This window comes from Belliella aquatica, assembly GCF_014637795.1.
Classification (GTDB): domain Bacteria; phylum Bacteroidota; class Bacteroidia; order Cytophagales; family Cyclobacteriaceae; genus Belliella; species Belliella aquatica.
Window position 1 is genome coordinate 204,622 of record NZ_BMFD01000002.1, and the last position, 57,671, is coordinate 262,292.

Annotated in this window: 55 protein-coding genes and 4 tRNA genes (2 of these 59 only partly in view); 33 read left to right on the forward strand and 26 right to left on the reverse strand. The window is 36.7% G+C overall.

Annotated features, from left to right (window positions below):
• Nucleotides 1-202: the 3' end of a DegT/DnrJ/EryC1/StrS family aminotransferase gene (locus IEV57_RS03620; RefSeq protein ID WP_188439774.1), read on the forward strand. The gene continues 905 nt to the left of window position 1, outside the view; only the last 202 of its 1,107 coding nucleotides appear in the window; the start codon falls outside the window, past its left edge; its stop codon occupies nucleotides 200-202.
• Here IEV57_RS03620 and IEV57_RS03625 read toward each other — a convergent pair.
• Nucleotides 186-974, reverse strand: a complete 789-nt coding sequence (locus IEV57_RS03625; RefSeq protein ID WP_188439776.1) for a CRISPR-associated endoribonuclease Cas6 — start codon at nucleotides 972-974, stop codon at nucleotides 186-188. The genes IEV57_RS03620 and IEV57_RS03625 overlap by 17 nt on opposite strands.
• A gap of 309 nt (nucleotides 975-1,283) precedes the next feature.
• Between IEV57_RS03625 and IEV57_RS03630 the strand changes: the two genes are divergently transcribed.
• From IEV57_RS03630 to IEV57_RS03670, 9 genes are all read left to right on the forward strand, one after another.
• On the forward strand, nucleotides 1,284-1,859 hold the full coding sequence (locus IEV57_RS03630; RefSeq protein ID WP_373282207.1) for a peptidylprolyl isomerase: 576 nt from the start codon (nucleotides 1,284-1,286) through the stop codon (nucleotides 1,857-1,859).
• Nucleotides 1,860-1,959: 100 nt separating this feature from the next.
• Nucleotides 1,960-2,925: a vWA domain-containing protein gene (locus IEV57_RS03635; protein ID WP_188439778.1), complete on the forward strand. Its 966-nt coding sequence runs from the start codon at nucleotides 1,960-1,962 to the stop codon at nucleotides 2,923-2,925.
• A 77-nt stretch (nucleotides 2,926-3,002) separates the two neighbouring features.
• Nucleotides 3,003-3,800 carry a hypothetical protein gene (locus IEV57_RS03640; protein ID WP_229744215.1) on the forward strand — a complete coding sequence of 266 codons (798 nt, stop codon included), beginning with the start codon at nucleotides 3,003-3,005 and terminating at the stop codon, nucleotides 3,798-3,800.
• A 411-nt stretch (nucleotides 3,801-4,211) separates the two neighbouring features.
• The gene (locus IEV57_RS03645; RefSeq protein ID WP_188439782.1) at nucleotides 4,212-5,390 is read left to right on the forward strand and encodes an acetyl-CoA C-acyltransferase; all 1,179 of its coding nucleotides are present in this window, start codon (nucleotides 4,212-4,214) and stop codon (nucleotides 5,388-5,390) included.
• Nucleotides 5,391-5,602: 212 nt separating this feature from the next.
• On the forward strand, nucleotides 5,603-6,715 hold the full coding sequence (locus IEV57_RS03650) for a toxin-antitoxin system YwqK family antitoxin (protein WP_188439784.1): 1,113 nt from the start codon (nucleotides 5,603-5,605) through the stop codon (nucleotides 6,713-6,715).
• A 73-nt stretch (nucleotides 6,716-6,788) separates the two neighbouring features.
• Nucleotides 6,789-7,730 carry a phosphoribosylaminoimidazolesuccinocarboxamide synthase gene (locus IEV57_RS03655; RefSeq protein ID WP_188439786.1) on the forward strand — a complete coding sequence of 314 codons (942 nt, stop codon included), beginning with the start codon at nucleotides 6,789-6,791 and terminating at the stop codon, nucleotides 7,728-7,730.
• A 91-nt stretch (nucleotides 7,731-7,821) separates the two neighbouring features.
• Nucleotides 7,822-8,205, forward strand: coding sequence for an STAS domain-containing protein (locus tag IEV57_RS03660; protein WP_188439788.1), 384 nt, complete (start codon nucleotides 7,822-7,824; stop codon nucleotides 8,203-8,205).
• Nucleotides 8,206-8,207: 2 nt separating this feature from the next.
• Nucleotides 8,208-9,128: a ribonuclease Z gene (locus IEV57_RS03665; RefSeq protein WP_188439790.1), complete on the forward strand. Its 921-nt coding sequence runs from the start codon at nucleotides 8,208-8,210 to the stop codon at nucleotides 9,126-9,128.
• Between the two features lie 24 nt (nucleotides 9,129-9,152).
• Complete coding sequence (locus IEV57_RS03670; protein WP_188439792.1) at nucleotides 9,153-9,959, forward strand: queuosine precursor transporter; 807 nt, start codon at nucleotides 9,153-9,155, stop codon at nucleotides 9,957-9,959.
• A gap of 197 nt (nucleotides 9,960-10,156) precedes the next feature.
• On the opposite strand, the gene IEV57_RS03675 is transcribed toward IEV57_RS03670, so the two are convergent.
• The 3 genes from IEV57_RS03675 to IEV57_RS03685 all read right to left on the reverse strand — a co-directional run bounded on the left by IEV57_RS03675 (nucleotide 10,157) and on the right by IEV57_RS03685 (nucleotide 14,308).
• The gene (locus tag IEV57_RS03675) at nucleotides 10,157-10,876 is read right to left on the reverse strand and encodes an SDR family oxidoreductase (RefSeq protein ID WP_188439794.1); all 720 of its coding nucleotides are present in this window, start codon (nucleotides 10,874-10,876) and stop codon (nucleotides 10,157-10,159) included.
• A 97-nt stretch (nucleotides 10,877-10,973) separates the two neighbouring features.
• Nucleotides 10,974-12,386 (reverse strand): Gfo/Idh/MocA family protein, encoded by a 1,413-nt coding sequence (locus tag IEV57_RS03680; protein ID WP_188439796.1) that lies wholly within the window; start codon nucleotides 12,384-12,386, stop codon nucleotides 10,974-10,976.
• A 17-nt stretch (nucleotides 12,387-12,403) separates the two neighbouring features.
• Nucleotides 12,404-14,308 carry a beta-N-acetylhexosaminidase gene (locus IEV57_RS03685; RefSeq protein ID WP_229744216.1) on the reverse strand — a complete coding sequence of 635 codons (1,905 nt, stop codon included), beginning with the start codon at nucleotides 14,306-14,308 and terminating at the stop codon, nucleotides 12,404-12,406.
• 165 nt (nucleotides 14,309-14,473) lie between these two features.
• Here IEV57_RS03685 and IEV57_RS03690 point away from each other — a divergent pair, with 165 nt between their 5' ends.
• From IEV57_RS03690 to IEV57_RS03700, 3 genes are all read left to right on the forward strand, one after another.
• Complete coding sequence (locus IEV57_RS03690) at nucleotides 14,474-14,827, forward strand: septal ring lytic transglycosylase RlpA family protein (RefSeq protein ID WP_188439799.1); 354 nt, start codon at nucleotides 14,474-14,476, stop codon at nucleotides 14,825-14,827.
• A 27-nt stretch (nucleotides 14,828-14,854) separates the two neighbouring features.
• Nucleotides 14,855-16,177, forward strand: a complete 1,323-nt coding sequence (locus IEV57_RS03695) for a DEAD/DEAH box helicase (protein WP_188439801.1) — start codon at nucleotides 14,855-14,857, stop codon at nucleotides 16,175-16,177.
• A 79-nt stretch (nucleotides 16,178-16,256) separates the two neighbouring features.
• Nucleotides 16,257-16,646 (forward strand): DUF302 domain-containing protein, encoded by a 390-nt coding sequence (locus IEV57_RS03700; RefSeq protein WP_188439803.1) that lies wholly within the window; start codon nucleotides 16,257-16,259, stop codon nucleotides 16,644-16,646.
• Between the two features lie 55 nt (nucleotides 16,647-16,701).
• Here the strand turns inward: IEV57_RS03700 and fahA are convergent, their stop codons facing one another.
• From fahA to IEV57_RS03740, 8 genes are all read right to left on the reverse strand, one after another.
• Entirely contained in the window at nucleotides 16,702-17,973 is a 1,272-nt protein-coding gene (fahA, locus tag IEV57_RS03705) for a fumarylacetoacetase (RefSeq protein ID WP_188439805.1), read from the reverse strand.
• Nucleotides 17,974-18,109: 136 nt separating this feature from the next.
• Nucleotides 18,110-18,253, reverse strand: a complete 144-nt coding sequence (locus IEV57_RS03710) for a DUF2256 domain-containing protein (RefSeq protein WP_188439807.1) — start codon at nucleotides 18,251-18,253, stop codon at nucleotides 18,110-18,112.
• Between the two features lie 30 nt (nucleotides 18,254-18,283).
• Entirely contained in the window at nucleotides 18,284-18,631 is a 348-nt protein-coding gene (locus IEV57_RS03715; protein WP_188439809.1) for a nucleotide pyrophosphohydrolase, read from the reverse strand.
• Between the two features lie 18 nt (nucleotides 18,632-18,649).
• A complete protein-coding gene (gene dtd, locus IEV57_RS03720; protein ID WP_188439811.1) occupies nucleotides 18,650-19,102 on the reverse strand; it encodes a D-aminoacyl-tRNA deacylase in 453 nt (150 codons plus the stop codon).
• Nucleotides 19,103-19,105: 3 nt separating this feature from the next.
• Nucleotides 19,106-19,822, reverse strand: coding sequence for a Rossmann-fold NAD(P)-binding domain-containing protein (locus IEV57_RS03725; protein WP_188439813.1), 717 nt, complete (start codon nucleotides 19,820-19,822; stop codon nucleotides 19,106-19,108).
• Between the two features lie 18 nt (nucleotides 19,823-19,840).
• Complete coding sequence (locus IEV57_RS03730) at nucleotides 19,841-20,272, reverse strand: YkvA family protein (RefSeq protein ID WP_188439815.1); 432 nt, start codon at nucleotides 20,270-20,272, stop codon at nucleotides 19,841-19,843.
• Nucleotides 20,273-20,281: 9 nt separating this feature from the next.
• A complete protein-coding gene (locus tag IEV57_RS03735) occupies nucleotides 20,282-20,803 on the reverse strand; it encodes a DUF7935 family protein (RefSeq protein WP_188439817.1) in 522 nt (173 codons plus the stop codon).
• A 105-nt stretch (nucleotides 20,804-20,908) separates the two neighbouring features.
• Nucleotides 20,909-21,187 carry a hypothetical protein gene (locus IEV57_RS03740; protein ID WP_188439819.1) on the reverse strand — a complete coding sequence of 93 codons (279 nt, stop codon included), beginning with the start codon at nucleotides 21,185-21,187 and terminating at the stop codon, nucleotides 20,909-20,911.
• A 771-nt stretch (nucleotides 21,188-21,958) separates the two neighbouring features.
• Here IEV57_RS03740 and IEV57_RS03745 point away from each other — a divergent pair.
• Together IEV57_RS03745 and IEV57_RS03750 are read left to right on the forward strand one after the other, a co-directional pair.
• Nucleotides 21,959-22,047: transfer RNA gene (locus tag IEV57_RS03745), tRNA-Ser, on the forward strand.
• A 14-nt stretch (nucleotides 22,048-22,061) separates the two neighbouring features.
• Nucleotides 22,062-22,135: transfer RNA gene (locus IEV57_RS03750), tRNA-Pro, on the forward strand.
• Nucleotides 22,136-22,391: 256 nt separating this feature from the next.
• Here IEV57_RS03750 and IEV57_RS03755 read toward each other — a convergent pair.
• On the reverse strand, nucleotides 22,392-23,915 hold the full coding sequence (locus tag IEV57_RS03755; protein ID WP_188439821.1) for a DUF4394 domain-containing protein: 1,524 nt from the start codon (nucleotides 23,913-23,915) through the stop codon (nucleotides 22,392-22,394).
• A gap of 218 nt (nucleotides 23,916-24,133) precedes the next feature.
• Between IEV57_RS03755 and mnmA the strand changes: the two genes are divergently transcribed.
• The 3 genes from mnmA to IEV57_RS03770 all read left to right on the forward strand — a co-directional run bounded on the left by mnmA (nucleotide 24,134) and on the right by IEV57_RS03770 (nucleotide 27,709).
• The gene (gene mnmA, locus IEV57_RS03760; protein ID WP_188439823.1) at nucleotides 24,134-25,345 is read left to right on the forward strand and encodes a tRNA 2-thiouridine(34) synthase MnmA; all 1,212 of its coding nucleotides are present in this window, start codon (nucleotides 24,134-24,136) and stop codon (nucleotides 25,343-25,345) included.
• 4 nt (nucleotides 25,346-25,349) lie between these two features.
• On the forward strand, nucleotides 25,350-26,048 hold the full coding sequence (locus tag IEV57_RS03765) for a pseudouridine synthase (protein ID WP_188439825.1): 699 nt from the start codon (nucleotides 25,350-25,352) through the stop codon (nucleotides 26,046-26,048).
• Nucleotides 26,049-26,227: 179 nt separating this feature from the next.
• Complete coding sequence (locus IEV57_RS03770; RefSeq protein ID WP_188439827.1) at nucleotides 26,228-27,709, forward strand: M28 family peptidase; 1,482 nt, start codon at nucleotides 26,228-26,230, stop codon at nucleotides 27,707-27,709.
• A 173-nt stretch (nucleotides 27,710-27,882) separates the two neighbouring features.
• Here IEV57_RS03770 and IEV57_RS03775 read toward each other — a convergent pair whose 3' ends face one another.
• Nucleotides 27,883-28,752, reverse strand: a complete 870-nt coding sequence (locus IEV57_RS03775; RefSeq protein ID WP_188439830.1) for a bile acid:sodium symporter family protein — start codon at nucleotides 28,750-28,752, stop codon at nucleotides 27,883-27,885.
• A gap of 60 nt (nucleotides 28,753-28,812) precedes the next feature.
• Here IEV57_RS03775 and IEV57_RS03780 point away from each other — a divergent pair, with 60 nt between their 5' ends.
• Nucleotides 28,813-29,289 (forward strand): hypothetical protein, encoded by a 477-nt coding sequence (locus tag IEV57_RS03780; protein ID WP_188440215.1) that lies wholly within the window; start codon nucleotides 28,813-28,815, stop codon nucleotides 29,287-29,289.
• A gap of 29 nt (nucleotides 29,290-29,318) precedes the next feature.
• Here IEV57_RS03780 and IEV57_RS03785 read toward each other — a convergent pair whose 3' ends face one another.
• The 4 genes from IEV57_RS03785 to IEV57_RS03800 form a co-directional block, all read right to left on the reverse strand.
• On the reverse strand, nucleotides 29,319-29,879 hold the full coding sequence (locus tag IEV57_RS03785) for a 1-acyl-sn-glycerol-3-phosphate acyltransferase (protein ID WP_188439832.1): 561 nt from the start codon (nucleotides 29,877-29,879) through the stop codon (nucleotides 29,319-29,321).
• Nucleotides 29,880-29,884: 5 nt separating this feature from the next.
• Nucleotides 29,885-30,679, reverse strand: a complete 795-nt coding sequence (locus IEV57_RS03790) for a patatin-like phospholipase family protein (protein ID WP_188439834.1) — start codon at nucleotides 30,677-30,679, stop codon at nucleotides 29,885-29,887.
• Nucleotides 30,669-31,514: an MBL fold metallo-hydrolase gene (locus IEV57_RS03795; RefSeq protein ID WP_188439836.1), complete on the reverse strand. Its 846-nt coding sequence runs from the start codon at nucleotides 31,512-31,514 to the stop codon at nucleotides 30,669-30,671. The genes IEV57_RS03790 and IEV57_RS03795 overlap by 11 nt, the downstream gene beginning before the upstream one ends.
• Before the next feature lie 110 nt (nucleotides 31,515-31,624).
• Nucleotides 31,625-32,572 (reverse strand): acetyl-CoA carboxylase carboxyltransferase subunit alpha, encoded by a 948-nt coding sequence (locus IEV57_RS03800; RefSeq protein ID WP_188439838.1) that lies wholly within the window; start codon nucleotides 32,570-32,572, stop codon nucleotides 31,625-31,627.
• A 519-nt stretch (nucleotides 32,573-33,091) separates the two neighbouring features.
• Between IEV57_RS03800 and IEV57_RS03805 the strand changes: the two genes are divergently transcribed.
• Together IEV57_RS03805 and IEV57_RS03810 are read left to right on the forward strand one after the other, a co-directional pair.
• Nucleotides 33,092-33,165, forward strand: a tRNA-Asp gene (locus IEV57_RS03805).
• Nucleotides 33,166-33,308: 143 nt separating this feature from the next.
• Nucleotides 33,309-33,382, forward strand: a tRNA-Asp gene (locus IEV57_RS03810).
• A 362-nt stretch (nucleotides 33,383-33,744) separates the two neighbouring features.
• Here the strand turns inward: IEV57_RS03810 and galE are convergent.
• Nucleotides 33,745-34,761 (reverse strand): UDP-glucose 4-epimerase GalE, encoded by a 1,017-nt coding sequence (gene galE / locus IEV57_RS03815; RefSeq protein WP_188439840.1) that lies wholly within the window; start codon nucleotides 34,759-34,761, stop codon nucleotides 33,745-33,747.
• Between the two features lie 62 nt (nucleotides 34,762-34,823).
• The gene (locus IEV57_RS03820) at nucleotides 34,824-37,946 is read right to left on the reverse strand and encodes a PKD domain-containing protein (RefSeq protein ID WP_188439842.1); all 3,123 of its coding nucleotides are present in this window, start codon (nucleotides 37,944-37,946) and stop codon (nucleotides 34,824-34,826) included.
• Between the two features lie 174 nt (nucleotides 37,947-38,120).
• Here IEV57_RS03820 and IEV57_RS03825 point away from each other — a divergent pair, with 174 nt between their 5' ends.
• Both IEV57_RS03825 and dprA read left to right on the forward strand, forming a co-directional pair.
• Entirely contained in the window at nucleotides 38,121-38,471 is a 351-nt protein-coding gene (locus IEV57_RS03825) for a MerR family transcriptional regulator (RefSeq protein ID WP_188439844.1), read from the forward strand.
• Nucleotides 38,455-39,573, forward strand: coding sequence for a DNA-processing protein DprA (gene dprA / locus IEV57_RS03830; RefSeq protein ID WP_188439846.1), 1,119 nt, complete (start codon nucleotides 38,455-38,457; stop codon nucleotides 39,571-39,573). Before IEV57_RS03825 ends, dprA begins: the two co-directional genes overlap by 17 nt.
• Nucleotides 39,574-39,646: 73 nt before the next feature.
• On the opposite strand, the gene ffh is transcribed toward dprA, so the two are convergent.
• Nucleotides 39,647-40,984, reverse strand: a complete 1,338-nt coding sequence (ffh, locus tag IEV57_RS03835; protein WP_188439848.1) for a signal recognition particle protein — start codon at nucleotides 40,982-40,984, stop codon at nucleotides 39,647-39,649.
• Nucleotides 40,985-41,164: 180 nt separating this feature from the next.
• Between ffh and IEV57_RS03840 the strand changes: the two genes are divergently transcribed.
• The 4 genes from IEV57_RS03840 to IEV57_RS03855 all read left to right on the forward strand — a co-directional run bounded on the left by IEV57_RS03840 (nucleotide 41,165) and on the right by IEV57_RS03855 (nucleotide 46,993).
• Entirely contained in the window at nucleotides 41,165-43,588 is a 2,424-nt protein-coding gene (locus tag IEV57_RS03840) for a YfhO family protein (protein ID WP_188439850.1), read from the forward strand.
• Nucleotides 43,585-44,307 (forward strand): class I SAM-dependent methyltransferase, encoded by a 723-nt coding sequence (locus IEV57_RS03845; RefSeq protein ID WP_188439852.1) that lies wholly within the window; start codon nucleotides 43,585-43,587, stop codon nucleotides 44,305-44,307. Before IEV57_RS03840 ends, IEV57_RS03845 begins: the two co-directional genes overlap by 4 nt.
• A gap of 152 nt (nucleotides 44,308-44,459) precedes the next feature.
• On the forward strand, nucleotides 44,460-45,485 hold the full coding sequence (locus IEV57_RS03850) for a glycosyltransferase family 4 protein (protein WP_188439854.1): 1,026 nt from the start codon (nucleotides 44,460-44,462) through the stop codon (nucleotides 45,483-45,485).
• Nucleotides 45,486-45,514: 29 nt separating this feature from the next.
• On the forward strand, nucleotides 45,515-46,993 hold the full coding sequence (locus IEV57_RS03855) for an oligosaccharide flippase family protein (RefSeq protein ID WP_188439856.1): 1,479 nt from the start codon (nucleotides 45,515-45,517) through the stop codon (nucleotides 46,991-46,993).
• Between the two features lie 356 nt (nucleotides 46,994-47,349).
• On the opposite strand, the gene IEV57_RS03860 is transcribed toward IEV57_RS03855, so the two are convergent.
• The 3 genes from IEV57_RS03860 to IEV57_RS03870 all read right to left on the reverse strand — a co-directional run bounded on the left by IEV57_RS03860 (nucleotide 47,350) and on the right by IEV57_RS03870 (nucleotide 51,176).
• The gene (locus tag IEV57_RS03860; RefSeq protein WP_188439858.1) at nucleotides 47,350-49,863 is read right to left on the reverse strand and encodes a porin family protein; all 2,514 of its coding nucleotides are present in this window, start codon (nucleotides 49,861-49,863) and stop codon (nucleotides 47,350-47,352) included.
• Between the two features lie 222 nt (nucleotides 49,864-50,085).
• Nucleotides 50,086-50,895 (reverse strand): GLPGLI family protein, encoded by an 810-nt coding sequence (locus tag IEV57_RS03865; protein ID WP_188439861.1) that lies wholly within the window; start codon nucleotides 50,893-50,895, stop codon nucleotides 50,086-50,088.
• Between the two features lie 77 nt (nucleotides 50,896-50,972).
• Nucleotides 50,973-51,176 carry a hypothetical protein gene (locus IEV57_RS03870; protein ID WP_188439863.1) on the reverse strand — a complete coding sequence of 68 codons (204 nt, stop codon included), beginning with the start codon at nucleotides 51,174-51,176 and terminating at the stop codon, nucleotides 50,973-50,975.
• A 246-nt stretch (nucleotides 51,177-51,422) separates the two neighbouring features.
• On the opposite strand from IEV57_RS03870, the gene IEV57_RS03875 reads away from it, so the two are divergent.
• From IEV57_RS03875 to IEV57_RS03890, 4 genes are all read left to right on the forward strand, one after another.
• Nucleotides 51,423-52,346: a universal stress protein gene (locus IEV57_RS03875; protein WP_188439865.1), complete on the forward strand. Its 924-nt coding sequence runs from the start codon at nucleotides 51,423-51,425 to the stop codon at nucleotides 52,344-52,346.
• A gap of 287 nt (nucleotides 52,347-52,633) precedes the next feature.
• Nucleotides 52,634-53,182: an RNA polymerase sigma factor gene (locus IEV57_RS03880; RefSeq protein WP_188439867.1), complete on the forward strand. Its 549-nt coding sequence runs from the start codon at nucleotides 52,634-52,636 to the stop codon at nucleotides 53,180-53,182.
• 35 nt (nucleotides 53,183-53,217) lie between these two features.
• Nucleotides 53,218-53,589, forward strand: a complete 372-nt coding sequence (locus tag IEV57_RS03885) for a hypothetical protein (RefSeq protein ID WP_188439869.1) — start codon at nucleotides 53,218-53,220, stop codon at nucleotides 53,587-53,589.
• Nucleotides 53,590-53,600: 11 nt separating this feature from the next.
• Nucleotides 53,601-54,053, forward strand: a complete 453-nt coding sequence (locus IEV57_RS03890) for a Spy/CpxP family protein refolding chaperone (protein ID WP_188439871.1) — start codon at nucleotides 53,601-53,603, stop codon at nucleotides 54,051-54,053.
• A 49-nt stretch (nucleotides 54,054-54,102) separates the two neighbouring features.
• Here IEV57_RS03890 and mscL read toward each other — a convergent pair whose 3' ends face one another.
• Nucleotides 54,103-54,513: a large-conductance mechanosensitive channel protein MscL gene (gene mscL / locus IEV57_RS03895; RefSeq protein ID WP_229744217.1), complete on the reverse strand. Its 411-nt coding sequence runs from the start codon at nucleotides 54,511-54,513 to the stop codon at nucleotides 54,103-54,105.
• Between the two features lie 224 nt (nucleotides 54,514-54,737).
• Between mscL and IEV57_RS03900 the strand changes: the two genes are divergently transcribed.
• Both IEV57_RS03900 and pfkA read left to right on the forward strand, forming a co-directional pair.
• Nucleotides 54,738-55,115, forward strand: coding sequence for a methylglyoxal synthase (locus IEV57_RS03900; protein ID WP_188439873.1), 378 nt, complete (start codon nucleotides 54,738-54,740; stop codon nucleotides 55,113-55,115).
• Nucleotides 55,115-56,101: a 6-phosphofructokinase gene (gene pfkA / locus IEV57_RS03905; protein ID WP_188439875.1), complete on the forward strand. Its 987-nt coding sequence runs from the start codon at nucleotides 55,115-55,117 to the stop codon at nucleotides 56,099-56,101. The genes IEV57_RS03900 and pfkA overlap by 1 nt, the downstream gene beginning before the upstream one ends.
• Before the next feature lie 57 nt (nucleotides 56,102-56,158).
• Here the strand turns inward: pfkA and IEV57_RS03910 are convergent, their stop codons facing one another.
• Nucleotides 56,159-57,671 carry the 3' portion of an alpha-amylase family glycosyl hydrolase gene (locus tag IEV57_RS03910; RefSeq protein WP_188439878.1) on the reverse strand. It continues 38 nt past the right edge of the window, so the window shows 1,513 of its 1,551 coding nt (coding positions 39-1,551); its start codon lies beyond the right edge, outside the window; its stop codon occupies nucleotides 56,159-56,161.

A 57,671-nucleotide genomic window follows, 5' to 3' on the forward strand; every position in this document is an offset into this window, starting at 1 on the left:
AGCACAAGGTATCGGAACTGCAATTCATTATCCAAATATCATCCCTAGGATGAAGCCTTATCATGTTGACAAACATTTTCCAGAAAGTCATAGAATTTCTGAACAAGTGATGTCCCTGCCCTTAAATCCATTTTTAACTCAGGAAGAAGTTTACAGAATTTGTAGTGCCATAAAAGGCTTTAATTTTAATCAAGATTTTTGACGTTAACACATCCAAAACCCAAAGAATTTTGAGCTCCAAAACCAGCATAATAGCCGAATTCTTGGAGTAAGGGAGAAGCTTTCAATTTGAAATCATACCTAAAGCCTTTCAAATGAACCAATTCATATTGATACATATTGAATACGATTTCTTCTTCCTCTACTTGCGAAATAGGTTGAAATTCGATTTCAGGACAGTAGTGATCTAATTTAGTAATTGATTTGAGTTCTGGTATCGCTGAAGCAAATCTCTTCAATAAATCCGTTTTGAAAAGTTCGGGGTAACGTGAGTCTGTTGGTGAAATAAATTCAGATCCGCCTAACCCTGATTGATCAAATAAAAATACGGGAGTCACAGCACTATAAACCATTACACCTTTAAATACTGGAGGGGGAACTACTTCAATAGCGCAGATTCTGTATTTCACGGTATCTTCACCTGAATGCAAGCTAATTTGTTTACCATGAATTAAATGAAATAAATAATCAGTTGCATCCTCTTCAAGTAAGATTCTTATGTCGAGTGTAGCTTCATCACCTTGATGAATAAGAGAACCTTTTTCTTTTATGATTTTTATTTTATCCAGCTCCAAATTTGAAAAAGTAAAAGGAATATATCTCACAAATTCATTCTTTTCATTCAAAAACAACTGAAGCTTTGAAAAATCTGCTTGTTCAAAAATACCCTCCAAGGCAGCAGAAAGCTGATATTGATAGTTCAGTGCAAATTGGCTTGCCTCACTCTCTCTTTTTAGTTTGATTAAAAATTGCATCGTTTTGATATAAAATATAATGCAATTTAGCTATTAACTCCTTTACATAAAATACCCTGTTCTGGGTATTTTTTAAATAATTTTCAATATTGTCATGAATTGTCCGATAATTTTTTAATGGAATTTGGGGAAAAAATAAAAAAACAAGTCACTTACCGATTTAAAAGTGTTAATTCCACAGGTCTAATATCCCTTACTTTGTCCCAGATGATATTATTTTGGTGTAGTTTTTAACTATAACTTATTAAGATCAAATTTTTCCCCTACCCCAAATCACAGAATTTCAAACATGATTCATATATTAGCTTCATGAACAAAATAGCAGCTATCACCCTCCTCTGTTTGATGTTTAACTCTTTTTCCTATGGTCAAAGATCGAGTCCGATTGGGTTAATTGAGACCAATTATGGGGATATTTATATCAAACTGTTTGAAGAAACACCCAATCATCGGGAGAGTTTTATCGCCCTAGCAAAGAGTGGCTATTGGGATTCGCTGACCTTCAATCGCGTCATTCCCAACTTTGTCGCACAAGCAGGCTGTCCTGATACTGAGGAAGGCTTCAATGATCCTGAATATCTCTTAGAACCTGAATTTGTCAAAGGAATCACACATGTATATGGTGCAGTTGGTGCTGGAAGAGACGATAACCCTGGGAAATTATCAGCGAGATGTCAATTTTATATTGTGCAAAACAAAAATGGACTTCACAGGCTAGACAATGATTACACGGTTTTTGGACAGGTTATCAGTGGAATGGATATCGTTGATAAAATAGTTTTAGTAAAAAAAGATGATTCCGATGAACCCTTGACAGCCATTACGATGAAAGTAAGTATTGTTCAAATGACAAAAAGAGAAATTGAAAAACTCTATGATAATTAGCGCAAAAAGGTTGATCAAATGAATCGATAAAAACTTTCTTTTTTCAAACAAAATCAAATACTACTACCCGATTTTCGTTTATATTTCATAATTTCAAGGCATGATTTGGGCATATCCGGACGGAAGTTTATTAACATGGTTATCAGTGATTTTTGTATTACTCTACACCATCTATTTATACAGATTTTATCTTATCAACAGAAAATTGCAGGTAAAAAAGCATCGCATTTTCATTAAAATGATTTTGCGTAGTGCATATTTTATTCTTTTTCTAATCGCCCTTGCAGGCCCATCTATTGGGACTTCCATGAAGGAGATTAAAGAGGAAGGAAAAGATATATTTCTTGCGATCGACCTATCCCAATCAATGAATGCGACCGATATAGGACCTTCTAGATTGCAAAGGGTAAAGTTTGAATTAAAAAATTTGGCAAAGAGTTTTGCTGGAGACCGAATAGGTTTGATCATCTTCAGCTCTGAAGCATTCGTACAATGCCCACTCACTTTTGATCAAAATGTACTGCAGCTTCATATTGATGGACTCAATACAGGGCTTGTTCCCAGCCAAGGAACAGATATTAACGCTCCACTTCAGATGGCTTTAAGTAAATTTAGATCTGACGAAAGACCTGAGACAAATAGTAGATCGGTGATTTTGGTTTCAGATGGAGAAGATTTTGGTGAAAACTTCAGGCCGATTATCAGTGAATTAAATGATGCTGGAATTAAAATTTTTAGCCTAGGTGTCGGTACTTCTCAGGGATCCACCATACCAAGGGGAAATAACGTGATTATCGACCCTAAAACCAATCAACCAGCTATAAGTCGCTTAGAAACAACAAATTTGAAATACTTAGCAGCGCAGACTGAAGGTGCTTATTTTGAATTAAGTGATGAAACTCAAGAAATTTCAGACCTGATCGCTGCCATCGACAGAGAAGAAGGTGCCGTGACTGGAAGTAGATTGGTTGAAGCATCGGCAAACAAATATTTCTACTTTCTATTTATCGCACTGGGATTAGCTTTTCTCGATATGATATTCCCATTACGAACCATCAACTTGTAAAATATTGTTAACAGATCAATATGATTTTAATCAGTAGACTAATTTTATTCATCTTTCTTCTTATTCCCTCCTCATGGATGGAAATATCCAAGAAAAACGCTGCTATCAAATCAGCAGCCAAGAGTTATGGAGAAGCGAATTATGAAAAATCTATTGAAGATCACCTTTTTTTAACCTCAGAATTTGGAATCAACAGTCCAGAGACCACATACAATCTTGGCCTAAGTTACCAGTATGCTGAGAAAAATGAGGAGGCCCAACGTACTTTCATGTCTCTATTGAATAATCCTAATCCTATGATTGCCTCCTTTGCTTCCAACCACAATGGATTGATTTTGGCAAAAGATGAAAAATATAAAGAAGCATTAGAAGCTTTCAAATATGCACTAATAAAAGATTCTCAAAACGAAGCCGCAAGGTACAATTACGAGCTTTTGGCGAGATGGCTAGAGGAGAATCAGGACCAACAAGATCAGGAAGACGAAGGAGAGAATGATGAAAATCAGGACGAGCAAGATCAAGAAGAGCAGGAAAAACAAGAGGAACAAGATAAAAAAGACGAAAACAAAAAAAATGGTGAAGGCGAAGAGGAGGCAGAAAACGACGAGGATGCTGAATCAGAGAAAAAAGAAGATAAAGAGGGTGAGAAATCTCAAAATGAAAAAGATTCTCAAGAACCAAGCGAACTAGATTCGGACCTTAGCGAAAGAGAGAAAGCCATGGAGCAATTGAAGGAAAAGCTCAAGGAAATGAATCTTACTCCAGAGCAGGCCTCTCAAATTCTAGATGCAATGAACGCTGCCGAACTCCGCTATATTCAACAAAATCGAAAAAAAGCTACTAAAAGGCCAGACAAAGGTCTGCCTGATTGGTAAAATAGAGAATGGATGTGAGACCTACCTGACGGTAGGCAAGTTTGAGACGTGACATGTAAGACGTGAGATATTTGAGGTGAGAAAATAGAAGTAAGAGCCAAGAAACAAGAGAATAAAAGCTCTTGTCTAAAATCAGGAGACATCTCACTCTGTTCGATGTGACAGGCCTAAAAGTCATTTCGAACGTAGAGAGAAATCTCATCATACAAAAATCAAGATAAGATGTGTTTAATTAAAGATTTAATGTCATAACGCGAGACATCTCACTCTGAAAGATTTGACTATCTTAAAATAATAGGGTTAATCGATACCCCAATCTCATAACATTGTAACTTTACAATCCGCCGCGCCTGTGCGCCGAGGCGTAGCGGAAAATTTCTTTAAATTTTATAACCAAAAATATAAACCCAAATGAAAGAAGTATATATCGTATCCGCAGTAAGAACTCCATTAGGGAGTTTTGGAGGGAAATTATCAGGACTAACAGCAATTGAATTGGGAAGCATCGCTATCAAAGGAGCTTTGACAAAAGCTGGCCTTGATCCCAAGGAAGTAGAAGAAGTGATCATGGGTAATGTAATCTCTGCCAATCTAGGTCAAGCACCTGCGCGACAGGCAGCTATTGGAGCTGGAATCGGTTACCATGTTCCGTGTACCACTGTAAACAAAGTTTGTTCATCTGGGATGAAAGCAGTAATGTTTGCAGCACAATCTATCATGACGGGTCAAAACGATATTGTGGTAGCTGGCGGGATGGAAAGTATGTCGAATGTGCCATTTTATGTTCCCAAAGCTAGATTTGGTTACAAATATGGCAATGCTGAGTTTGTAGATGGCTTGGTAAAAGATGGCCTATTTGAAGTTTATTACAAATTCCCTATGGGTAATTGTGCTGATAATACGGCTAAGGAAATGAATATTACCCGAGAGGAACAGGATAATTATGCTATTCAGTCTTATACCCGCTCTGCTGAAGCATGGCAAAACGGTTCCTTCAAAGAGGAAGTTGTTCCTGTGGAGTTGACAGGGAGAAAAGGTGAGAAAATTGTAATTGACGAAGATGAGGAATTCAAAAATGTGATGTTTGATAAAATTCCATCTTTAAGACCTGTTTTTGATAAAGAGGGAACTGTCACAGCCGCAAATGCTTCTACCATGAATGATGGAGCTTCTGCCATTCTTTTGATGAGCAAAGAGAAAGTTCAAGAACTTGGATTAACACCAATTGCTAAGATTAGAGGTTTTGCAGATGCAGCCCAAGACCCACTTTGGTTTACTACTGCTCCTGCCCTTGCGATTCCAAAAGCGATCAAAAATGCTGGATTGACAGAGAATGATGTTGACTTCTATGAAATCAATGAAGCATTTTCAGCAGTAGCTATCGCAAACCAAAGACAATTGAATTTGGACAGTGATAAACTCAATGTATTCGGAGGAGCTGTTTCTTTGGGACACCCACTCGGAGCTTCTGGAGCAAGGATCATTGCGACATTAACGAGTGTTCTTACGCAGAAAAAAGGTAAGATTGGCGTAGCTGGAATATGTAATGGCGGTGGCGGCGCATCTGCTATCGTTATTGAAAAACTATAAATCAAAATTTAGGGAAGATCTAATCCTCACCAATAGTCGTCAAAAGCAACTTAACGAATTTGATTATTATAAGCTGCTAATGAAGAGGCATCAGATTGACGAGGCTCCAATTCTTTCCTTTCTTATTCAAAAGACAAAGAGTTCATGATGATGAACTCTTTGTCTTTTTTGCTTATTATTACAAGGTAATAAAATCCAACAAATCAATTCCAATGCGCATCTGGACCGTACTATATTTAGTAGCATTTACTTTAATTTCTAATTTATTATTTGCTCAAAATCAGATAATTAAAACTTATTACGACGAGCAGCAACTCAAAGTGAAGGAGCTTATTCAACACGTAAACGGTATTAAAAATGGTTCGTACCAATTGTATTATGAAAGCGGGAGTTTGGCTTTAGAAGGGAATTTTTCTAATGGAAAACGAGAGGGATTGTTTGTTGATTTTTTCCCTGACACCAAAGACACACTTCGGCTCACGACTTACATCAATGACAACAAAGAAGGAACTTCGATTTCTTATTTTGAAAATGGGAATATTTCACAAAAGGTCAACTATTCAAATAATCAGATCGATGGAGAATTGATCACTTATTATCCTTCTGGTAAAATGAGGCAAAAGGCATCATTTAGAAATAATAAGCCTGAGGGTTTGACATTGATTTATGATGAAGATGAAAAACTCATAGAAAAGAAATCCTATGAAAATGGAGTACTTGAGGGATATCAAGAACAATATTATTCTAACAGTCAGATAGAGTCCAAGACATTTTATAAAAATGGTCAATTACATGGCGAACAATTCACTTTTTATAATAATGGACAATTGAAGTCTAAAAGTAACTTTAGAAAAGGCTATCAATATGGAGATTTCAAACAGTTTCATCCCGAAGGACAGCTAGCAAAATCTGGTAAGTACAAAAACGGCGATCCTGAGGGAGAATTTAAAAGCTTCTATCCAAACGGTCAAATTCAAGAAATCTCAAGGTATAAAAGAGGCTTAGCAGAAGGGACTTTTTTGAGTTACTATGAATCAGGCAAAGTTCAAAATGAAACTTTCCACAATAGGTACAATGAAGTAACAAAATCCATTAGCTACTTCGAATCAGGTCAAGTCCTCAAAGAAGTGAATTTCGAAAGAGGTAGAGAACATGGGTTAAGCAAGATTTTCTTTCCAAAGGGAAATATAAGAGAAGAACTCCCCTATCAAAGAGGGAAAATCCATGGGATTCAAAAGATTTTTAATGAAAGTGGAGATTTGATTTTAGAAAGGTTTTTTGATGAAGGAAAGGTCACCGGAATTACTGATCATGAAAAAAAATAAAAATGACAAGAATTAGTCCTTTTCTGACTTCAAACACAAATGCTTTTTCTATTTTTGTCCAAAGATTTTCATCATGAATAGCGCTATTAAAGAAACTAATTTTCAATTTCCAAATCAGAAGGGTTTTTACAAGGGTAAAGTCAGAGATGTTTATATTTTTGACCAGACTATTGCCGTTGTGGCTACAGATCGAATTTCTGCTTTCGACGTAGTATTGCCCAAACCTATTCCGTACAAAGGTCAGGTTTTGAATCAAATTGCAGCAAAATTTCTGAAAGCTACTAGTGACATCGTGCCAAATTGGGTTACCTCAACGCCCGATCCTAATGTCACCATAGGTAAGCGCTGCGAACCTTTCAAGGTTGAAATGGTTATCAGAGGCTACCTTGCAGGTCATGCAGCTAGAGAATATGCTGCTGACAAGCGCTCAGTTTGTGGTGTTGCTTTACCCGACGGTTTGAGGGAAAATGACAAACTACCACAGCCGATCATCACTCCTACAACCAAAGCGGATGAAGGACATGATGAAGATATTTCAAAGGAAGAAATTCTCAACAAGGGAATCGTTAGTGCTGAAGATTATGAAACATTAGAGCAGTATACACATGCTTTGTTTCAGAGAGGAACTGAAATGGCAGCCGAGATGGGTTTGATTTTGGTTGATACCAAATATGAATTTGGGAAATATGAAGGTGAAATTTACCTGATTGACGAAATTCACACGCCTGATTCCTCTAGGTATTTTTATGCCGAAGGCTACGAAGCCAATCAAAGAGCTGGGAATTCCCAAAAACAATTATCCAAAGAGTTTGTGAGACAATGGTTAATTGGACAAGGATTTCAAGGAAAAGACGGTCAAAATGTACCAATCATGCCCAATTCTTTTGTAGAAGAAATTTCAGAAAGGTATATTGAGCTTTTCGAAAAAATCACTGGAGAAAAATTCGTTAAAGCAGACACAATGAACTTAGAAAAAAGAATTGAGGAAGCAGTTTTAAAATCAATCAATAATTAAAGCAAAGACACAAGATGAATGATTATAGACTCAAGGCTTCGTAAATGCCAAGTCTCAAATCTCTTGTCTAGCGTCTCATATCAAAAAAAACATGAAATACACAGTAGATAAAAAAGAGCAATATGTGGTATTTACACCACTTGAAGAGAAATTGGATTCAGCGCTTTCTCCAAAGTTGAAGTCAGAACTTTTGACAGTTCATGCAGAAGGTTATCAAAATCTTGTAATTGACATGAGCCAAGTAAAGTATGTGGATTCAAGTGGATTGAGTGCACTTTTGGTTGGTAATAGGGAATTTAGCCGTGAAGGTGGGATTTTTGTTATTTCTGGAGTGCAAGAGCATGTGATCAAATTGATCAAAATATCTATGCTTGATAAGGTTTTCAACATCGTAGAGACACTCGAAGAGGCTGCAGAAGCAATCTTCATGCACGAGATTGAAAATGGAGACTCCGAAGAAGGGGAAGAAGGGTAATTTTGGAATTTGAAGTCACCATATTAGGATCCAATTCAGCGATTCCAGCTCATGGCAGAAATCAAACTGCGCAATTGGTTAATGTTGGCCTTACCTCCATGTTGATAGACTGTGGGGAAGGTACACAAATACAATTGCGCAGATTTAAACTTAAATACAGTCGAATAGAAAATATATTCATCAGCCACCTTCATGGTGACCACTATTTTGGGCTGATGGGAATGATTTCTACTTTTCACTTACACAAAAGAACTAGACTCCTAACTATATTCGGCCCTCAAGGATTAGACGAAATCATCACTACCCAACTCAAACACAGCAATACAAGACTCAATTTTCCTCTTAGATTTGTCCAAACCAATCCTTCGGAAAAAGAATTGATTTTGGAAGAAAAAAACTTTAAAGTTTTTTCAATCCCGCTTAAACATCGCTTGCCTTGTACGGGTTTTTTGATTCAAGAAAAACCAGGTTTACTGAGGATGAACAAGGAGATGCTTTTAGAACATAAAATCAGTGTGGAAGCCATCAATACATTGCGGAAAGGAATTGACTTTGTAAATGAAACGGAAGGAATAACTTACTTGGTAAAAGATTTCACGCTACCACCAAAGCCACTTCGCTCCTATGCTTTTTGCTCTGATACGATCTACGATCCAGTAGATTTAGTTGCAAACATCCAAGGTGTAAGTACCATTTACCATGAATCAACTTTTGGAGATGATGAAGCTTTGAGAGCAAAAGAGACTTTTCATAGTACAGCAAAGCAAGCAGCTGATATTGCAAGAAAAATAGGAGCAAAAAAACTCTTACTCGGTCATTTTTCTACGCGATACGTGGATTTAGATCCTCTCCTAGAACAAGCTAAAACTAATTTCGAGAACAGTTTTCTGAGTGAAGAAGGCCTCACCTACTCTATTGAATAGTATAAATCAAGCAAGAATCACTTTATGGAAATTGAGATCAAAGAAAGAAATTTTCAAACCAAAAAAACCAACCTCTTTATAATTCTTTGTGGAATATTTTTAACCAATGCAATCCTAGCAGAAATTATTGGTGTGAAAATTTTCTCAGGAGAATTGACACTAGGTTTTCAACCCGTAGGTTGGAGGTTTTTTGGGGATTATATTTTAGATTTTAACCTAACAGCAGGGGCAGTAATTTGGCCTATCGTATTTATCACAACAGATATTATCAACGAATACTTTGGTAAAAAAGGAGTCCGTAAAATCAGTTTTTTAACCGCCTTCTTTATCGCTTATATTTTTGTCATTATCACTATTGTTACACAACTTCATCCAGCTCCTTTTTGGCTTGACGTGAATACGCCCGATCCCAATGGCAATGCTTTTGACATCGATTATGCATTCAATACCATTTTTAGACAAGGGTTAGGAATCATAATCGGTTCATTAATTGCTTTTCTCTTAGGGCAATTAATAGACGTATATGTTTTTCAAAAACTCCGAAAAATCACAGGTTCAAAGATGATCTGGCTGAGAGCTACTGGTTCTACATTAGTTTCACAATTTATCGATTCATTTGTTGTCTTGGGAATAGCCTTCTATATTTTCGGAAACTGGAGCTGGGCACAAGTAGTCTCTGTAGGCATCATCAATTACATCTACAAATTTGGTGTTGCTGTATTACTTACGCCTCTTTTATATCTAGGACACCATTGGATAGATAGGTATTTGGGAAAAGATATTGCTGAAAAATTGACTGAGGAAGCAATGGAGGACACTTCGTTTTTATAATTGTGGCAAGGATATTTTCTAGAAAGAACAAAATCCAGTAGATTTTACAAATTATCTATTCAACGACTACACAAAAATTCATCAGTACTTTTCACCTGACACGTCAACAAAAAAATAAGACGCAAAAATCTAGGATTCTTGCGTCTTAGGTCTTGATTCTCAAACTTGCCTACCGTCAGGTAGATCTCGTGTCTATTTTAAGCACTCGGCGGCATTGTAGGTCTTACTTCAATTTTACTTGGAAGTGTTCTTGAATTCATTTTCATCAAGTCAACTACCATTTGTCCCAAGTCTTCAATTTGAATTTTCCAACCATCTTTATCATTCGGCTGATGGTCATTGAAATAAGTAGCAACTGATCCTGGCATGATGGTCGTTACACGAATGCCATACTTTCTTACATCAAGCATAGCCGCTTGAGAAAATCCAGTTACTCCAAACTTACTTGCATTGTAGGCTGATCCATTGGCAAAGAAATTGGTTCCCGCCAAACTTGAGATGGAAATAAAGAATCCTTTGGACTGCTTCAAACCTTCTAATCCGGCCTTGATACTGTAAAAAACGCCAGTAAGGTTGGTATCAATGGTTTCATGCCATTGTTCGACAGTCATGTCTTCAATGGAAGCAAAGTGACCAATGCCTGCATTTGCCACAACCAAATCTAATTGACCCCACTTGGTCATCACTTGGTCTACAGCTTCCTTTTGTGAGTCAAACTTACGCACATCAGCAGCGATACCAATTACCTCTCCTTTTCCGATTTTTTTGAGTTCGGCGACTGCTTTGTCAGCTGCCTCTTGCGATCTACTTGTAATAGCTACTTTCATCCCCTCAGCCAATAAGGCCGCAGCGATACCGTATCCTATTCCTTTACTTCCTCCAGTGATTAATGCTGTTTTGTTGGTTAAGTTTTGCATGTTTTTTTGTTTTGATTAAAAAGAAGGAAGCCCATCGATCCGACAGGCTTCTTGTATTTGTTCAACCTAGTAACAAGAAAAAAAGTTTACTTTATGCCTATCCTATTACTACCTTTGTATTTCCTACTCCATCTAAAGTGAGATCTACAGGTTTATTTGATTTCCATGATCCGCCAGTAAAATCTGGGACATCGATAGAGTTTGATCTATTAGAAACAGACCACTCACTCAATGGGGCAACGGCCGACCATAATGCCGCATCATACACATCTTGATCCAAGGCTAAACCATTTCTGAGGCAGTCTATAAGCCTCCATTCCATCATAAAATCCATTCCGCCATGTCCGCCAATTTGTTTGGCAAGTTCACCTACTTTCTTTACAATTTGAGGTGTGTAACTTTCCTGTAAAAGTTTCAGTTCGTCCTCATTCATCCATGAATGGCCTTTGGACACTTTTTGACTTGGATATTTCTGAGCAAAGGCTTTTGTACCCGATACAGCATGCAGCCGAGAATACGGCCTCGGCGAACTCACATCATGCTGAATAAGCATGGATTTGCCATTTTTAGTTTTGATCATGGTGGAATTCATATTTCCCCCAAACTTCTTCTCCGCAAAACCAGCGAAGAAATTATCATTTTCTGCTAATTCATTTGCTCGCTCTCTCATATGATAATCATTGGAAGATAAAGAAGTCAAGTAATCCATTTGATCACCTCTATTTATATCCATAATCTGAGCTATTGGACCCAATCCGTGTGTTGGATATAAGTTCCCATCACGAAAATTCTCTTTCAGTCTCCACATATCCTGGTATCCGTCCTTAGCAAAATTCAAATCAAGTAAATCATGGATATAAGCTCCTTCACCATGTATAATTTCCCCAAAGAAACCTTCCCGAGCCATATTTAAAGTCATTAATTCAAAAAAATCATAACAACAATTTTCAAGCATCATGCAGTGCTTTTTGGTCTTTTCTGATGTTTGTACTAGCTGCCAACATTCATCTAATGTGCGTGCAGCAGGAACTTCTACAGCTGCATGTTTGTCTGACTCCATCGCATATACAGCCATTGGTGTGTGCCAATCCCATGGCGTAGCAATGTATATCAAGTCCAAATCCTCTCGATCGATCATCTTTTTCCAAGAATAAGCAGAGCCACTATATTTTTCAGGTTGGTGTATCGTCCCTTTTAGTAAAGCTGCCACTTTTTCGACTCTTTCTGGAATTAAGTCACAAAGCGCCTTAATTTCCACATTTTGGATTTTACTCAATCTACTTACAGCGCCAGGGCCACGCATACCCAAGCCAATGACACCCACTCTAACCTGATCTAATTTGGGTGCGGCATAGCCAGACATATTGAAATTTTGATTGTGTCTATATTTCACCAGTTCAGGAATCTTTTCAAAGTCTTCGATAGTCCTAAAACTTGAAAATCCAGAACCTATTAGACCCAGACCAGCTAATCCTGATAACTTGATGAAATCTCTTCTATTATTTTTCATTATTTTGTGGATTATTTTTACTCTACAACCATACTATACATCTCACTTTCTCTGTTTCCAGGAGTGACAATGATATATTTCAAAGTCAAGGGACCTTGGTCTTCTCTTGGAGTTGGCATCAAGAATTCACCTTGATACAATTGGGCCGTTCTGTCTGCTTTATGTCCATCATAGGTGTAGTAAATTTTACTTCCAGCTACACTTGATGTCATTTGAATTGATTTACGTCCTTCTCTTTCCGTGATCTCTATTTTCGCTTCTGGAATTCTGAAATTTACATCCTGATACTCCAACTCAGCAAGTCTGTGAGGGAGTCTAGAGGTGAAAAAAGAATCGTAATCCTTTTTCTCCTTTGGCATCCAAGCCACTTCAGCTAAAGCAAGTAATCTAGGGAAAATCATATATTGCATTTTTGCAAATGAAAGCACATACTCTGTCCACATATTTGCCTGCACACCAAGAACATGTTTTTGCTGCTCTAAAGTCAGATCAGTAGGTCTCGGATGATAGCTATAAACCTTTTCCAATGGCAAGTAGCAACAAATAAACAAAGGTTCATCAGCCTGCTTCCCTTGTCCATGATCAATATACATGTGGCTATTTGGCGTCATGATAACATCATGTCCCATCTTCGCGGCTGCTATTCCTCCTGCTTCTCCCCTCCAACTCATCACTGTAGCATTGGGTGCCAATCCTCCTTCAAGAATTTCATCCCAACCTATAAGATTTCTGCTATTTTTATTCAAAAAAGTTTCGATTCGCTTGATAAAATAACTTTGAAGTTCATGTTCGTCTTTAAGTTTGTTTTTCCTGATCACCTCTTGCGCAATCTCAGATGTAATCCATTGATCCTTTGGGACTTCATCACCTCCGATATGAATATAGTCACTAGGGAAAATTTCCATTACTTCTGTCAATACATCCTCCAAAAATTGAAAGGTCTCTTCTTTTGGACCGAAAATATTGTAGTGTACACCCCAAAAACCGGGTACACTTGTGCTGATTTCATTGTTGTACGGAGTGCTGTTTTCTTTTTTTATAACATTCATTCCTTGCGCAGGAATCCCATTTTTCATTTTATAACTACCATATTCAGGATAGGCAGCTAGAACAGCCGAGCTATGCCCAGGTAATTCTATTTCAGGAATGATCGTTATCTTTCTCTCTGCAGCATAGCGAACGAGTTCTTTTGCTTGCTCTTGCGTGTAATAACCTCCATGCTTTTTTCCATCATAGATAAAAGGTTTGAAATTCCCATACTGACCAATGATAGTAGCATCTCTCCAAGCAGCTATTTCTATGAGTTTTGGATATTTTTTGATTTCCAGTCTCCACCCTTGATCATCTGTCAGGTGCCAATGAAGTCTATTCAACTTGAAGTGCGCCATCAAATCGACAATCTCCTTCATTTCATTGAGTGTTCTGAAATGCCTACTAACATCAATCATCAACCCTCGATATGCAAACTCAGGCTTATCCTTGATAGCAATTGCAGGGATTTGCAATCGCCCTTCCTTTTCTTCGATCAACTGTAAGAGCGTCTGAAAAGCATAAAAAATCCCTGCTTCACCTCCATTGATTTCAATCTTCGCCTGATCAACATGCAATTGATAGGCTTCAGGTTCAGATTCAGAATCAAGCATAACCCAAACACTTGCTTCTGATGACAACTGATCCAAATTTAATGCATCGATTTTATAACGCTTTTTTAAAAAGTTATTAAAAAGATTCACTGATTCTATGGACGATTGTGCATCAATATAAATCCTGCTTTCAGCTGACAAAGTGAAATAACCTTCTGTTCTTTTCGCTTCCAAAGGCAAAGGAATCACGGAGATTTCTTTGTTATTTTGGCCTTGAGCATGTTTGAATATCATGATAACAAAAGTCATCATGATCAATCTAAAATGAGTGAATTTCATAAATTATTATGTGAATACTATTTGGGTTTATTTATTTGTTAATATAAAACACTTATAAAACTATCAAAATCATTTGAAATCAAAAATAATAATGCTTCATATTCAACAATCGAAGGCCTTTAAATTTTATTCGGTATTTTTATTGTTTTAAATTCATAAAATCTCATGATCAAATCTTTTGTCTATATCCTGCTTTGTTTATTTCTTTTTCTTTCATGCGCTTCAAAAATCACCCAAACTGGTCAAGCTTCTTATTATCATGACAAATTTCAGGGTAGAACTACTGCAAATGGAGAGAAATACAGGAAATATAAACTAACCGCAGCGCATAAAACGCTACCCTATGGAACAAAAGTAAAAGTGATTAATCAGAATAATGGCAAAGCAGTAAAAGTTCGCATCAACGACAGAGGTCCCTTTGTAGGAGGTAGAATTATAGACCTCTCAAAGAAAGCTGCCCGGAGAATTGATATGATTGATGATGGCGTAGTACATGTAAAAATCAAATACAAAAAATAATGCAGATGGATTGATTATCTTTGCAGCATGATAAATGACACGGAAGCGACCAAAGAAATACTCAATCATCTACAAATAGATGCTCTCAATGAAATGCAAATTGACTTCATTGAAAAAGCCAAGCATCATCAAAACCTTATGTTGCTTGCTCCAACTGGTTCAGGTAAAACATTAGCCTATCTTTTTCCACTTTTAGAAATCCTCCAAGCAGATTTGCGAGCCGTACAGGCTTTGATTATCGTTCCTTCAAGAGAATTGGCAATACAAATCGAGCAAGTTTTCAAAAGTATGAAGACTCCTTTTAAAGTAAGTACTTGCTATGGGGGGCATGCCATGAAAATCGAACAAAATAGTCTTGGAGAAGGTCCTGCAGTGGTAATCGGCACACCTGGAAGACTCAAGGATCACATTGAAAAAGAATCTTTTGATCCGAAATCAATCCAAGTTGTTATTCTAGACGAGTTTGATAAGTCCTTGCAATTAGGTTTTCATGACCAAATCAGAAATATCCTAAGACCATTGACAAGCGAGCAAAAATACTTTTTGACTTCCGCAACGAAGATGGATAGACTTCCTGAGTTTATTCCCTTTAGCGAACCCGAGACAGTGAATTTCCTTCAAGACGAGAAAGATTCCAAACTTGAATTGAAACTTGTCAATACTCCAAGTATCGAAAAAGCCGAAACATTGATGCGCTTAGTTGCTGAATTTAACAACGAGGCTTGTATAGTTTTCTGTAATCACAGAGATGCTGTGGATAGAATTAGTACACTCTTAACAGACTTTGACTTCCCACATGGCATTTTGCATGGTGGCATGGAACAAATCGACAGGGAAAAAAATCTAATTAAATTCAGATCTGGAGCACATAATTTACTCATAGCAACAGACTTGGCTTCCAGGGGTCTAGATATTCCGGAAATCAAACATGTAGTCCACTATCAACTTCCTCCAAAAGTAGAAGCTTTTACACATAGAAATGGCCGGACCGCAAGGATGCATGCTGAAGGTCAAGGGTATTTGATTTTAGCTAACGATGAGATGCTTCCAGAATACATCGATAAAGATGTAGAAGAAATCTACCCATCGCAGAACTTTGTCAGCCCTGAGCTACCTGAATACGAATGTTTATACATCAGTGCCGGTAAAAAAGATAAAATCAGCAAAGGTGACATTGTTGGGCTTTTGACCAAAAAAGGTGGACTTGAAGGTGCTGACATTGGAGTTATCAGTATCCTAGACTTTTCAGCCTATGTAGCTGTCAAGAGAAATCTTGCAGAAAAAGTACTCAGGAGAGTTCATCAGGAAAAATTGAAAAAGATCAAAGTAAAGGTTGCCTTAGCTAATTAACAAAGGCTTATGTAACCTTCCTCACAGGATTCCAACTGAATTATAGGTAGCTTTAGTAAATTCATTAAACCAAAAAACTATGACCTACTACAATTCAAAAACTGTAAAAGCTGAGCATATCAATGAAGTCAGAACGCAAGTTGAAGCGGCACTGAAAGAAGAAGGATTCGGCATACTGACTGAAATAGACATTCAGGCAACAATGAAGAAAAAGCTAGACAAGGCTTATCCACCCTATTTAATCTTGGGTGCTTGCAATCCTATTTTCGCTGATAAAGTACTTCAAGCCGAACCACACATTGGTGTCTTACTCCCCTGTAATGTGATCATCAGGGAAACAGGCTCAAAACAATACGAAGTATCCGCCATGGATCCTGCAGCAGCAATGTCCGCTGTAGAAAACGAAAATATAGAACCATTGGCTAGTGAAGTCGGAGAAATGCTAACGAGGATGCTTAGTAAACTCTAAAAAAAATAGCCCGATGAAATTCATCGGGCTATTTTTTAACTATATTTTTTTATGTTTAGGTAGCAGGAAGAACTTTTGCGCTTACTTCACCAAATCCAATTCGAATACCTTCTTTTTCACAGTATCCTTTCATGATGACTGTATCTCCATCTTCGATAAACTTACGCTCTTCTCCATCCTCTAGCTTCAACGGTTTGGTGCCTTTCCAAGCCAGTTCAAGCATAGAACCATAGCTATCTTCAGTAGGTCCTGAAATGGTCCCGGAGGCATACATATCACCTACATTGATATTACATCCATTTACAGTGTGGTGTGCTAGCTGCTGGGCAATATTCCAGTACATGTACTTATAATTCGAAGTACATACTTTACTTGAGTTTTTACCTTCTGGCTGAATATATGCTTCTAAGTTAATATCAAATCCATGGTCCTTTTCGCATTGCAAATAAGGCAATACTTCTGGTTCTTGTTTTGGACCTGCTACTCTAAAAGCATCTAAAGCTTCCAAAGTCACAATCCAGGGAGAAATACTTGAGGCGAAATTTTTTCCTAAGAACGGCCCCAAAGGCACATATTCCCAAGCCTGAATGTCTCTCGCTGACCAGTCATTGAAAAGGACAAAGCCGAAAATAAAATCTTCCGCATCAGCAGTACTGATAGAATCACCCATTTTTGTGGCCTTCCCTGTAATAAAAGCCAATTCCAATTCAAAATCCAACCTTCTACTCGGTCCAAATTCCGGCGTATCCATATTGGCGTCTTTAAATTGGCCTTTTGGTCTTTTAATTGGCACACCTGATGGAATGATTGATGAAGCTCTTCCATGATAACCCACTGGAAGGTGTTTCCAATTAGGCAAAAGTGCATTGTCTGGATCTCTGAACATGGTTCCTACATTAGTAGCATGCTCTTTACTGCTGTAAAAGTCTGTATAATCTCCAATTTTAACAGGCAGAAGCATGATTGCTTCCTTTCTATTCACCATCGCTTTACCTCTACATTGGTGAACTTTCAGATCCTCTTTTTCATCATTCAAAAGCTCTTGAACACGCTCTCTAACCTTCTTCGTTACTGGTTTGCCCAAAGCAATGAAATCATTCAAAGAATCTCTGAGGAAAATATCATTGGGAAGCTGAGTAATGTCCGAGAAAAACCCTTCATCATGCAGCACTGAAAGATCAACAATCTTATCTCCTATCGCAATCCCTGCACGAGCAGAAATTCTTTTAGTTTCAAAAATACCAAAAGGAAGGTTGTAAATGGTGAAATCTGAGTTTTTAGGTACTGGAACCCAACTTACTAGGGGATTACTATTCTGATGAATCATTATCAAAAATTTGTTTCTCGCGCAAAGTTAAGATTTAATACCACAAGTTAAAAAATGAAAGCAACATTCGCCGAAATAACCCAAATAAGGATATAATTCAGTTTGGCTTTATTTACTTGATTTTGGTGATATTGATCTAATCGGACTTTTTACCCCGATTTCCTTGACATCTTTTCGAACAGTATTTGACTTCATCCCAATTTTTCTCCCACTTTTTTCTCCAAGTAAATGGACGATTACAAACAATGCATATTTTACTTGGCAAATGTTCCTTTTTCATGCACAAAGAACTCCAAACTAAGCAAAGGGTTTACTTCAGTTTATCGTTATTTATATGTCTATCCTTATCCCGAATATTCTTTTTTTGAAAATTCTTTTCTAAAGCTTCTGTCAAATCAATTCCGGTTTGGTTGGCAAGGCAAATCAAAACCCAAAGAACATCAGCCATTTCATCACCCAAGTCTTTTCCTTTATCTGATTCCTTGAAAGATTGTTCGCCATATTTCCTCGACATGATTCTAGCCAACTCACCCACTTCTTCCATCAATATGGTCATGTTGGTCAACTCCCCGAAATACTTCACTCCAACTGTCTTAATCCAATGATCAACATCTTTTTGGGCTTGGGAAAGGGTGATCTCTTCTCTTTCTGTCTTCATCTTACATTGAATAATTTACTAAATTCTATTTTTACTATCAATGATGATTGTAACAGGGCCATCATTGACCAAGGCAACTTTCATATCTGCACCAAACTCACCGGTTTGTATAGATTTACCGAATTCTTTTTCTAAAACAAAAATAAACTTCTCATACATCGGAATAGCAAAATCAGGTTTAGCAGCTTTAATGTAAGAAGGTCTATTACCCTTTTTTGTACTAGCGTGCAGTGTAAATTGAGAAATCAAAAGAATATCACCATTGACATCTAGAAGGCTTTTATTCATCACTTCATTTTCGTCTGGAAATATTCTTAAATTAATTATCTTTTTTGTTAACCATTCTAAGTCCTCTTGATTATCGGCATCTTCAATACCTAAAAGAATCATAAGACCTTTTCCAATTTCTCCCTTAATGGCAGAATTTATGGTAACAGAGGCTTCGGATACTCTTTGAATAACTGCAATCATATGCTAAAAATCCTGCATTTCTTTAGATGGTATTACTTCTACTTTTACCTGTTTTGGTTCATTTGCATGAAAAATCATCGCTTTCGCGACATCATAATCATGAATTGGTTGGTATTTTTTCAAAATTCTCAACCATTTTAAAGGCTTCATAAAAATCTTAGCCACTTCCTCACCTAGTCTAAACTCTGATCGAGAGCCCAAAAGTAATGAAGGCTGAAATAGACCTAAATAGCCGAATGAAAGAGCTTTTAGATCTTCCTCTGTTTCTCCTTTTACTTTATTGTAATATACGGAAGATTGAGGATCAGCACCAAGGGCACTTACATAAAGCATTTTGTTCGCACCAAGTTCCTTGCCCCATTTGGCAAATTCAATTACAAAATCATGATCAACTTTATAAAAATTCTCTTTGGAACCCGCAGCTTTTATAGTCGTGCCCATAGAAGAATAAATGTGGATTTCAGCCTTCGATTCCTTTATCGCTTGGACGATTGGGAAATAAATACCACCCAAATCTGCGGTCCTAAGCTGCTCTTCCCAATCTAAATTTCTCAAATCATCAAAATCTACTTTCAATTGGATCAATTTTTCATGCTTCAAGGCAAGCGTTCTTCTTCCTAAAGAAATAATCACATCATAAGACACATTTTTTAACAATTGATGCAACAATTGCATTCCAATTAAACCGGAAGTTCCAGAAAGTATTGCTATTTTTTTCATAAGATTTTAGATAAAGAGTTACTTATTTTCACTCAAGTTTATTTGTGATTTTTCCCAAGCCAAAAAGTCTTCTACTTCATTCTTCAAAAGATTAAAAATCGCTATTAAAACAGATACGTCATCAGCAAATCCTAACAGAGGAAGAAAATCAGGGATAATATCCATTGGAGTTACAAAGTATAAAATACCAAGAACCAACAGCCCCAGCGTTTTTGTAGAAAGTTTGTAGCTCCCAGACCGATGTGCTGAAATCATCCGTTTAAAAATTTTAATTGGCTCAATTGCTTGATTCAATTTAGGATTGTTCTTAAGCGATTTCACCCTATGCGATGCCTTTTCAAGTAATGCTTTCAACTTACTATCTTGACCAGCGATCACTTTTGCCTTTTCTAAATATAGTAGCTTGGCTTTTTCGTAGAAGTTTACAGACTTTTCTTTAAAAGAAATCATATAGTAATGTTAGAAGTAAATACGGATTTCAGACTTGACTTCCGTTAGGGCAATTTGAATGCCATCATTCTTTTGGTCTAGTGATCGTTGGAAGATTCTTTTTGCCAAGTCAATTCCTCTTGCTTCATCATTCATGTCTTGAAATGAAGAATTGATTAATGTCACTACACTTTCCACTGCTCTTTTGACACTCTCCCATGTTTCATCCGAAAAATATACTTGCTGAGAAAGATTGTGATTAAACTCTTCTCTCACTTCCATCAGCAATTGTGTATGCAAATCCCTTGCAGAAAATTCGGCTTGATTAACTCTTCTAACAAGGTTATTTGGGGTGATTCTCTCTAAAAGTAAACATAGCCTTTCACTAGCTTGAAGTCGAATAGGGAGAACAGTTTGTGTGTTTTGAGTTTTGAGATCTATCAATAACTTTTCCCGTTCTTTACTAAGAAAAGAAACGACAGTGAGGTACATTCCATAAATCACCAAGCCAGCTGGTAATACGATTTTTAAAAGGTCGGCTACGAAATCCATAATTAAATTTTGATTGAACTGTGAATATCTGAAATTATTGGCGATAACAAATAAAAAAAGACCATGAATACATCCATGGTCTCAAAGTATATTTAATTTTACTTGTTAAGCAAATGCCCTATCAGAAGCAATATTTACCTCAGCTAGTAATTTGTCAAAATCTGCATAGTCAATTTCTTTGATCATCATGATGATCGTATGAGCAAATTCCTGTTTGCACATTTTTACGCAATAGTCAAACCCATCTACCCGGCATTCGGAAATTCTTTTCTCATCAAAGATTCTCATCAGTTCACCTTTTTTCTTAGCGCGAACGAGTAGCTGATCTTGATTCTTTTCATTAATCACGATAGAAAAAATACCGTGTAGTGATGTAATTACCATAATTGTAAAATTGTTTCAGTCAAATTTTTGAATTTCTGTTTTACGATTTTTTTCCAATTTTCATCATTGAAGCTATTTCTAAAATATAAAATAGAATTTCAATCTTCATGATGCACCCTATACTTCGAAGTCAAAATTACTCAACTTAGACTCCTCAAAAAATACCCACAACAGGGTATTTTTTTATTAAGTTGAACCTAATCCTGTTGAATAATTAGGTTCAAAGAGATTCAAATATATAAACAACAAATTAAAAACCAGAGAATTAAAAATATATTTCAACAATGATAAGTGCTATTTCTGTCGATTTTTACCAATTGATTTTTAAGAAAACTAATATCAAACATGAAAATTTGTAAATCATATTCTACAAGATACATTTTATCACATTTTGAGATATTGAAAAATATTTTTAAAAATTTATCATTGATAAACAGACATTTACTAATTCACCCCAAATAATCTGATTTTTTAAGCTGATTTTATCGCGTGGCACCTTTGCTAATGTGAATAATATTGCTTTATATTTGCATCGCTTTACAGATAAAAATCATGTAAATGCATAGTGAGTTGGGTGAATGGCTTAAACCAGTCGCCATAGCAAACAAACTGTTATACGGACAGATAAAAGATAGAAAGAGTTGGGTGAGTGGCTTAAACCATTCGCCGCGGCGAATAAACTGTCGTACGGACAAAAAAATAGAGAGAGTTGGGTGAGTGGCTTAAACCATTCGCCGCGGCGAATAAACTGTCGTACGGACAAAAAAATAGAGAGAGTTGGGTGAGTGGCTTAAACCAGCAGTTTGCTAAACTGTCGTACGGGTAATTCCGTACCGGGGGTTCGAATCCCCCACTCTCTGCAAGATACTATAATCGGGGTGTAGCGTAGCCCGGTATCGCGCCTCGTTTGGGACGAGGAGGTCGTAGGTTCGAATCCTGCCACCCCGACTTTAAGACTTCTTCTTTATTGAAGAAGTCTTTTTTGTTTTTAAACTTCACTCCCTCTTTTTTTTATCTTACCAAATCTTTAGAGATTCTTCTGATAACCAAGACCCATAGTGAAGAAAACAATCAATTACACTTCCTCAATTTTTAAGGAATGTGTTTTGACCATAATTTCACAGTATAACTTTGAAGTTTTAGGAAAAAAAAAAAGACCAGCCAAAATCGACTGGTCTTTTTTAAATTTTATAGAAATGAAAAATTAGAACCCTAACCCAACTGCCATTGCTGTTGCATTGATATTAAAATCTGAAACCTTTGTAGCTGCTCCAGAAGTCAAGTTAATAGTATATACACCGGTTGATCCTGCTACTTCTAGTAAAGCGAATGCCATATTTGAATTTCCCCCAATATCAAATCCATTATCCGAAGTAAAATCAACTCCTAAATTCCCAATGGCTACCAAACCACCATCATTTGGAGGATCTTGTCTGTAAAGCATATTGGTTTGACTATCTAAAACAAACAGTACAGTTGTAGTGGCATTAGCAACATTATTCGTGTAAGCAGCACCATTGACCAATGGAGAACCTGGATTCAAATTCCCATCAATCGCAACTACAGTTCCCAAATCCGGGTGTAATCTTAGGTTTTGCCCTAAATTACTTACTAGTCTAATCCTATCTACAGTTGGATTAAAGTCAAATCCGAAGCTTGTTCCCAATAAAAGTGGATTTAACGGATTCCCAACTGCGGTTAGCTGCCCATTAGCTGTATTCACGGTCATAATCCTGCTTGTATTTGTAATTGCATAAAGTTGTCCCTTGGCAGGTCTGAAATCGAGCCCAACAACTGCCTCTCCGGTAACTAAACCTTGGAATGCAACTGAATTCATTTCTGGATCAGTAGGGTCAAATCTATAAAGCATATTATCTTCAGAAGCTGCATAAGCCACTGGATTGGTTTTGAATGCAATCCCGATTACTGGCATATTAAAAGTCCCTACCCATGTCGCTCTACCTGAGGATAGGTTGATGGTGTAAAGTTTGGATTCATTTTCATGCCTTGTCACTGCCAAAGCAATGCTGTTGTCGGCTATAATATCAAAATTACCTGTTCCCATAAAGTCGATTCCCAAATCTCCAACCTCTTCAAGCCCGCCATCATTGGGTGGATTCTGCAGATATAGTTTGTTCTGTGAAAAATCAATATCGTACAATTGTGTTGTACTCGCACCTGCCACACTATTTGTATAAGCTACTGCACCGATCATTGGGTTCATTCCTCCATTGATATTTCCGTCGGTGGCCACTACTGTCCCTAACTCAGGATGTAATCTTAAATTTTGTCCAGAAGCTGTTACCAACCTGATTCTATCCACTGTAGGATTAAAATCTATAGAAGCATTATCACCACTAATTGCAGGAGAAAATGAAGTTTCACCTAGAGCAGTTGCTTCACCATTATTTTCATTGATGATATAAAGTCTGCTGGAAGAACCAAGTGCATAAAGTTGTCCCGTGGCCGGTCTATAATCAATGCTTACAATATTATCACCAGAGCTTAGGCCCGTAATACTCATGACCTCCATTGAAGCATTCAATTCTCTTGCATCGTACTTTGCAATTCTATTTCCAGAAACTAGGGCAGTAAACTCTACTTCTGGCGCTTGTCCGGGCACATCCATTGTAGGAAGTGGGTCTTCTTCATTGCAGCTGAAAATTGCTGCTGAGATGGTTAAAATCGAAAAAACTCTAAGTCCTTTCATCCAATTGTTCTTTTTCATAATAGTTAATTTGTTGTTTACATAATTTCCATTTACGAAGTGTGATATAGAACTGGATTTTAGATTTATTAAATTTTAAAAAAAAAAAATATCATTTCGCTATGGCTTGTCATGACTCATCTTATTTCTAGTAACTTTGTGAACCTTTCAAACAACTGGGTTTGTTTGTAAGTATCATTAAACCTCATGGACCTTGAATCCATGAAAATTTAATACAGATGAATCAAAGAAAAAGAGTTGTTGTCGGTCTATCCGGTGGAGTAGACAGTTCCGTAGCCGCATTTTTATTAAAAGAGCAAGGTTATGAAGTCATTGGAATGTTTATGAAAAACTGGCATGATGAATCAGTGACCATTTCCAATGAATGTCCATGGATGGAGGACAGTACAGATGCCATGCTCGTGGCAGAAAAATTAGGAATTCCCTTTCAAGCCATCGATCTAAGCGAAGAATACCGCGAAAGAATCGTGGATTATATGTTTGCTGAATACAAAGCAGGCAGAACTCCCAACCCAGACATTCTTTGTAATAGGGAAATCAAATTTGATATTTTTCTAAAAGCAGCGCAGAAACTTAAAGCTGATTTTGTAGCAACAGGTCACTATTGTCAAAAAGGTGAAATTGAAGTCAATGGGAATCCAGTGTTTCAATTACTGGCTGGAGCAGATCCAAACAAGGATCAAAGCTATTTCCTTTGCCAACTTAATCAAGAACAGCTTGCTAAAGCGCTATTCCCAATCGGACATCTTCAGAAATCAGAGGTGAGAAAAATTGCCAAAGAACAGGATTTGATAACGGCTGACAAAAAAGACAGTCAAGGCTTGTGCTTTATTGGGAAAGTCAGGTTACCCGATTTTCTTCAACAACAACTCAAACCCAAAAAAGGAGATATTATGGTGGTTTCAGAAGAGCTTTCCATCTATGATAAGAAGAAAATTCCAGCAGGAATGTCTATTGAGGATTTGGATGTAGAAACTTTGGATGGGATTTGTATGCCTGAAATTTACGATGTAAGCCAAGGAAAGAAAATCGCTGAACACAATGGTGCCCATTACTTCACAGTTGGTCAAAGAAAAGGCTTACAAGTTGGTGGCACAGGTAAACCTTTGTTTGTGATCGCAACGGATACAAGTTCGAACGTCATCTATACAGGACTTGGGGAGGATCATCCAGGATTATTGAGAAATGGACTTTTTGTCAAGCATGAAGATATCCATTGGATCAGGGAAGATTTAAGGCTTCAAATTGGTGAAACTGCAAAATATCAAGCAAGAATACGATATAGGCAACCATTGAGTTCTGCTACTTTATTGATGAAAGAAAATGGACTATATGTAATTTTCGATACTCCTCAAAAAGGTGTTGCCTCAGGGCAGTTTGTGGCTTGGTATCATGGGGAAGAAAGTATCGGATCTGGTACTATATTTTGATTTTATGGTTTTAGAGATTCTTTTTGAAGACGATTATTATATCGCTATCAATAAACCTGCGGGACTTTTGGTCCACAAAACCAAGTTAGCGAAAGACGAGATTCCAATTTTTGCGATGCAATTGCTACGTGATCAAATTGGGCAGTGGGTTTATCCATTACATAGAATAGATAGGCCTACTTCTGGGGTTTTGCTATTTGCAAAATCGCCTGAAGCTGCAGCCTTGTTACAACCTGAATTTGCAACTACCAATATCAAAAAATACTATCTCACAGTAGTTAGAGGTATTCCTGCTGAAGATCATTTTATCATAGATCATCCTTTGAAGAAAGATTTGGATGGTACACTGCAGGATTGTAAAACAGAGTTCTGGAAATTGTCAGAAACAGAAATCCCTTTTGCCTCTACTCCAAGATACCCTACTAGTCGATATGCCCTCTTAAAAGCTTATCCGCACACTGGAAGGATGCATCAAATCAGGAGACATCTTGCACATGCCCGGCATTATATTATTGGAGATAGTTCTCACGGAGAAAACAAGCAAAATAGATTTTTTAAAGAGAAATTTGATTTAAACAATATGTTACTTCATGCTGCAGGAATGGAGTTTATCCATCCTGTCAATAATGAAAATGTAGTGATCTCTGCTCCTATTCCTGATTATTTTCAAAAGATTCTTCTTGATATTAATCTAGATTTATAGAACATTACACGAAATATTTATTCCTATTCGTGTATATTTTAATTAAATTAATAATCCAATTTATATTGTTCGGTTAAAAAAATATATCCGAATATGGACAATCTTTTGTTAGCTGGTTAAAACCCTTTGTCCTCCCTCATTATTCTTTATATATTGAACAAATTTTATTTATAGATCAAATGAAAAAAACCCACTTATCACTAATTGGACTTCTTTTTTTAGGTTCTCTTAGTCTGAACGCTCAAAGCTCTAAAGAAGCCATTGAAGCAAATTTCAACGAAAGAGAATCTATTTCACATTTCAGGTACCTAGCATCTGATGAACTGATGGGACGAGATCCCATAAGACCTGAAATTGATGCTGCTGCAAGGTATATCGCTGAGCAATTTTGGAAATATGGTGCTAAAGAAATCGACGGCGCAAACGGATATTATCAGCATATTCCTTTCCGGCTTTCTGCTCCACCTACCAAAGGTGAAGTCGTTTTAGGAAAGACTACTTTCACGCAAGGTGACAATCTGCTGGTCCTCGATGGTCCATCTATCAATGGAAATTATGAAATGATTGTTCTTGGTTATGGATTGGAAGCCGACTATGCAGGAAAAGATGTAAAAGGGAAAATTGTCATCACCAATGTGGGTGCACCTGACCGACTGTCTCCTAGCGATCTATTTGCAGCGGGAAGAGAGAAAGTTTCTTTAGCACAATCAAAAGGCGCAGTAGCCCTAATAGAGATGTATAACATACCTTCTCCTTGGAATTTCGCAGCGAGAACACTCAATCGAACCCAATTGACAGTTGACAATACCGGAGGAAAAGCCAGTATTCCATACATTTGGTTGAGTGATACAAAAAATGAATCTATCAATGCTATTGGAAAAGGTGAAATCAAATCTGCTAAAGTTGAAGTGGTGGGTAAGATTAACCGTGACATTGTTGGGAAAAACGTTGTAGCAGTTATTGAAGGAACTGATCCTCTTTTGAAAGATCAATATGTGATGCTATCTGCTCACTATGATCATGTGGGGGTTGGTAGACCAGATGCCAATGGAGACTCTATCTACAATGGAGCAAGAGACAATGCTGTTGGAACTGTTGCTGTTATGAATGCAGCACGCTATTTTGCAGAAAACCCACCAAAACGTTCCATCCTTTTGTGTGCTTGGACAGCAGAAGAAAAAGGACTTTTAGGAAGTCGTTATTTTGCAGATAATCCACTGATCCCTTTAGACAAAATCATTTATAATTTCAATATTGACAATGGTGGTTACAATGACACGTCTATCATCACTGTAATTGGTTTGGGAAGAACATCTGCTGATCCATTAATAGCGAAAGCTACGCAGGAATTTGGCTTGGAAGCGATCGCTGACCCATCACCAGAACAAGAATTATACGACCGCTCAGACAATGTGAATTTCGCTAGAAAAGGCATCCCTTCCCCTACCTTCAGCCTAGGCTTTAGAGCATTTGATGAGGAGATCAATAAATATTATCACCAACCAGGAGATCAAGTTGACAATTTCGACTTAGACTATGCAGTGAAATATTGGAAGTCCTATATCCTATCGGCTTTATATATTGCTAACACTGCAGAACAACCAGTATGGAAAGCTGGGGATAAATATGAAGAAGCAGCGAAAGCGCTTTACGGGAATTGAAAAATACTATTATCAGCAACAACACCAGGATGTGATTTTTTCACAAATAATCTTGCGGATAATTGTCAACAGTCGACGGCTATCGGTCGACAGCAATTCAAATATAGTATTTAGATTATTTTAAGTGGTTGCTGGTGTAAAAGCGAATAAACCTATTATTTTAAAAGGCGGGATTAAATTCCCGCCTTTTTTCTTTTTGAGTTTGCTAACAAAATTATAACCGAAGCGGTAAGAAACATAATCAAACTATAAATGGCTATTGGAATGGTCATTTCTGAATTTTTCAATAAAGTCGCAGCAATCATAATCCCTAAAGTACCATTCTGAATACCTGACTCAATTGCGATGGTTAATTGTTGGTTTTTTGGTAACAAAAATAACTTGGCAAGCATAAAACCTAGAACAAGTGTCGAAACATTCAAAAGCAAGGTAACTGGACCAGCTAGCATAAAGAATTCAACCAAGGAGGCTCTCTCTTTTAAAATTGCTGCTGCGATAATTAAAACGAAAAAAACAGAGGAGGCAATCCTAACTGGTTTATCTGCTTTGAGGGAAAGATTTGGAAATCTTTTTTTAAGAAACATGCCAATAGATACAGGAATAATCGTCACCCCCATGATCTGTATGATCGTCTCTCCTACCGGTAATGAAACAGCTCCTTCCTCACCAAAATAATAGATTGAAAAATTGACAATCAATGGAATGGTAACAACAGTAATAAATGATGTTACCGCAGTAAGACTTATTGACAATACAGTATCACCCCTTGAAAGATGAGTGATCAAATTAGAAGTGGCACCGCCTGGGCAGGCTGCTACAATCATAATCCCTACTGCCATAGTTCCACTAAGTCCAAAAAGAGCAATTAAAACAAATGCAATCACTGGTAAAAGCAAAAGTTGGTTTATCAATCCCAAAAACACTGCTTTTGGAAAAACTATAATATTTTTGAAATCTTTAACATTCAAGGACAAGCCCATCCCTAACATGATAAATGCTAAGGCTAGTGGAAGAAAAACTGCTGTTAGTATACTATCCTGCATTTTTACTATATTTTGGGTGAATTTTAAATTGAGACATAAACTCATCAATTTCTACAAGAAATGCAAAAGCAAAATATTGAGATCATGAATAATTTTGAGCAAAGAATCCAAGAATACCGCCAAACTATAGACAAAAGATCATTAGGATACAGAAGAAGGCTGAAACAACAATATGAAATTGATATTCTAAAAAGACTTCCTGAAAAGTTTGAAGTGGTCATACCTGCAAAAGATCAAGACTTTTGGATGGAGAGATTTGAGAAAGTAGTTGCGAATCTTCCAAGTCCATCTCAAAATGGAACGAGTTATGTGAAACAAAAAAATGAACTCTTGAGGGAACTAAATAAAAAATACAATCTACAAAGGAAAGGTCAGTGGGTAGCTATTTACGCCCCTGTCTTTATGGTTTCCATTGGTGTTTCTATTGGGACAGCTACAGGAAATCTTGTTCTATGGCTGCCATTAGGTATTGCCATAGGAGTTATGACAGGTTACTTCATGGAGAAAAGAGCTAAACGTAAGAACCTTGTATTATAAGTACTCTAAATAAATCCCCAATAATCCGATCATAAAATTCCTTGATCAGGATATTTGGCAGTAACAGTTCTACCAAAAACTTTTAATTCTTCAATTTGCTCGTCCATATTTCCATCAGGATATAAAATAGTCCCTAGACCAGCTTCCTTCTTCTTATAATCTAGATACCCTATTACAATGGGAACATTTGCTCCGAGGGCAATATGATAAAAACCTGATTTCCATTTAGGCGCATAGCTTCTAGTTCCTTCAGGCGTAACCATTATTACGAGCTCATCTGTTTCCTTCAGAAGGTTAACCATCAGTTCTGTATAGGTTTGCTTTCGCTTTCCAGAGACTCTTTTTCTATCGATCGCAATTCCTCCCAAAGACTTTATTAGCCAACCTAAAGGCCCTACCATCACTTCCTTTTTGATAGTGAATTTGACAGGCACATCCATCAAATAAAAAGCAGCACGGGCATACAGCAAGTCCCAATTACTGGTGTGAGGAACAGCAATCAGAACAGCTTTTTTAAGCTCTTTTGGCCAAACAGAAACAAACTTCCAGCCCGTCAACCAAAACACGATTTTTGATAAGAATTTCATCATATCTCTTACAATTTGACCTTAACCTGACCTAGTTCTTTAAATTCTGGATTTGAGTTTATGTATTCAAGCGTCGATTGATAGCCTGCTTCGAAAATTTCCTTTGCCTTTTTGATATCAAACACACCATATCTTGCAAGCCCTTTTGGTTCTATGAAAAAGTCACATTTATTTTTTCTGCTATACACATTATAATTCATAGACATAATAACAGTCCGCTCAATCAAATTCTTAATATTCTTAATATTATGTTCTTCAGGAAGATGGTTACAATTCACTCCGATGACAACATCACAGACTCCTTCATGTGGCTCTACAGGTAAATTATTTAATACTCCACCATCTACAAAGAAATTTCCTCCAATCTCAATCGGATCAAACATTCCTGGAATACAAGAAGAAGCCATGATTGGTTTGATTAAATTCCCCTCAGAGAAATATACCACTCTCCCTCTTTTAATGTCTGTAGCGGCGACGATAAGCGGTATCTTTAGAGATGAAAAATCATCTTTTGGTAAGTACTTTTCGTAAAGTTCAAGAACACTATCCATTTTAAGAAAACCCGTCCAACTGATTGCGGGACGCATAAATTTAAAATAGTTCGTCTTAACAATGATATCCATGATCTCCTCAGGATCATAACCGCTGCAATACATAGAACCTACGATGGCACCAGCACTAGTTCCACTCACTTGAGTTGGATAAATATTATTTTCATTGAGCGCTTTCAGCACGCCAAGATGTGAAATTCCTCTGACACCGCCACCAGAAAATGCTATACCTATTTTTTTATCAGATTTCATTTAGCGAAAATGTTTGATCCAGACGAACACCCTTATCCGTCATTTTGACAGTACAACATTCGTTTTCAGAATCATGTTCCAAAAATATGATGTACTCATTGACCGCAGCCTCTTCTAAGAATTTCTTTTTCTCTGCAAGCGTAAGTAGTGGGCGAGTATCATATCCCATTACATAAGGTAAAGGAATATGCCCAACCGATGGAAGCAAATCAGCTGCAAACACTATGGTCTTACCCTTGTAATGAAGCTTAGGAATCATTTGCTTATCTGTATGTCCATCAGCCGTAAAGAAATCGAAACCTTCAAACAACCTTCCTTCATTCAAATCTAAGAATTGCAATTGACCACTTTCCTGCATAGGAAGAATATTCTCTTTTAAAAATGAAGCTTTTTCCCTTTCATTTGGAATAGTAGCCCACTGCCAATGTTCCTGATTCGTCCAATAATTGGCATTTTCAAAGACCATTTGGTATTTACTCTCATCGCCATTCTTGTAAGAAACCCCTCCACCACAATGATCAAAGTGGAGGTGGGTGAGAAAATTATCTGTGATATCCTTAGGTTCAAGGCCTATTTTATGCAGAGATGATTTTAAAGAATCATTTCCATGCAGATAATAGTGGGAGAAAAATTTAGCATCCTGCTTATCTCCTATTCCATTGTCAATCAATACCAAACGACCATTATCTTCCACGAGTAAGCATCTCATTGACCAAGTACAGAGATTATTTTCATCTGCTGGATTGGTCCTTGTCCACAATGACTTAGGCACAACACCAAACATGGCTCCTCCATCTAATTTAAAAAACCCCGTATTGACAACATGCAAATTCATAAGCTTGACTTTAGATATGTGAAATTGAATCAAAAAAAATCCCGTGATTGAAGTAATCAAACCATAACATGGTTTACATTTTTCAAATCACGGGAAATATTAAGTTATAACTATTCAACCACTACGCCCATGGCGCAGAATTTATCGATTCTTTGATCGATTCTTTTCTCAGGCTTGAGTTTATCAAGATCTTTCAAAGCATCCAAAATTGCGGCTTTAATCGTTTTGGACATTTTTTTCATATCTCTATGCGCACCACCAAGTGGTTCCTCGATGATTCCATCAATCAAACCATTCGCCTTCATATCGATAGCTGTTAACTTGAGTGCTTCTGCTGCCTGTTCCTTGTAATCCCAGCTTCTCCAAAGTATTGAAGAGCAAGATTCAGGTGAAATCACAGAATACCAAGTATTCTCCAACATCATCACACGATCACCGATTGCGATTCCTAATGCACCACCAGAAGCACCTTCACCAATGATGATACAAATCACGGGCACCTTCAGCATAAACATCTCTTTGAGATTCCTAGCTATAGCTTCTCCTTGACCTCTTTCCTCAGCTTCAAGTCCTGGAAAGGCGCCAGGAGTATCAATTAAAGTAATGATCGGCTTTCCGAATTTTTCAGCCATCTTCATCAAGCGAAGCGCTTTACGGTAACCCTCTGGATTTGCCATTCCAAAATTTCGCTCTTGTCGTTGCTTGGTATTTCTACCTTTTTGCTGACCAATAAACATCACTGACCTTCCGTCAATATCTCCAAGACCTCCAATCATGGCCTTATCATCTTTTACTGAACGGTCTCCATGCAGCTCAATGAAATCGTTGGTCATTTCGTAGATGTAGTCCAGCGCATAAGGGCGATCAGCATGTCTAGATAGCTGAACTCTCTGCCATCTAGTCAAATTTTGGAATGTCTCTCTTTTCAAAGCTTGTATCTTTTCTTCCAAGGACTGAATATCTGAGGTTAAATCAATATTTTTCCCCTTAGCCAAGTCTTTCATTTCTTGTAACTTAAGCTCCAAATCAGCAATTGGTTTTTCGAATTCTAATACCATAATAAGCGTTTTTGACTTAGACAAAGATAAAAATATATTCTCTAATAGAAACTTTTTTATCATGATGGGATTTAAAAAAACAGACATGAAACGGTATAATCAAATAATAAAAGTCAAATAAAACCGAAATGAATTCAATCAAATTCAAATTATTAAAATTATCTATTTGAAAATTAGAAGGATATCACAAGTGATGCGTTTTTTTTTATTTGAATATTTGCAATGCACCTTCAAAACATTACCTTTGCATCACTTCAAACGAGAAGGAAGAAAAGAGTGGCAATTCAGCTGGTTAGAGTGCCCAGATTTATCGGGAAGATCGCTGGTAGAATTTGCACTTAAAACAAAACATTACGGAGTGGTAGTTCAGCTGGTTAGAATGTCCCGATTTGTCGGGAAGGTCGCTAGCAGATTTCACACCAAAATTAAAACATTACGGAGTGGTAGTTCAGCTGGTTAGAATGTCCCGATTTGTCGGGAAGGTCGCTAGCAGATTTCACACCAAAATTAAAACATTACGGAGTGGTAGTTCAGCTGGTTAGAATGCCTGCCTGTCACGCAGGAGGTCGCGGGTTCGAGTCCCGTCCATTCCGCATAAAATTTTACTTGTTTAGTGTTACAAGTATTATTTTAAAAGTCACAAAAACACAAGAAAATAGTGTAATTCAACAGGTTAGAAAGCCCTGATTTATCGGGAAGATCGCTGGTCGAATTTGCACTTAAAACAAAACATTACGGAGTGGTAGTTCAGCTGGTTAGAATGCCTGCCTGTCACGCAGGAGGTCGCGGGTTCGAGTCCCGTCCATTCCGCAAAGTCCCATAGAAATTTGGGACTTTTTTTATGTCAATTTTCTAAAAATAAACGTCAATCATTAAGCTTTGGGTTGAGTGATATTTAATCTTCTTCAAAAAATAGAAAAATCATTACTCAAATTTACAACTCACTCACAACATGCTGGTAAGAATGCTTGTCCCGAACCATCGGGAAAGTCGCGGGCCTGTCTGAAGTCAGGTAGATTGGAGTCCCGTCCATTCCGCAAAGTCCCAAAGAAATTTGGGACTTTTTTTATACCCTTTTTTTAAAAATGAGAATAAAAAAATAGCCATCTGTTCTTCAGATGGCTATTTTTTTTCATTATAATCGGATATTCTTTGATTGAAATTTTCCAAGCTTATAAGTTTGAAAGCTTTTTCTGCCAATTCCAAGAATCTCTTAAACTATCTTCGAGGTTATATTTTGCAGACCAACCTAAGAGTTTGTTGACTTTATCAGTATTAGCCCATACTTTTTCTATATCTCCTGGTCTCCTCGCACCTATATCATAATTCAATTTCTGATTTGACACTTTTTCAAATGCTTGAACGACTTCCAAAACGGTATTACCATTGCCAGTACCTACATTAAAGATGTCAAAAAAGTTGTCTTTTTGCTTATCTAAATACTCCAAAGCTTTGACGTGCGCGTCAGCCAAATCTAATACATGAATATAATCTCGCACACAGGTTCCATCTTTTGTATTGTAGTCATTTCCAAAAACAGTGATCTTTTCTCTAATACCCGCTGCTGTTTGTGTTACAAATGGGATTAGGTTCGCAGGAACCCCAAGTGGCAACTCTCCAATCTCAGCACTTGGGTGTGCACCAATGGGGTTAAAATATCTAAGTGCAATAGCTTTTGCGCCTGATTTACTTTTGATATGATCATGTAGTATGTCTTCACATATCTTCTTTGTGTTTCCATATGGACTTTCTGCGTCTTTTCTAGGAGTAGATTCTAAAACTGGAAGTTGATCAGGCTGGCCATAAACTGTACATGAAGATGAAAAAACAATATTTTTAACATCATGCTCTTTCATGACTTCTAGAAGTACCAAAAGGGAATTGATATTATTGGAATAGTATTTCAATGGAATATGAGTACTCTCGCCTACTGCTTTACTTGCCGCAAAATGAATAACTCCAGAAATTTGGTTTTCTTTAAAAATGCTGTTGACTAAAGCTCTATCATTACAATCACCTTCATAAGATTTTACTTTTTTGGAAAGTATTTTCTCAAGTCCTTGCAACACACCTTTCTCGGAATTAGAAAAATCATCCAAGATTATTGGATGATAACCAGATTCTACCAAAGCAACAGCAGTGTGAGAGCCTATGTAGCCAGCTCCACCCGTTATTAAAATATTCTTCATTTTTTTAATAGGTTTAATGAAATACAAGTATACGCAGTTTAGGTTAAGGAATAAAAACAAATCTATTTAACCAAAACGAATCCTCCTTTGATTTGATCACTTTTTGGTTCACCATTTAGGACATAGCTATAGCTAAACACATAAGTGTAAGAACCAATAGGAGCTAATTCATTATTTACTTTTCCATCCCAGCCTGTATTTCCAAAATAAACCAATTCACCCCAACGGTTATAGATAACAAGTTCAAAAGTTAATGTACAATTAGATACTGCTTGGTAAGTCCCGTCTTTAGGATTAAAACCAGTAGGCATTCGAGCTATAGGATCCGCTTCGAGCATTTCGCCTGACCCAAAACTCACACACCCCCTACTATCTTCCACCGTTACGTTGTGGGTTCCCCTCGGAACTCCTTGAAGCAAAAACTCATTCGAATTATCAAGTTCCCAAGTGTATGAAAAAGGTGCATTTCCACCTTGAGGTTCGGCAATAAGTTCTCCATTTGCTTCTCCTGGACAAGCAAATTTCTCGATTCTCACATCAACCTCTAAGGGCAAAGGAGACGTAATTGTAAAAGAAACTGGCAAGATACATCCATTGGCATCTGTTATTTCAAGTTCATAAAGTCTCCCCTCCAGATCAAATAGATTGATTTGACTTCCATTGATTTGATTTGTAGGTAAATTGATGGTGTAAGGTGCAGTTCCACCTATGACATTAATGACGGCTTCTCCATCGGCACGTCCAAAACAAGTAGTGGCTACCGTAGATACCTCTTCAACTTCTAAAAGAGGTGGCTCAATGATGTTAATATTATCTAATATAATTTCGCATCCAAAACTATCAATTACCGTAACTGAATATACTCCTGCCGGAATATTTTCAGCTACAGAGGAATTAATACCTTCATCATGAGACCAATTAAAAGTATAGGGAGCCGAACCACCAGCTACGTTTATCTCAATCCTGCCAGTTTCTTCTCCAAAACATAAGATTCCTGTCGTATCATCAACCTCAGCGGTAAAAACTGTATTAACATCAACATCAAGCTGTGGAGACACTCCTTCACAATCATCATTGATCAAACTATACTCTCGATACCAAACTTGTCCGCTTGTTCCAGGAACAGACCAATTCACCTGAACAGTACTGTTCTCATTAGACCCTACGATGTCGCCACCAACAACAAACCATTCATATCCTCGGCCAGTAATAAACTCTGCAGCCGCATACTCATATAAAGTAGCCCCATCATAACAAATCATTTCATCTCCAAGAGCAACTTTTGGTTCTATTTGATTATTGATTTTCACTATAAGCTCTACCTCTTCTCCAGGACAACCTTGCACACTAAATGGTCGTGCGATTACTTTAGCTGAAGGGTTTGCAGGACCCCATCTTATGATGACTCCGTCTTCATTTTCAGTAATAATTTCTCCACCTTCCACATCCCATTCTATCCTTGAAATATCCTTATCTATCTCAAGTTGATATTGGATTTCATCAATATCAGGACAAACACTATTTGACCCTACTATTTCTCCAAGATATTCTTCCACCAAAACCTCAAATCGGACTTCTTCTTGTTGATCACAACTATCCTGACTAATCGATGCTGTTACGATTACTTCGTATGTTCCTGGTTGCAGGTATGTATGATTGACCAACTTACCCTCCTTAATTTCTGACCCATCTCCAAAATTCCAAGTGAAAAATTGAAAGATCTCATTTTCAGGATTGATCTCCCATTCAGCAGATTGATTAAGACATGCAACTGACTCACCTTCAACCTCAAAATCATAATCAGAAATTACTTCGAAATTAAGATTTTCTAAGCTTGCTCCTACAGCAAAACCGTAGGATTCAATTTGCCCAAAACCATATACGTATCCAATTAAACCATCACTATTTTCCAGTTGATGCACTCCAGAAGAAATTTGAATTCGAGCATAAGAAAATTCAGGCTTATTAGGGAAAGGAACGAATTGATTGCCTACATTTTGCCCATCCAAACGAGTATTTTGAGCCGAAGCCGTAGCTGTAATGATATTAACAAAATGTGCATTGATTGATGGCAACTGTAAAGCATTGAAAGTAATCTGACTTAAAAGCTGTTGATTAGGACTATAGGTTATCATAAAAGGATCTCCAATATTATTACCTTGACCTGGAAGGTTGCAAGCCATACTTTTGGCAAATCCAGTTACAGAAATAGGTTTGTCACTCGAGATCGAAACCACATCAGTACTTAAAAAATCTCTTGATAAAAAATCACCTGCACCAAGCGTTCCCGCACTCACACCATTGATAAAAATTTCACTATCAGGTTCAGAAGCAAGAACTTTCACCAGCTCACCTGAATTTCTTCCCGCTAAAGAAACATGCAAAAAGTCATTCCCCCAAGTATTTACTGGATAGGCTTGTTGAAATAAATGATCATTCGCTTGACCACAATCACCTACAGCAGTCCATTTATTACCTCCAAAAACAGCAATATTTTTACAATCATTTGCATTGGCACCAATTACCCTTACTCTTGACCCAGTTAAGTCTCCTCTCGCTTTTAATTGATAGGATTGACCTAAATTTAGATTTATTGTGAAGGGAATACCTGCACTTTGACCTGATGCTGTGTTTACTTTTGGCGTAATTTCTATTTCTGTATTATCTTCTACAGCTACTACTAAAAGTGTACTTTCATTATTGGAATTAAGTGCTTGAACATTTTGTCCAATTGTCACTTCTTGAAAATGTGAAGTAATATAATAATCCTTTCCCAGCGTACCAGTTGGCAAAACCACCGTTCCATCAGCACTTCTAAATCTTTCATTGAATGCGTAAACTGAAATTTTGCCACTAGATAGAATGTAAATACCTTTCTCTTCGACCTCACCTGAGGTTCGATGTAATATGTCTAAGCTAGTGATTCTATGTACAAATTGCTGCCCTGCTTGAATATTAAAAGTTACAGTATTTCCTGCATACTCAATAACACCTTCAGAAGCTTCACTTGCTGTAATTACTATAATACCAATGTCTGGGGCCTGTTCTGAACCATTATTCTCCATAAATCCTACCCAAAACTCCTTACCAACGGTGGTCACTTGAGCAGATGCTTCATTAAAACTTATAAGAAATAGAAATAGTGAGATTATTAAAATTAATCCTTTAGAGTAAAGGTTTTTCATCGAATAGTAATTATTTATAAATCAGCCATCAATATAAAGCAATTCTGAAAAATTTTATTGGATCTAAAATAATATTTATAAAAAAATATAATTTAATGTTTAACGGTAGATAGCATTCTAGCTTTAGAAATATTTTATTAAATTTGATTTAGTAATCTTTTAAAAAATGCTGTCGTGCCATACAAAGAACGTGAAATAGAGAAAAAATACTTTTCAATAGGTGAAGTTGCTACAATGTTCAAGGTCGCTCCCTCGCTCATCCGCTATTGGGAAGGTGAGTTTGACATCATTAACCCTAAAAAAGATAAAAAAGGAAATCGAAGATTCACGAAGGAAGACATTGAGAAAATTCGGTATATCTATCAATTGGTAAAAGTGAAAGGATTCACACTACAAGGTGCTCAAGAAGTCATTAAAAAAGAACAAAATCACGTTTTTGATAAAGCTGCAACGATAGATAAGCTCCATCAAATCAGGAAATTTTTAGCAGAAATAAGGGAAAATATTCATGTCAAATCCGAATGATACCATACATCATGAATTAGCTCTGAGCTTGGTTCCTAAGATTGGACCTGCCATTTTTAGAGGTATTCTCACCTATGCAGGTGATGCGAAAAACTTCCTTAAACTTTCCAAAGGAAAAGCTGAAAAAATCCCCAGAATCAGCAAGCAAATCATTTCAATCAGAAATGATTTTGAATCAAAACTCAAAATCGCTGATCAGATTATCAATGATTGTCAAAAGAAAGGTATCCGAGTCGTGACTTTTTCATGTGACTCGTTTCCTGAAAGGTTGAAAAATATAGAAGATTTCCCTCTTGCACTTTTTGTAAAGGGAAATGCTGATCTCAATCCATCCCGAGCAATTGGAATCGTAGGTACTAGAAACTGCACGGAATATGGAAGAAGTGTCACTAGAAAAGTGATCGAAGACCTTATACCCTACAAACCCACTATCATCAGTGGCCTAGCATACGGAATTGATATAGAAGCCCATCGAGCAGCTCTCCAATTTGATCTACCAACCATCGGAGTTTTGGGTTCTTCAGTGGATTCGGTTTATCCTTCGGTTCATAAGAATACTGCCAAGGAAATGCTTGAATTGGGTGGTTTGATTAGTGAATACCTTCCTGGATCTCCAATGCATCCAAGTAATTTTCCTCAAAGAAATCGAATTATAGCGGGACTTTCAGATGCCTTAATCGTGGTAGAAGCTGCCATCAAAGGTGGTGCTTTGATTACAGCAGAAATTGCTTTTGGATATAATAAGGAAGTTTTTGCAATCCCAGGCAACTTGCAATCTCCCTTAAGTGAGGGTTGTAATAATCTAATTAGCAAAATGAAGGCTTCTATCTATACAGGAGTAAAAAATATCGAAGAGGCACTCTCTTGGTCAAAAGAAAATCCTCAAGAAAGCCGATTCAATAAAGAGAAAAGTTGGACGAGCCTACCCAGCGAAGAACAAGAAATTCTAAAATTAATCAAAGATAAAGGTGAAATTGAAATTGATCAATTGGCAATGCTTACCAATCTTTCGAATACATTGTTATCCTCCAAGCTCTTAAATCTAGAATTTGAAGGTTTAATTAAGTCCAAGCCAGGAAAACGATATGCTTTGGTATTCTAATCTTTTTCAAATAAAAACAGCTCTTGATCTATTAATCAAGAGCTGTTTTTTTATGTAGATATATTTGTAAGAATTACCTTCTACCCATATTAGGCATGATATTGCCTAGGGCTTTTTGTGCTCCTCCCATTTTATTCATTTGCTTCATTAACTTTCTCATGTCGCCAAATTGCTTCATCAAATTATTAACTTCAGTGATCGTTCTTCCACTACCCGTAGCGATCCTTTTTCTTCTACTTCCATCAATGACATCTGGATTCTCACGCTCCAGTGGCGTCATACTTCTAATGATTGCTTCAATAGGTCTAAAAGAATCATCGTCAATATCCAAACCTTTCATGGCTTTGCCCATTCCTGGAATCATGCCCATCAGGTCTTTGATATTCCCCATCTTTTTGATTTGCTCCAATTGAGAAAGGAAATCGTCAAAATTGAATTGGTTTTTTCTGATTTTAGCATTTATTCTCTTGGCTTCATCTTCATCGAAAGTCTGCTGTGCTCTTTCTACTAAAGAGATCACATCACCCATTCCTAGGATTCTTTGTGCCATTCTATCCGGATGGAAGACATCCAGATTTTCCATTTTCTCACCAGTGGAGATAAACTTGATTGGCTTGTTGACTACGTGTCTAATTGAAATGGCTGCACCACCTCTTGTATCACCATCCAACTTCGTCAATACCACCCCGTCGAAATTCAATCGCTCATCAAAAGTCTTCGCTGTATTTACAGCGTCTTGACCAGTCATGGCATCCACAACAAATAGTGTCTCTGATGGATTCAAAGCTTTTTTCAAAGCTTCAATCTCTTTCATCATTTGATCATCTACCGCAAGACGACCAGCGGTATCGACAATTACTGTCTTTTTACCTATTTTCTTAGCATAAGCGATTGCATTGCTCGCGATTTCTAAGGCATTCTTATTTTCGGGTTCAGCGTAAACTTCTACACCAATCTGCTCACCCAAGACTTTCAACTGATCAATTGCAGCTGGCCTGTAGATATCACAGGCTACCAAAAGTACTTGTCTACCTTGCTTTTTGAGATAACTAGCGAATTTTCCAGAAAAAGTTGTCTTACCAGAACCTTGAAGACCAGAGATCAACACCACAGCAGGATCACCTTTGATATTGACGTCCACCTTGGTTTCACCCATCAATTTGGTCAATTCTTCTTGCGTGATTTTGATCAACAATTGACCGGGAGATACTGCAATAAGCACGTCTCTTCCGAGTGCTTGCTCCCTGATGGTATCAGTTACTTCCTTGGCTACTTTATAGTTAACATCAGCATCTATCAAGGCTCTTCTAATTTCCTTTACCGTAGTTGCTACGTTGATTTCAGTGATTTTACCAGTCCCTTTGAGGGTCTTAAAAGCTTTATCTAATTTTAAACTCAGATTATCAAACATGCCTTTTTTATTCTATTTGATGCAAAAATAGAAATTTATTTGGGAAAAGAGATTGCTTATCGCAAAGGTTTTGACTTCTCTTGATATTACTTTCCTTAAAGTTAATTGTGCCTATTTCCCTTCACATTCTTTTTATTTTTTTAATTTGCGCACATTCTTAATACTGAAATCCAAAACCAAATGCATATCAATCTAAAAAAAGACGTTTTACCACATGCTATCAGTGTGGCTGTTTTTTACTTGATCGTCCTATTCTACTTCTCTCCTGCCGTATTTGATGGTAAAATTATATTTCAAAATGACATCCTTCAGTGGGAAGGAGGCGCAAAAGAAATAATCGACCACAGGGCTGAAACTGGTGAGGAAGCACTTTGGACAAATAGTATGTTTGGAGGAATGCCTGCATATTTGGTAAGCTTCGAAATCGCAGGAGACATTACAAATTATATTACAAAAGTTCTCACCCTCGGTTTACCGCACCCAATCAATTCAATTTTCTTTGGGATGGTGGCCATGTATATTCTTTTATTAAGCTTTAAAGTCCGCCCAGAATTTTCAGTCATCGGAGCTATTGCATTTGCATTCAATACCTTTCACATTATATCAGTTGACGCTGGTCACAATGCCAAAATTTGGGCTATTTGCTTGATTCCTTTAGTTCTTGCAGGGATTCATTTGGCATTCAATCAGAAAAAGCTGCTTGGATTGGCCCTTTTTACTTTAGGATTGATGCTGCAACTCAAATTCAATCACCTCCAAATCACCTATTACACAGTCATCATTGTCTTCATTTATTTGATCGCTGTGATTTATGAAAATTTTAAATCGAGACAGCTTCCTGAGTTTGGTAAAGTCGCATTGATTCTAGTTCTCGGGACGCTTATCGCTGTAGGAGGAAATATCAGTAGATTTATTAGTGTCTATGAATATGGGAAATACTCAACAAGAGGAGCGCCAAATCTAGAAACAGGAACAAGTTCTCAAGCAGGATTGGATAAAGATTATGCATTTAATTGGTCTCAAGGCAAAGCGGAAACACTCACCTTGCTAGTTCCATTTTTCTATGGTGGTGGGAGTGGTGAAGCGCTTCCAAAAGATTCAAACACAGAAGCAGCTCTTCGAGCAAATGGGGTTGATAATGCTCAGATAAGAGGGTTTGTTCAATCAGCACCAACTTATTGGGGAGATCAACCTGGCACGGGAGGACCGATTTATGGAGGTGCGATTATGCTTTTCTTATTTGTACTCGGCTTACTTTATGCCCAAAAATCTTACAGATATGCATTCCTTTCCATCACAATTCTATCTCTACTTTTAGCTTGGGGAAAAAATCTAGAATGGTTTAATTATGCCGTTTTTGATTATTTACCAGGATACAATAAATTCAGAGCTGTTTCCATGGCTTTGAGTATTGCTCTATTTTCTATTCCTGTATTAGGAGCCTTAGGTTTAGAAGGGTTATTTACTGAAAAATTTGATAAAAAGACTCTGAAAAATCTTGCAATAGCTTTGGGAAGTACCGCTGGTATTGCTTTGCTTTTGGCGGTATTTGCAGGAACGTTAGGTTTTCGCGGAGCAGTTGATGTGAATTTACCAGATTGGTTGGTATCAGCAGTTCAAGAAGATCGGAAAGCTTTGCTAAGATCCAGTGCTTTCAAGAGCTTTATTTTTATCTCACTTTCAGCAGCATTGATCTTTTTAGCTTTGAAAAATAAAATTTCTGTTCAACTGGCAGGTTTGGGGATTGTAATTCTATTGACAATTGATCTATGGATGATCAACAAGCGTTACCTGAACGATGATTCTTTCCAAATTAATCCTTCTCAACAATTCTTTGCTACCACTCCAGCAGACAAAATGATCCTTCAAGATCCTGGGTATTTTAGAGTTTTGAATTTGGCTAATCCATTCAATGATGCAAGAACATCCTATTTCTTCAACAGTGTTGGAGGATATCATGGAGCCAAAATGCGGAGATATCAGGAATTGATAGAAAATGTCATCAGCCCAGAAATGAATCAGTTCATTCAAAAAGCACAGGAAGGTAATTTTGATTTCGAAAGCCTCAGTGCACTGAATATGCTCAATACGAAATACATCATGGCAGGTCAGGCTGAAAATGCTGTTTTTGAAAATCCATTGGCGAATGGGCCTGCATGGTTTCCTTCAAGAATTATCGAAACCAATAGCAATGACGAAGAGATCAAACTCGTTGCAGAAATCAATACACAGCAAGAAGCGACGGTTAACGTTCAAGAATTTCAAAATGTAAAAGCAGGTTCTGGTACGATCAGACTTGAGAAACAAAGTCCAAATCAGTTGTTATACGAAGTTAATGCTGAAGCGGCGGGACTTGTGGTATTCTCTGAAATCTATTACCCACTTGGCTGGAAAGCAACGATTAATGGTCAAGAAGCAGAAATCATAAGAACCAATTATCTCTTGAGGGGAATAGAAGTCCCAACAGGTCAAAGTACCATCGAAATGAAATTCGAACCAGAGAGTTATTACAAGACAAAGGGCATCAATGTCATTTCCCAATACCTGTGGCTTGGCTTATTTTTAGTTAGTCTATTCTTCACCTTTAAACCTGAAAAATCATGAGTACTGAGAAAAATAAGATTCAGGGATTTTATGATGAGTTTTCTGAGAAACAGGTAAAAACTGGCGTCAACTCTAGACATCTCAATATCATAAGCAAGCTCGTTTCATCTGGTCTGAAGTCAACGCATCAAGTTCTTGAAGTCGGTTGTGGAATCGGCACAGTTAGTCAACTTATCGCAAAAGTAGTCAATAAAGGAAATTTACTAGCTGTAGATATCAGCGAAAAAAGTATCCAAAAAGCAATTGAAATCTGGCAAAAACATGCGAATCTAACATTCGAAGTTTCCGATATGAGCGACTTCAACAAATCAGGAAAGACTTTTGATTACTTCGTTTTCCCAGATGTATTGGAACATATTCCTGTCGAGCAGCATCCGAACTTATTTGCAAATATTGCTAAGCATGCCCATGAAAATTCAGTAGTATTTGTTCATATTCCTTCTCCTCGGTTTTTGGAATGGATGATTCAAAATGAACCTGAGAAACTCCAAATAATCGATCAACCCCTTGACACTTCAAAACTGATTGGAGTCTTACAGCAGTTTGGTTTTTACCTTGAGGAAATGAAAACCTATTCGGTTTTTTACGAAGAAAAGGATTATCAATATTTCGTATTTAGAAAAAACAAGGCGATAGAAAAAACAACTCCTAGAGATAAATGGGAGATTTTGAAAGAAAGAATCAACATAAAGTTAAAAACTAAACTTCTTTCTACTTAAAGATTACAATTTGATTTTCGCAAAAGAGTTCTGATTTATTTAGGGATCTTAGTGACACACTTTATCCTTGGTAAAAAACCTTCACCACATAGTCATGAAGGGTACATAAAAGGAACACATAACAATTGAACAACCTCAAATAAATATCTCGAATGATTGTATACATTTATCCAGTAAAGACTGCATTTACTGAGCGTGATATCTTGATGTTGAGATCTAAACACACCGTAATACCGCTTGCATTTACACAATCTCCCGTTGCGCTTCCATTTTTTTTCGTTTTACAATTCTTTCAAGTGATACTTTTACTTCCTTTTACTAGTCATTACATGTGCTTTTTTGGCGGATATCATAGTGTAATTCCAGTGTTTTTAGGAAAGCTTTTTTCCATTCCAACTTTTATTCAAGCGGGTGGAACTGACGCTGTCAATATGCCAAGCATCAATTATGGGAATTATAGAAAAAAATGGCTTAAAAAAGCCACCACGTATAGTTTTATGAATTGTTCCAAAATCCTTCCTGTAGCAGAAAGTCTTGTTGCTTATGATTATTCTTATGATTCAAATATTCCAAAGAAGCAGGGGTTAAAAAATCTAATCCCAAATCTAAAAACTCAAATAGAAGTCATTTACAATGGATTTGATGCTGAACTCTGGAAGGATTTAGGAAAAAAAAGAACCCCCTACTCTTTTATAACAGTCGCTAAAGGAATTTCAAAAACACAAAGAGCAAAAGTTAAAGGAATCGACTTAATTGAAAATCTAGCCAAAGAATTTCCTGAGTACCATTTTACGCTAATTGGCGATGCCGAATACATTCCTAAGAGTAAAAACATTCAAGTTATTGGTTCATTGAATCAAGATGAAATAGTAACTATCTTGAATCAACATCAATATTATCTTCAACTTTCTACTTCCGAAGGTTTTCCTAATGCTTTGGCTGAGGCCATGCTTTGTGGATGCGTGCCCATAGGGTCTGCTGTTGGAGATATTCCAAACATCATTGCAGAGACGGGCTTCATCTTGGAACATAGAGATATCAGTAAATTAAAAAATATCATTTCTTCCCTCGACCAAGACTTATTTTCTAAGCACAGCCAAATGGCAAGAAAAAGGATAATTTTAAACTTTACATACGAAAAAAGGCAAAATGCTCTGCTATCTTTATTTCATTCTTAAACATTTTTGAATTTTAGTATAATCAATCCATGAAGCCCATAGCCCGTCAAAGCATTTTAACCACCTTGTCTTCCTATTTGGGAGTGGTGATTGGGTATTTCAATGTACTTTGGCTTTTGCCCTATGCCCTCGAGCCTGAGCAAATTGGGATTTTTAGAACGATTCAGGATATGGCTTTACTTTTCGTCCCTTTTGCCCAATTAGGTGTTGGAAATGGAATAACGAGGTTTTATCCAAAAGTAAAGTCTTCCCAATTTTCGTTTTTCACACTAAGCCTACTGATGGCACTGATTGGATTTACGATTGTTGCGGGTTTATTTTTCTTCTTCAGAGAAACCTTAGTTTCAGCTTTTGCTACCAACTCACCGGAGGTGATAAATTTCTTCGGTGTTGTTCTATTCATCACCTTATTTGCTGTTCTCAATACTATTTTGGACGCATTTTGCAGGTCATTTCTAAAGGTTGCTGTTCCTGCATTTTTCAGAGAAGTGATTCTGAGGTTATTGGTTGCGATCCTAATCAGCGCCTATTTATTACGCTGGTTAAGTTTTGACATGTTCATGTGGGGATTAGCGCTGACCTACTTTATTGCACTTTTCGGGATGATTATTTATATGTTGAAAATCAAACTTTTTAAGTTGAATTTCAAATTCAGTGACTTTCCAAAAGGCTTTTTAAAAGAATTTATCAAGTACAATTTGATTACACTTTTGGGGACCACAGGAGCAATTTTAATAATGAAAATTGACAGCTTGATGGTCAGTTCCATGATTGGATTGGACGCCAATGCCATTTACACCATTGCATTTTCGATTGCTGTGGTGATAGAAATGCCTAGAAGAGCCATTTCGCAAGTGGTCATGCCGGTCGTAGCCGAACATTTTGAAAAAGGTGAACTAACAGCAATCAATAAGCTGTACAAGCAAGTTGCTGTGCACCAACTTTTGATTTGTTTGCTTCTATTTCTTGGAATCTGGTCCAGCATTGATAGTCTCTATCACTTTGTACCAAACAGTGAAATCTATGAAGTTGGAAAATGGGTCGTTCTTTGGATCGGTTTGGGAAAATTGTCCGATGTACTGTTTTCTATCAATGGAGAAATTATTGTCTTCTCTAAATATTACATATTCAATATCACAGCAACTTTGATTATGAGTGTAGCTGTGATATTTTTAAATTTGATTTTGATTCCCATCATGGGCATAGAGGGTGCGGCTCTTGCATCCTTTTTAGCCATGTTTTTATTCAATTTTGTAAAATATATTTATGTCAGAAACAGATTGAATTTTGATCCCTTCTCAATCGATATCTTTAAGATAATCTTTTTAGGCTTGCTGACTTTTACTATTCAGTTTTATATATTCCTAAATTGGGAGTTGGGAATCTCTAATATCATATTAAGATCGCTTACAGTTATTATCGTTTATGTGGGTGGGGCATTTCTCTTAAATATTGCTAAAGACAGCAGAGAAAGACTATTCAAAAAAGTAAAAAGAACCGGATCTTAGAGTGTTACAAACCCCTTAATAGACAAGATTTGAGCTGCCCAAAAATCGCAAACTTCCACTGTTATCCTGACTCTTGCGAGACGAGGTCTTGATTGCTCAAGATGAGGCCTGTTTTTGAAAAGGGCTTCACTCGGTAATTTAATTAATTGTGAAGTTTGAACATGTCGGCGACCCGGTTCAATGATCAAATATACGGAATATAGTGTGAGATGTTGAGTTTATGTTAGGATCAATTTTAAGCCAAAGTAATCTCATTAATCATGTGAATAAATTTAAAAAACACAAACACCTATATACTAGCTAATTATTGAACAAAAAAACATTCCTCAGTTTGACATTTCAATTCCAAAAATGGTCTAAAAAACAAAATTCAAAATAACCATTACTTGCCTTGGTCTCAACAGAAAACTTTGCTGACGAAGAAAGAAAGAATCTGCTGTAAATGTTCCGAAATTGCTATTGTTCAAAATATTTTGTCCTTGAAGAGAAATATCCCATCGGCTATTTTTGATTTTATATTGATACATAAAGTCTACAAAGCCAGTCAAGTCTCTACCTCCAGATAATCGATTATCATAATGTTCCCACTTTAATGTTGCTGTTTGGTTTTCAAAAATGAAAACATCCAAAGATGCATTGTGGTTGAACTGCATTATTCCTCCTGTCTTAAGCTCACCAACTTGAGAACTAATGAAATTCAAATTGGCTTTGTATGATAGGTTAACTTTTTTCCCTGAGTTGATTTGCAACTCAAAACCAGAACCCAAAAATTCATATCGTACGTTTGAAAGCACACTATTGATGATCTGCTCATTGGTTCGCTGCTGATAATTTCCAGAAAATGTCAAGTTAGTCTTGAAGAGGGAGAGGTACTTACTTATTCTTAAATTTGTCAGATGGCTTACTCCTCTGTTGTTCAAGTCCAAAGCACGGTAAAATACTTCTCCCGATGAAGTCACTTCACTGTCCATGATTACATTGTGCCTTGAGTCGACATAGCTGTAATTAAAACTTGAGAAAATGGAGTTGATCGGATCTCGAAAATTGATCCCATAATTCAATGAATTGCTTAAAACTTCCGGAACCGATGAAGCTCTTTGTTGAAAAGTTCTGAAATTTCTGATGATAAACCCATAGTGAATATCATTGATTCCATTGAAGTCATTCTTTCTGGTAAGTCGAAGCGTTGTGTTCCATTTCCCTGTCAAAAAATATTTCATGTATAATTGAGGTTCCAGAATTATTCTTGCAACTTCACTTTGCTGAGACATCAATTCATCTTCTACATTTATATTCACATGACTTATTGGAAATTTAAACTGTAAATTGAAATTTTCTTTCTTTAAATTCAATTGGGAATGAATGTAAGACTTCACTTGGCGAAAAATCAAATCATTTAAAAATGGCTTGGAAATTTCCCCTTGACTATCTCCAACTGACGTTTGCAGATTGCTTCCCATTCCTTCGATTTCGTAAATCAAGCCAATATTTCCAGTATAAGTCCAGTTTTTTGGCAGCCCCTTCGTCATACCTACAGTATGATGGGCAAATATAGACTGATAGTCAATTTGCTGATTCAATCTTTCATAAGGCAGACCATCTGTCAACTGTTGTTCGAAGCCTCCTGGACTAACCGCAAAATTCTGCTTGGCTTGCCGATATCCGATATCTGATTTGATATTTAACAATTGTCTGCCTATGGGTTTTAATGTTTGAAAACAATTGCTGATCGAAAATAAAGGTAAATTAGCATTTTGATACCAGTTCACACCATCTAATTGACTCATACCAACTTCCCTATTTTTCAAAAGATTTAGATTCAGGTTGTTTTTCAGGAACGACTTCTTTTCATTTTTGATCCAAGAAAGCTCTGCATCAAGTTCTTTGTTAAGAAATTTATTTTGATGGGATTCAACAAGCTGAATGGTGTCATTTGGTAGAAAATAGGATGTATTGATTCCTCCCTGCTGCCTATGGTTATCATGTATATATGAAATATTGGTGCGCAAATCTGTCCCTCCTTGATTTCTTTTTAGAACATTGGCAGAAATCATTTGGCTTTGATTGAACAAAAACCGGTCTTGCCTGATTGTTGGAGCCAACAGCGAAGGTATTCCAAACCAAGGTTTGAAACCTTCCTGAGCACCTATTTTCTCTTGCAAATCCTCCAATGTCAGAACATTGAGCTCTTGAGCTATATCTTTTCCAGAATTATTAGACTGCACATTGAAGAGCATTTGCAAGTCATTACTAAAAGTCATAGGACTAAATTTCCCCTCATACAATAGCGGAGAAGCTCCAAGTCCGGCAGTTCCCGTACCAACCCATACATTTTTCTTCTTAAGCTTAAGGTTCAATGAAGCTCGATCAGAAAAAACGAGACTATCCAAGACTCTAAGTGGCTGATGATTCTCCAGAATTTGTATAGATTCCACAGCATCAGCGGGAAGGTTTCTACTCGCTAAATTATATTTACCTTCCAATAAGTCCATCCCGTCGATATAAAATTTCTGAATACCCTTACCTTCATACAGAATCCTCCCATTATCAAGCACTTCAATACCAGGGAGTTTTTTGAGAATATCAGCAATAACCCTGTCATTTTGATTGGTAAACCCCTCAACAGCATAGCTTAAAGTATCATTTTTAAATGTAACGGGATTTTTGATAGATTTAAGCGTAAACTCTGGAATCTCCTGTACACCTTCTTCTAAAATCACAGCCAAATTCTGAGTCTGATTAGCAATCATCAGCTGATACTCTTGGGTAGTAAGCGAACGAAATATGACTAAGAGGCTATCTGAGTCTGATTGGACCTTTATAGAAAACCCACCTTTTTCATCCGTAATTCCATAAGAAATACTAGCCAAGCTTTTGGGGTTATTGACAAAAATATTGACCCCAAAAACAGACTTTGACTCATTTGTTATTTTTACTTTTCCTGAAATAATTGATTGGGAAAATGAGGTTTGGTTAAAAAAGGTAAAAAATAAGCCTAATATAACAGTAAGCTGAAACCTTCTTTTACAATTTCTAAATGAAATATACATACCGCAGCAAACCAAATTCTAATCGCAAATTAAAAATCACAACTAATCTATTACTTTTATTTCCAATGGATTATTTTTTCTATCATACCTTTTTTGAACATCTTTTGCTTGGTTAGCGTCAGTCAAAGTCACACCCCCAGATACCATCTTCCCTATTACGTTAGTATTGAAATCATGCTGCATTTCAAAAAATTTAGAACGAGTGGTCTTAATGGGCTTCCTTTTCGCCTTGTGAGATAATACTTCATTTTTCTTTTCTATTTTGATCATTTGAAAACTATAATGATTTTTAGAATCATTTATTTTCAATATCAAACCAGGTAAGTTCCCAAAAACATATGGGCCATCATTGATTGGGATTTCTGCTGAAAACCACGCCTCCCAAACTCTCCCCCCATGGTTTGTAATAGCTCTTTGAACTTTATGACCTTCATACTCATCAAACTCATCCAAAACCTCCCAATTATTCCCATTCAAAGAAGATTCAAAAACAAAATGGTCAGGAAATATCAAATCATGATATTCATACACTTTTTTTCCCCAATCTTTTACTATTGCATAAGACATTTTCGGTTTTTGAACTTGATTAAGGTAAGGAATAAAATTATCAACATCCATATTTTGAGCAGCGGCCTCCTTGATAAGTGAGTCCCTTTTCATTTGATAAAAATTTCTAAATTTCGAAACATTCTTTCCTACGAAAAGTACCATGATATCTTTAGACACAAAATCTAAATCAGTTGAATCTGACCTAAATTCCACTTCATAAAAAACCGCATATTCGGACGTATCCTTTTCCTGAATTTCTACTGCACTAAAATTAAACAAGAGCACAAACACAAAACTTAACATAATATAAAATTGAATTTTAATTACAAATAAAAACAGGTCAATAATGATATTGACCTGCAAATCTAAATAAAGTTATTTTAATCAGGATTACCACATAACACTTCCTCAGCTTCTGCTATTAAAACCAACATTTCTTCTAAATCATCTGCACATACAATGGTTTGAAAGCCACAGGAAAGGGTTACAGGTTTGCATTCTTCGTAAATTCTTTCTAAGGTAGCAAACCCAAAAGTTGCTCCAAAAAAAGCAAAGCATAACGACATTAAAATCTTTTTTTTCATTTTAGTTATTTGGTTAGTTATAAAATGAATTTCAAATGATAAAAAATGGCCATTCATTATCTAAAGACAAGAAAGAAAGAAAGTAGCAAGTATTTAGGTGACTTTATGACTGGTTATCGTTTTTATTTTTTTACATAAAGCTATTACCGCCCACTTTTATCCTGTGCACACGAAATAATATTTCTTATAATTAAAAATATCAATTTATTTATCAATAATTTTGCAGCACTAAAAGCACGATAAAAAATGTACCAAATCAAAAAACTCATTGTTTGTCTTGATCAAAGTGAATTGGATGAAACCTTAGTCAAATTTGCTTCTTTTGTAGCTAGAGTAAATCAAACCAAGAAGATTTACTTTACCAATGTGATCAGAAATCTCAATATCCCAAAAGAGGTTCTCGAAGAGTTTCCCAACTTGATTGATAACATTGTCGAAGAGAGAAAAACCAAGATGAAAGATTTGGTCACTCAAGCTTTCGGTAAAATTAAAGATGTAGAAGTTTCTTATGTGGTCAAGGAAGGACAACTTTCAAAAAAGATCTTGAAACTCGCTCATGAAAAATCTGCTGACATGATCATTTTGGGCAGAAAAGTTGATCTTACTGGTACAGGTGTACTTTCACAGCGATTGGCTAGAAGAGCGAGCTGTTCGCTTTTGATCGTTCCTGAGCATTCCGTTCCAAAGATTGACAAATTGTTGGTACCAAGTGATTTTTCTGATTATTCCAAAGATGCCCTTGAAGAAGCGGTCATGATAGTAGAGAAATATGGCGGAAAGGCTGAGATTTTCTGTCAAAATGTATTTTCTATTCCATCAGGCTATCATTTCACCGGAAAAACATACGAAGAATTTGCTGCTATTATGCAAATGCATGCAGAAATCAATTTCAAAAAATTCATCAGAAAAATAGATACAAAAAACATCAAAATCACACCTCTATATACAAAAGACGAGGACGATGATCCTGTAGAAGATATTCTTGCAAAAGCAGAAGAGATCAATGCAGATGGCATCATCATCGGAGCAAAAGGAAGAACAGCTGCTACAGCGCTCTTTATCGGAAGCATGGCTGAGCGATTGATTCAAATGAACCACAAAATCCCTCTCCTTGTCACAAGACCAAAAGGTAAAAATGCGGGTATTTTAGATTATATCTTAGAGATTTAAGAGAGATAGAATATTACGTCATTAATTATTAGAAACAAAAGGGACTATGGCTTCAAGCTAGTTCCTTTTTGTATTTAAGGAATCTGCCATTTCCAAGATTATTTTAAGCTTAATCTTATTTTATAATATGACTTTGCCAAGTTTAGCAACTGATTTGGGTCTTGTCACCCTAGCTTTTATCACTTATCTCTTTATTCTTAAGGTTTTTAACCTATCCAATTCAATAATCGAAAGTTTTTTTTAGACTCCAATTAAACTAATCGGTATATTGGGTGTCTAAGTAAGCAATGATGTCACTCAGCGATCTTGAGATCTTAACTTTAATTCAAGACCCCAAAACCCGGGACAAAGGATATAGACTTTTGATAAGTGCGTATCAAAAAAGAGTGTACCACATCATCCGGAAAATGGTAATCGTACATGAAGATGCCGATGACATCACCCAAAATACGTTTATCAAAGCATTTAAAAATCTCGAAAACTTTCACAGCAATTCATCCTTGTTCACTTGGTTGTATAGAATTGCCACAAATGAAAGTTTGAATTTTCTTGAAAAAAAGAAGCGGAGATTCTTCTTTCCCATTGAAGACCACGAAGAGGTAATGAAAAATTACATTGACGAATCTTATCACATAGATGGAGAAGAAATCGACAGGAGGCTGCAAAAGTCTCTGCTAAATCTACCCCAAAAACAACGATTAGTCTTCAATTTGAAGTATTTTGAAGATCTCAGCTACGATGAAATCAGTAAGATAACAGACACATCTGTTGGTGCGCTCAAAGCAAGTTATCACCATGCCGTGAAAAAAATTGAAAATGAATTGAAACAAGAATAAACCTCAGCCTATATATTCTGTCTAACGAACAAGTTATGAAAAATCTACCCAAAAAGAATATCTTCAAAGTACCAGAAAACTACTTTGAGAACCTCTCAGATCAGATTATTGAGAAAAACTCCAATAAGAGAAGTCAAATGATATACTTCAGAAGCATGGCTGCTGCAGCTGTGGTACTGATTGGCGTGGCTTTATTTGTCTTTAGACAAGATAATATTCCAACAGATAACATTCATTTAAGTATGTCTGATGACATTAATTTATATATCAATGCTGGATATTGGGGCGCAGAAGAAGTTCTTTCCCTCTCCGAAAACCCAAATTTGATATTAGAGCAAATTATTGCTGAAGAATGGGGCAATTACAATATCAATGAAATGGAATTTGAAGATGATAACTGGTATTAACTAACATGAAAATGAAATACAATAAATATATACTATTCCTTATTTTAGGTCTCTTAGGTTCAACTGCTTATGCGCAAAGAGACCAACAAGGCTTCGATAGAGAAAAATATGAATCCGCGAGAGTTGCCTTTATTACCAATAGGCTAGATTTGAAAACTGAACAAGCCGAGAAGTTTTGGCCAATCTTCAACAAGTACAATGAAGATAAAGAGAAACTGATGCGCAACATGTCTGCCATTAACAAGGAATCTGATGGCGATGTGACGGAAGCTAAGGCCAAAGAATTAATCAATAAAAGATTTACAATTCAAAAAGAAATGCTTGATCTTGATAAAGAGTTTATGAATAAAGTTACCTCTGTTTTAAGTCATACACAAGCACTCAAACTTGGTGGTGCCAACAGAGATTTTGTAAGGCGAATCTATCGCATGAACCAAAGAGGAGATCAAAGGGATCAAAATTAAAAAAAGGAGTCAAATGGCTCCTTTTTTTAATTTACAAAACACTAAAACTTTACTTCTTCAACAAATCGCGAATTTCTTCTAATAAAACCTCGGATTTTGGTGGTGCAACTGGTGCAGCTGGTGCAGCCTCTTCTTTTTTCTTTCTGAAATTAATTGCTCTAATGGCTAAGAAAATAACAAAAGCGATAATGACAAAATCAACAACATTTTGGATAAAATTACCATAACTCAAGACAACAGCAGGAATATCAACACCATCTTCGGTATATCCTGCTTTTAGAACTAGAACTAGGTCTTTGAAATCTACTCCACCAAGCAAGACTCCAAGTGGTGGCATCACAATGTCATTCACAAATGACGAAACTATTTTACCAAAGGCGCCACCGATAATTACAGCTACTGCTAAGTCGATTACATTGCCCTTGATAGCAAATTCTTTAAATTCTTTTACCATTCCCATAAATGCGTGAGTTTATTTTTTAGATGATTGTTTTTATGCAGGAAAAATACAAACAATTTTATAAACACAAAATATAATTCTTTTTTTTTAAAAGTAATTTTTCACCTATAATATGTATTTCAAACTTCCTAAGAAAGGTATGTATACCAATATAAATAAGGAGTACTATGACTTGAAATTTATTATTTTTTCTAACTTTGACCTCTAACCTATTAAACAGTAAAATGAAAATTGCCTTGATAGCACATGATGGAAAAAAGGCCGATATGGTTCATTTTCTATCTGGATTCAGAGATGAATTATTAAAAAAAGATGTTAGCTTAGTTGCAACAGGTACGACAGGTAAACATATAGAAAAAGCAGGTTTTGAAGTAGAAAAATTACTTTCTGGGCCACTTGGCGGAGATGCTCAAATCGCAGCATTAGCTGCACAAAAAGAATTGGATCTTGTTATATTTTTCAGAGATCCTTTGGACAAACATCCACACGAGCCAGATGTACAAATGCTTATGAGAATTTGTGATGTTCACAATATTCCATTGGCAACCAATCCTGCTGCTGCTGATATGATTTTTAAATATATAATTTCTCTAAGACACTAATGGAACCAAAGACTATAAAAAGAATTGGCGTTTTGACTTCTGGAGGTGATGCTCCAGGAATGAACGCAGCAATAAGAGCAACCGTCAGAGCGGGCTTCTACTATAACTTGGAAATGTATGGTATATATCGAGGTTATGAAGGCATGATCAATAATGATATCAAAAAGCTCGAAAGTAAAAATATTGCTCATATTTTAGAAAGAGGTGGTACATTCCTCAAGTCTGCAAGAAGTGCTGAATTCAGAACAGCTGAAGGAAGAAAAAAAGCTTATGAAAACCTTCAAAAACACGGGATCGATGCATTAGTAGTCATTGGAGGAGATGGCTCTTTGACTGGTGCTCATCTCTTTTTCCAAGAGTTTGGAATTCCTGCTATTGGGCTTCCGGGTACAATTGATAATGATTTATCTGGAACAGACAGTACTATTGGTTTTGACACAGCTTGCAATACTGCTATTCAAGCAATCGATAAGATAAGAGATACAGCAACTTCACATGATAGGCTCTTTTTTGTAGAGGTAATGGGAAGAGATGCCGGATTTATTGCCATCAATGCTGGAATTGGAAGTGCCGCTGCAGCAACCTTGATTCCAGAAAAGAAAATGCCAATCGAGCGCTTGGTCGAAAGACTAAAAGCTAGAACCAAAGCATTGAAGCAATCCAACATTGTGATTGTAGCGGAAGGCGGAAAAAGTGGTGGTGCAGCTGAAATTGCTTCCAAAATCAAGAAGCTTCTTCCGTATTATGATATTAAAGTAACGATCTTAGGTCATTTGCAACGCGGAGGATCGCCAAGTTCTTTTGATAGAGTACTTGCAAGTAAACTTGGAGTAGCGGCTGTGGAAGGTCTTATGCAAGGCAAATACGATGTGATGGCAGGTATTATTAATAATAAAATAGTCTTCACTCCTATTACCAAAGCTATTGTCGATGACAAAGAAGTAGATGAAGATGATTTCAGAATCGCAAAAATACTTTCAACATAAAAAAAGGAGGCTAAAAATTAGCCTCCTTTTTTTATGTTATTCAAACTAAACTTAGAATTATTTTTCTAGAATTATGGAAGCATATGCTGGCAATCTCACATTTCCAGATTCCAAAGATGCATTTCCAAAGGAAAATAAAACACCTTCAAATTCTTCGGGAATCGTAAAATTCTGTTCCGTTTCACTCAAATTATGTATCACAAATAATTCTTGATCTTCATAATTTCTATAAAATGCCATACTTGGCTTTGGTAAATCTCCCTCAAAGAGTTCCAAGTCACCTAATGCGAGAGCTCGATTCATATTCCTCAACTTGATTATTTCTCTGTAGTGATTGAAATAACTTGTGCTCATTGATTTCTGAATAGCGAGTGGAGTTACCACTTCGTCTGTTGAATATTCTGCATCTATCCAAGTCGCTCTTCCAGTATCATTTGCTTGGATATCCCAAAGAAATGGCTCTCGAATGTTTTCATCAGGTTTTTTACCCAGCATACCAATTTCTTCGCCATAATATAAATACGGTGCACCTGGCATAGACATTAAGATTGTTATTGCCTGTTTTAACTTCTTAGGATTTTCATCAAGAGAGTTTAGCAGTCTAGGCTGATCATGATTGGAAGAAAAGGTAGCATCAATAAACTCATCAGTGATATTTTGGTAGAAATCTAGTATTTCTTTCTGCTTTTTGGCTAAAAGCATTCCATCCTCTTTTCTGTAAGACTCTAGGAGTGTATAGTGAAAATCAAAATTGAATAAAGCTGGCAACCCTGGTAAGTATGGAGCCACCACTTCCTTCATGTCATACACTTCACCTACCAAATAAACATCTGATTTGATTTTTGTCATTTCTGCTCTAAATTCCTTCCAAAAGGCATGATTATCTTCTGGTCTATCATCTGGAAAAATATGCTTTGCAGCATCCAATCGAAAACCATCTACTCCCACATCTTTTAACCAAAACCTTCCTATTTCATAAATTTCTTCTCTGACTTTGGGATTATCAAAATTCAAATCCGGCATACCACCGATAAAAAAGCCATAGTAGAAATCCTCTCCATTTCCTGGATCGTGCCATTGTCTGATGTTGTCACTATCCAAAGTGATGGTTTTCTTATTGATAAAATCTGCAATGGTGTCTTTTTGAGCCCATACATAATAATCTCTGTAAGGATTATCTCTTCCTTTCTTAGACTCTTTGAACCAAGGATGCTCACTACTCGTGTGGTTGATGATCAAGTCAATGACAATTTTAATATCTTTTTCATGTGCTGACTCCAACATTTTTTTGAAGTCTTCCATCGTTCCATAATCAGGGTGGATATCCTTATAATCGGTCACGTCATATTTGTGATAACTCGGGGAAGGCATGATTGGCATAAACCAAATTGCATTTGCTCCAAGTTCTTTGACATGCTCCAATTTCTTTGCTACACCATTGATGTCTCCAATACCGTCTCCATTTGAATCATAAAATGATTGAATAAATATTTCATAAGTAATCCCAGCGTGAGGCCAATGATTTTCAACTTTAATATTAGATGAAGTATCACAAGAAGTTAGTAGTACC

Excerpts from the sequence above, each read along its gene's own strand:
- IEV57_RS03625 (WP_188439776.1), bottom strand. The coding sequence starts at position 974 with ATGCAATTTTTAATCAAACTAAAAAGAGAGAGTGAGGCAAGCCAATTT.
- IEV57_RS03630 (WP_373282207.1), top strand. The coding sequence starts at position 1,284 with ATGAACAAAATAGCAGCTATCACCCTCCTCTGTTTGATGTTTAACTCT.
- IEV57_RS03635 (WP_188439778.1), top strand. The coding sequence starts at position 1,960 with ATGATTTGGGCATATCCGGACGGAAGTTTATTAACATGGTTATCAGTG.
- IEV57_RS03640 (WP_229744215.1), top strand. The coding sequence starts at position 3,003 with ATGGAAATATCCAAGAAAAACGCTGCTATCAAATCAGCAGCCAAGAGT.
- IEV57_RS03645 (WP_188439782.1), top strand. The coding sequence starts at position 4,212 with ATGAAAGAAGTATATATCGTATCCGCAGTAAGAACTCCATTAGGGAGT.
- IEV57_RS03650 (WP_188439784.1), top strand. The coding sequence starts at position 5,603 with ATGCGCATCTGGACCGTACTATATTTAGTAGCATTTACTTTAATTTCT.
- IEV57_RS03655 (WP_188439786.1), top strand. The coding sequence starts at position 6,789 with ATGAATAGCGCTATTAAAGAAACTAATTTTCAATTTCCAAATCAGAAG.
- IEV57_RS03660 (WP_188439788.1), top strand. The coding sequence starts at position 7,822 with ATGAAATACACAGTAGATAAAAAAGAGCAATATGTGGTATTTACACCA.
- IEV57_RS03670 (WP_188439792.1), top strand. The coding sequence starts at position 9,153 with ATGGAAATTGAGATCAAAGAAAGAAATTTTCAAACCAAAAAAACCAAC.
- IEV57_RS03675 (WP_188439794.1), bottom strand. The coding sequence starts at position 10,876 with ATGCAAAACTTAACCAACAAAACAGCATTAATCACTGGAGGAAGTAAA.
- IEV57_RS03680 (WP_188439796.1), bottom strand. The coding sequence starts at position 12,386 with ATGAAAAATAATAGAAGAGATTTCATCAAGTTATCAGGATTAGCTGGT.
- IEV57_RS03685 (WP_229744216.1), bottom strand. The coding sequence starts at position 14,308 with ATGAAATTCACTCATTTTAGATTGATCATGATGACTTTTGTTATCATG.
- IEV57_RS03690 (WP_188439799.1), top strand. The coding sequence starts at position 14,474 with ATGATCAAATCTTTTGTCTATATCCTGCTTTGTTTATTTCTTTTTCTT.
- IEV57_RS03695 (WP_188439801.1), top strand. The coding sequence starts at position 14,855 with ATGATAAATGACACGGAAGCGACCAAAGAAATACTCAATCATCTACAA.
- IEV57_RS03700 (WP_188439803.1), top strand. The coding sequence starts at position 16,257 with ATGACCTACTACAATTCAAAAACTGTAAAAGCTGAGCATATCAATGAA.
- fahA (WP_188439805.1), bottom strand. The coding sequence starts at position 17,973 with ATGATTCATCAGAATAGTAATCCCCTAGTAAGTTGGGTTCCAGTACCT.
- IEV57_RS03710 (WP_188439807.1), bottom strand. The coding sequence starts at position 18,253 with ATGAAAAAGGAACATTTGCCAAGTAAAATATGCATTGTTTGTAATCGT.
- IEV57_RS03715 (WP_188439809.1), bottom strand. The coding sequence starts at position 18,631 with ATGAAGACAGAAAGAGAAGAGATCACCCTTTCCCAAGCCCAAAAAGAT.
- dtd (WP_188439811.1), bottom strand. The coding sequence starts at position 19,102 with ATGATTGCAGTTATTCAAAGAGTATCCGAAGCCTCTGTTACCATAAAT.
- IEV57_RS03725 (WP_188439813.1), bottom strand. The coding sequence starts at position 19,822 with ATGAAAAAAATAGCAATACTTTCTGGAACTTCCGGTTTAATTGGAATG.
- IEV57_RS03730 (WP_188439815.1), bottom strand. The coding sequence starts at position 20,272 with ATGATTTCTTTTAAAGAAAAGTCTGTAAACTTCTACGAAAAAGCCAAG.
- IEV57_RS03735 (WP_188439817.1), bottom strand. The coding sequence starts at position 20,803 with ATGGATTTCGTAGCCGACCTTTTAAAAATCGTATTACCAGCTGGCTTG.
- IEV57_RS03740 (WP_188439819.1), bottom strand. The coding sequence starts at position 21,187 with ATGGTAATTACATCACTACACGGTATTTTTTCTATCGTGATTAATGAA.
- IEV57_RS03755 (WP_188439821.1), bottom strand. The coding sequence starts at position 23,915 with ATGAAAAAGAACAATTGGATGAAAGGACTTAGAGTTTTTTCGATTTTA.
- mnmA (WP_188439823.1), top strand. The coding sequence starts at position 24,134 with ATGAATCAAAGAAAAAGAGTTGTTGTCGGTCTATCCGGTGGAGTAGAC.
- IEV57_RS03765 (WP_188439825.1), top strand. The coding sequence starts at position 25,350 with ATGGTTTTAGAGATTCTTTTTGAAGACGATTATTATATCGCTATCAAT.
- IEV57_RS03770 (WP_188439827.1), top strand. The coding sequence starts at position 26,228 with ATGAAAAAAACCCACTTATCACTAATTGGACTTCTTTTTTTAGGTTCT.
- IEV57_RS03775 (WP_188439830.1), bottom strand. The coding sequence starts at position 28,752 with ATGCAGGATAGTATACTAACAGCAGTTTTTCTTCCACTAGCCTTAGCA.
- IEV57_RS03780 (WP_188440215.1), top strand. The coding sequence starts at position 28,813 with ATGCAAAAGCAAAATATTGAGATCATGAATAATTTTGAGCAAAGAATC.
- IEV57_RS03785 (WP_188439832.1), bottom strand. The coding sequence starts at position 29,879 with ATGATGAAATTCTTATCAAAAATCGTGTTTTGGTTGACGGGCTGGAAG.
- IEV57_RS03790 (WP_188439834.1), bottom strand. The coding sequence starts at position 30,679 with ATGAAATCTGATAAAAAAATAGGTATAGCATTTTCTGGTGGCGGTGTC.
- IEV57_RS03795 (WP_188439836.1), bottom strand. The coding sequence starts at position 31,514 with ATGAATTTGCATGTTGTCAATACGGGGTTTTTTAAATTAGATGGAGGA.
- IEV57_RS03800 (WP_188439838.1), bottom strand. The coding sequence starts at position 32,572 with ATGGTATTAGAATTCGAAAAACCAATTGCTGATTTGGAGCTTAAGTTA.
- galE (WP_188439840.1), bottom strand. The coding sequence starts at position 34,761 with ATGAAGAATATTTTAATAACGGGTGGAGCTGGCTACATAGGCTCTCAC.
- IEV57_RS03820 (WP_188439842.1), bottom strand. The coding sequence starts at position 37,946 with ATGAAAAACCTTTACTCTAAAGGATTAATTTTAATAATCTCACTATTT.
- dprA (WP_188439846.1), top strand. The coding sequence starts at position 38,455 with ATGTCAAATCCGAATGATACCATACATCATGAATTAGCTCTGAGCTTG.
- ffh (WP_188439848.1), bottom strand. The coding sequence starts at position 40,984 with ATGTTTGATAATCTGAGTTTAAAATTAGATAAAGCTTTTAAGACCCTC.
- IEV57_RS03840 (WP_188439850.1), top strand. The coding sequence starts at position 41,165 with ATGCATATCAATCTAAAAAAAGACGTTTTACCACATGCTATCAGTGTG.
- IEV57_RS03845 (WP_188439852.1), top strand. The coding sequence starts at position 43,585 with ATGAGTACTGAGAAAAATAAGATTCAGGGATTTTATGATGAGTTTTCT.
- IEV57_RS03850 (WP_188439854.1), top strand. The coding sequence starts at position 44,460 with ATGATTGTATACATTTATCCAGTAAAGACTGCATTTACTGAGCGTGAT.
- IEV57_RS03855 (WP_188439856.1), top strand. The coding sequence starts at position 45,515 with ATGAAGCCCATAGCCCGTCAAAGCATTTTAACCACCTTGTCTTCCTAT.
- IEV57_RS03865 (WP_188439861.1), bottom strand. The coding sequence starts at position 50,895 with ATGTTAAGTTTTGTGTTTGTGCTCTTGTTTAATTTTAGTGCAGTAGAA.
- IEV57_RS03870 (WP_188439863.1), bottom strand. The coding sequence starts at position 51,176 with ATGAAAAAAAAGATTTTAATGTCGTTATGCTTTGCTTTTTTTGGAGCA.
- IEV57_RS03875 (WP_188439865.1), top strand. The coding sequence starts at position 51,423 with ATGTACCAAATCAAAAAACTCATTGTTTGTCTTGATCAAAGTGAATTG.
- IEV57_RS03880 (WP_188439867.1), top strand. The coding sequence starts at position 52,634 with ATGATGTCACTCAGCGATCTTGAGATCTTAACTTTAATTCAAGACCCC.
- IEV57_RS03885 (WP_188439869.1), top strand. The coding sequence starts at position 53,218 with ATGAAAAATCTACCCAAAAAGAATATCTTCAAAGTACCAGAAAACTAC.
- IEV57_RS03890 (WP_188439871.1), top strand. The coding sequence starts at position 53,601 with ATGAAATACAATAAATATATACTATTCCTTATTTTAGGTCTCTTAGGT.
- mscL (WP_229744217.1), bottom strand. The coding sequence starts at position 54,513 with ATGGGAATGGTAAAAGAATTTAAAGAATTTGCTATCAAGGGCAATGTA.
- IEV57_RS03900 (WP_188439873.1), top strand. The coding sequence starts at position 54,738 with ATGAAAATTGCCTTGATAGCACATGATGGAAAAAAGGCCGATATGGTT.
- pfkA (WP_188439875.1), top strand. The coding sequence starts at position 55,115 with ATGGAACCAAAGACTATAAAAAGAATTGGCGTTTTGACTTCTGGAGGT.